Below are 56,225 nucleotides of genomic sequence, written 5' to 3' on the forward strand. Positions count from 1 at the left end.
GAACCGGCGGTAGCTGTCCCACGCGAACCGTTCATCGCCCGATGACGCGGCCAGACCCTGCACGGTTTCGTCGTTGAGGCCGAGGTTGAGGACCGTGTCCATCATCCCCGGCATCGACACCCGCGCGCCGGAGCGGACCGAGACGAGCAGCGGATCGGCGGCATCGCCGAACTTCTTGCCGACGGCGGCTTCGATTTGGGTCAGCGCGGCAGCGACTTCGGCCTGGACGTCAGCGGAAAAGTCCCCGCCCTCGGCCAGATAGCGCACGCATTCTTCGGTGGTGATGGTGAAGCCCGGCGGCACCGGCAGGCCAATCCCGGCCATTTCAGCCAGATTTGCGCCCTTGCCGCCGACAATCGTCTTGTCCTTGGCCCTTGGGTCCTGATGAGTAACGCCGCCACCGAAAGTGAATACGTATGCAGTCATGGAAATCCGCCACTATCAGGAACCGCCGACTCACTGGACGGTGTGGCGCGTGACTAGCCTTCGATCCGCGAAAAGTCAGCCACTTTGTGCACCGCAGCACGGAAACTGGACAACAGCCCCAGTCGCGCCGCGCGCACCGCCGGATCATCGGCGTTGACCGTGACGCTTTCAAAGAACGAGTCGATCGGCGCGCGCAGCGAGGCCAGCGCCGCCATGGCGGCGGTGAAGTCCTCGGCCGCGATCGCCGCATCGGCCAGCGGCGCGGCGGCATCGAGCGCGGCGATCAGCGCGGCTTCGGCGGGTTCTGGGGCGGGATTGACGACCCCGGCGGCGAACTCTTCCTTCTTGAGGATGTTCGCGGCGCGCTTGTACCCGGCCAGCAGGTTGGTGCCGTCTTCCGATCCGACGAACGCTTGCAGCGCGTGGACGCGGGCGAGCAGGCGGACGAGATCGTCTTCGCCGCCGAGTGCGAACACGGCGTCAATCAGGTCGTGGCGGACGCCCGCTTCCTTTTGCTGGACCTTCAGGCGGTCAACAGCAAAAGTGACCAGCGCACGTTCACAGTCAACTTCACCTAGAATTTGCGGAGCAAGTCCCGTCTTTGCGCTACCGGAAGCCAGCATAAGCTCACCGTTAGACTTCACTTTGAAGTTCTTGGAATCTTCAAAGACGATCTCAACACCGGGGTAATGTTTTACAATCTCTAGCCAAAGTTCCATTTTGGTGAAAGACTTGAACAGTGAGTTATCCATGCATTGGATGTATGCCCACCATGCGTGAAATTTTATCGCAGGAAGCAGTAAGCGGGAAAGGCTGACGCTAATCAGATTTGTGATAATCAAAGCTTCAACGCTTAGAATTGCGCGGCGAAGTGCAAATGGATCCTTTGATCCACTCGGACGTTGATCAATAAGGAAGAACCCGGCCAGCGTATCCAGCTTGTCCGCCAGCGCCACCGCCACCGTCACCGGCGCGGTCGGCACATCGTCACCCTGCCCGACCGGCTTGTAATGATCACGGATCGCGTCGGCCACCGCATCGGGCAAGCCTTCGGCGCGGGCGTAGTAGCCGCCCATCAGGCCTTGCAGTTCCGGAAACTCCCCGACCATTTCGGTCACGAGATCGGCCTTGCACAGGCGCGCTGCCTGTTCGGCCATGTCCGCGAGGGCTTCGCGGGTCGGCACCTGCCCCTCCACCAGCTGCGCTGGTCCCCCTCCCCGGTTCGGGGAGGAAGCGGTGACGATGCCTTCCTCAACCAGCCAGCGGGCCAGCTTGGCGACCCGTTCTACCTTGTCGGCCACGGTGCCCAGCTTTTCGTGGAACGTGATCCGCTCCAGCTTCTTGGCCTGATCTTCCAACGAAACCTTGCGGTCCTGCTGCCAGAAGAAGCTGGCGTCGGACAGGCGCGCGGCCAGCACCTTGCGGTTGCCCGCGACGATGGCCGTGCCGCCATCGGCAGCCGCGATGTTGGCGGTGCAGACGAAGGCGTTGGCGAGTTTGCCTTCCGCTTCGCAGACGAAATACTTCTGGTTGGTCCGCGCGGTCAGCTGGATGACTTCGGGCGGGACTTCCAGATAAGCCTCATCAAACCGGCCGAGCAGCGGCACCGGCCATTCGGTCAGCCCTGCGTTCTCGATCACCAGCCCTTCGTCCTCCACCAGCGTCAGCCCTTCGGCGGCAGCGGCGGCCTTGGCGGCGGTTCGGATCAGGTCCTGACGCTCGGCATGATCGACGATCACGTGCGCGGCGCGCAGCTTGGCGGCGTAGTCGTCCACGCCATCAATCGCGATGTCGCCGTCCGAGTGGAAGCGGTGCCCGCGCGTGAGGCGACCGGCGGCGATCCCGCCGACTTCGCAGTCCACCACGGTCCCGTCGAACAGTGCAACGATGGCCGAGAGCGGGCGCACCCAGCGCAGGCTCTCGGTCGAGATCGAGGCAGCGCCCCAGCGCTGCGACTTCGGCCAGGGGAAGGCACGGACCAAGGCGGGAATGGCCTCGGCCAGCACTTCGGCAGTCGCGCGGCCCGGCTTTTCGGACACGGCGAACAGCACGCCGTCGCGTTCCACCAGCTGGTCTTCGGTGAGGCCGGTCTTGCGCAGGAACCCTTCGAGCGCCTGCGGCGGCGCGCCAACGCGCGGCCCCTTCACTTCTTCGCTGACGGCAGCGGTTGCCGACGGAAGATCGCGCGCGATCAGGGCCAGACGGCGCGGGGTGGACCACACGGTCACCGCGCCCAGCGTCACGCCCGCGTCGGCCATGGCCTTGCGGAACAGCTTTTCCAGATCGGCGCGCGCACCGGCCTGCATCCGCGCGGGGATTTCTTCCGAGCGCAGTTCGAGGAGAAAATCAGACATCAGGCAAAATCCCGTTCGGGCTGGGTGCAGCGTGTCTCGACTTCGCTCGACACGAACGGAGAGTGGTTGGCAGCGGAGATGGCTTGCAGCATCATACCGTCCACCCCGGAAACCTGGCTTCCCATTCGGGCGTGTTCTTTTCGATCCACGCCTGACAGCTGCCCTTGGCCAGATCGCGCACGCGGCCGATGTAGCTGGCGCGTTCCTGCACGGAAATCACGCCGCGCGCCTGCAGCAGGTTGAACAAGTGGCTGGCCTCGATCGCCTGGTCATAGGCGGCGAGCGGCACGGCGGCATCGATGCAGCGCATACACTCCGCCTCGGCCTTGGCGAAGCCGTCGAACAGGCTGGCGGTATCGGCCACTTCGAAGTTGTACTTCGAATGCTCCTGCTCGTTCTTCAGGAACACGTCGCCATAGCTGACGCCGTGGTCGTTGAAGCGCAGGTCGTACACCCGGTCCACGCCCTGAATGTACATCGCCAGACGTTCCAGCCCGTAGGTGATTTCGCCCGCGACCGGCTTGCAATCGAACCCGCCGACCTGCTGGAAATAGGTGAACTGGGTGACTTCCATCCCGTCGCACCAGACTTCCCAGCCCAGCCCCCACGCGCCCAGCGTCGGGCTTTCCCAGTCATCCTCGACAAAGCGGATGTCGTGGGCCAGCGGATCGATGCCGATGGCAGCAAGGCTTTGCAGGTAGAGTTCCTGCAGGTTCGCCGGGTTGGGCTTCAGGATCACCTGATACTGATAGTAATGCTGCAACCGGTTGGGGTTTTCGCCGTAGCGCCCGTCGGTCGGGCGGCGGCTGGGCTGGACATAGGCCGCGCTCCACGGTTCAGGCCCCAGCGCGCGCAGCGTGGTGGCCGGGTGGAACGTGCCCGCGCCCATCCGCATGTCATAGGGTTGCAGGATCAGGCAGCCCTGCGCGCTCCAGAAAGCATGGAGACGCAGGATCATGTCCTGAAAGCTGAGCGGTTTTGCCGGGTCTGACATGGCTGCGGCCTTTGGCGCACCGGCCTTGGCCGGTCAATATCCGCTTTGATTCATCGACGGACAGGAAAGCCGCGCTATATGCAGCGCTATGAACAGGATTACCCGGACATTCGCCGCCGCGCTGACGCTGATTGGCGCGCTTTCACTCGGCCCGGTGACGCTTGCGCAGCACGCCGGGCATGGGCTGGAAACGCTCGATCCCGCTGGCGCGATCACCATTCAGGAAGCGCGGCCCGCGCTGTGGAAAGTGGCGGACGCGGACACCACGATCTATCTGTTCGGGACGATCCACCTGCTGCCGCCGGGGGTCGAATGGTATTCCGGCGGGGTAGCGGCGGCGTTTGAAAGCTCTGCCGAACTCGTCACCGAAATCCCCGACCTGACGCTGGCCGAAACCCAGGAAGTGACGGTGCGGCGGGCGTTTCTGCCCAAGGGGAAGTCCCTGCGCCGACAAATGAGCAAGGCGCAGCTGGCAAAGTTCGACACCGCGTTGATGCAACTGAACCTGCCGCTCAACGCGTTCGATCAGTTCAAGCCGTGGTATGCCGCCGTGATGCTGTCGGTCGTGCCGCTGCAACGCGGCGGGTTCGATCTGGCCAACGGGGTGGAAGCACAGCTGGCCGCCCGCAACAAGGCGCGCGGCGCCCCCCGGATCGGGCTGGAAACGCTGGACTATCAGCTTGGCCTGTTCGACGGCCTGTCGCCCAAAGTGCAGAAGGAATACCTGCTGGCGGTGGTCGATGCCCTGCCGACAATCGACACCGAAGTGGGCAAGATCGTCAGCGCGTGGAGCGCGGGCGACGCCGAAGGGCTGGCCGCGCTGATGAACGCGGAACAGGAAGACCCGGCGATGATGCAGGCGCTGCTGACCGACCGGAACAAGGCCTGGGCCGCATGGCTGCGCGCGCGGCTCGATACGCCGGGAACGGTGTTCGTCGCGGTCGGCGCTGGCCATCTCGGCGGCAAGGACAGCGTGCAGGATTATCTGGCGCGCGGCGGGGTTGCGACGCAGCGTGTTCAGTAAGCGGGTTCTGCTGGCCGCAGCGCTGGCGCTCGCGGCTGCGGCCTGCAAGCCCGCGCCAGAGGTTACGCCCGCGATGTGGGAAGTGACCGGCCCGGCCGGGCAGCGCGCATGGCTGTTCGGGACGATCCACGCCCTGCCCGATCCGGTCGACTGGCGCTCCGACAAGGTTGAGGCCGCGCTGGCCGCGTCGGACCGGCTGGTGCTGGAAGTCGCGAAGATCAACGATGGCGCGGCGCTGGCGGGGACGTTCGCGCGGCTGGGCCAGTCCCCCGGCCTGCCGCCGCTGACCGCGCGGGTGCCGCCAGCCAACCGTCCGGCGCTGGAGCGCGTGCTGGCCGATCTGGGATTGACCGGCAAGCTGGACGGGCTGGAAACCTGGGCGGCGGCGCTGACGCTCCAGCAGGGGATTTCCGCGAAATCCGGGCTGGACAGCAGCAACGGCGTCGACCGCGCGCTGGTCCGCCAGTATCGCAAGGCGGTGGGCGAGTTCGAGGGCGCGGAAGCGCAGCTGGGCATCTTCGACCGGCTGGCCGAGGACGATCAGGTCGAACTGCTGCTGGCGGTGCTGCGCGGGGTGAAGGCTCCGCTGGATGATGCGCGGCGGATGGAGCAGGCCTGGGCCACGGGCGACATGGCCGCGATCACGGCCGAGACGAACCGTGATTTCCTGACCGACCCGGAACTCCGGGCCGCGCTGCTGACGGCCCGCAACCGGGCCTGGACCGAACGGCTGCGGCAGTTGATGGCGGCGGGCGAGCAGCCCTTCGTCGCGGTTGGCGCGGCGCATCTGGCCGGGCCGGAAGGCGTGCCCGCCTTGCTCGCCGCGCAGGGCTACACGGTGCGGCGGGTGCAGTAACTCAGCGCGGTGTCATGTTAACTTGACATCAAATCGAATCGCGCTATGTCATGTTTACCTGACATGACGAGTGAGCCAGAATGCACAACCGCGTAAGAGAACTGCGCACCGCGCGCGGCTGGAGCCAGGCTGAACTGGCTGGCCGCATCGACGTATCGCGCCAGGCCGTGAACGCCATCGAAACCGGCAAGCACGACCCATCGCTGACGCTGGCATTCAGGATCGCCCGCCTGTTCGACACTTCGATCGAGGAGATCTTTGATGACCAGGCCTGACCCCAATTCCGCCATTCCCGGCGAACAGCGCGCCCGCCTCCGCCAGCGCCGGGTGTGGCGCGCGATGCTGCTGCCCGGCCTTGCCGCCGTGGCCGTGCTCTATGCGGTGAGACAGGGGCTTGGCGGATCGATCTATACCGCGCCGGGTCAAATCCATCCGACGTTCGCAATCGTGTTCTCCGTGGTGGTGGCCCTGTTCGCGCTGATCGGGGCGTTCTGGCACCACCGCGCCATCGACGAGCAGGAAGAACGCGCGATCCTGTGGGGCAACACGGTCGGCTTCTATACGGCCGTGACGTCCGCCATGATCGTGCAGACACTGACCATGGCCCGCGTGATCGAGCCGGTTTCGCACATGACCATGATGCTGCTCGCGCTCGCGGCGTCGGTGGTCACGTACCTTTGGCACCGTTTCCGCTAGGCGGCGGACGGCGCGACAGCCGCAATTCCCTTGCTTTTCACCGCGCTTGCGGCTAATGGCCCGCGCTTCCCCGGCATGGTCATCCCTGGAGGCGTGGCCGGAGGAAATGGAACAATCTCGTTTTGAAAGGCAAATGCAATGAGCGATACTCTGCACCTGCCGGCTGAGACGCGCGAACGGGCTGGCAAGGGAGCCTCCCGTGCACTGCGTCGTGAAGGCCGCGTCCCCGCTGTTGTCTATGGTGGCAATGAAGAGCCCCTCGCGATCCACGTCGAGGAAAAGCTGCTGAACAAGCTGCTGGGCACCGGCCACTTCCTCAACTCGATCGTCGAGGTCGAAGTTGGCGGCAAGACCGTGAAGACGCTGCCGAAGGACGTCGCTTTCCACCCCGTCAGCTCGCGCCCGCTCCACGCGGATTTCCTGCGGCTGACCGGCAATGCGAAGGTTCACGTTGCCGTTCCGGTGATTTTCGCCAACGAAGAAGCCTCGCCGGGGCTGAAGCGCGGCGGCGTGCTGAACATCGTTCGCCACGAACTGGAACTGATCTGCGACGCGGACAAGATTCCTGACGACATCAGCATCGACGTTGCCGGGTTCGATCTGGGCGATTCGATCCACATCAGCCACGTCAAGCTGCCCGCCGGTTCGGCCAGCGCGATCACCGATCGCGACTTCACCATCGCCACGCTCGTTGCGCCTTCGGGCCTGCGTTCGGCGGAAGGTGACACGAACTAAGACGCGCACACGCATTGCCGCCTCTGCGCAGGCAGGGGGCGTTGTCCGGCATTGACCGGCCAAGGCCCCCGTCCGCGCAGGGGCGCTTTGCTGTTACGGAGGCGGTGTGATGCAACTGTGGGTCGGCCTTGGCAATCCCGGTCCGCAATATGCGCTGCACCGGCACAACATCGGCTTTATCGTGGCCGATACCCTTGCGGATTTTTACAGCTTCGGCCCGGTCCAGAAGAAGTTTCAGGGCTGGTTGCAGGAAGGCCGGATCGGCGGCGAAAAGATCCTGCTGCTCAAACCCGCGACCTACATGAACGAAAGCGGCCGCGCCGTGGGCGAGGCGCTGCGCTTCTACAAGCTTGGCACCGATGCGCTGACGGTGTTTCATGACGAGCTGGATCTCGCTCCGTTCAGGGTCAAGGTGAAGCAGGGCGGCGGCACCGCCGGCCATAACGGCCTGCGCTCGATCGACCAGCACCTAGGCGCGGAGTTCCGGCGGGTACGGCTGGGCATCGGCCACCCCGGCCACAAGGACCGCGTCACCGGTTACGTGCTGGGCAATTTCGCCAAGGCCGAAATGGACCCGCTGACCGACATGCTGGGCGCGATCGCGGGCGAGGCCGAATGGCTGGCCAAGGGCGACAACGCCCGCTTCATGAGCGACGTGGCGCTCCGTCAGCAAGACTGATTGCGTCAGCAAGACTGCCCCCCCCAGCCCTAAAGTTCACTCGACAGCGGCCGTCAGCCAACTATTCTCGCGCGCAAACCATGCCCGGAGAGCGCCATGCCTGAACTGACCCGCCGTTCGCTGCTTGCTGCCACCACCGCCGCCGCTGCGGCGGCCACGCTGCCCGCCAGCGCCGCCGATCCGGCCGCGCCCAGCCTGAAGGGCAAATCCGTGTTCATCACCGGTGCGTCGAGCGGGTTTGGCCGCGTTGGCGCGGAACATTACGCGCGGCTCGGGGCCAAGGTGTTCGCCACGATGCGCAACCTGCCGCGCCCAGAGGCGAATGAGCTGATCGAACTGGCCGCCCGCGAAAGCCTGGACATCACTGTTCTGCCGCTCGATGTGCAGTCCGACGCAGAGATTGCCGAGGCGGTCGGCACCGCCCAGCGGATGGCGGGCGGCGCGCTGGATATCGTCATCAACAACGCCGGAATTGGCGTCACCGGCCCGGTCGAAGTGCAGGACATGGCCGCCACGCAGCTGGCGTTCGATACCAACGTGTTCGGCGTGCAGCGGGTGATCCGCGCGGTCCTGCCCGCGATGCGCGCGCGCAAATCGGGGCTGATCTTCAACATCTCATCCCAGCTGGGCCGGGTCATCGCCCCGGCGGGCGGGCACTATTCCGCCACCAAGTTCGCGCTCGAAGCGCTGAGCGAGCAGCTCGCCTATGAACTGGCTCCGCACGGGGTAGAGGTCTGCATTATCCAGCCCGGCGGCTATCCCACCAAAGTCTGGGTCAACCGCAACCGGTATAACCTGGAACTGAAAGCCCGGATCGATGCCGAACGCGCCGCTGGCTATCCGGAACTGATCGCCCGGATGGGCACCGAAACCGGATCGGGCCGCAGCGCCGATCCCGCCGATGTCCCGCGCGCCATTGCCGAAATCGCCGCATTGCCCGCCGGACGCCGCCCGCTGCGCCGCGCGGTCCATCCCGGCAACAAGCCCCAGGAAGCCATCAACCGCGTCGCCGCCGAAACGCAGGTGGCCTGGCTGGGCAATTCACCGGTCGGGCCATGGGTCAAGGCCGTGCATGATTAACCACGAGGTCTGTCGATGCACTTTACAATCGCACCAGTCGCAGCGACCCGTTAACCAGTGAGGTGCTAGGAAATCCACGATTGGCACGGTGATTGCGTTGGAATCGGCAACGCTTACGTCAACCATTGCATTGGGGATTCAACATGAACATGACCGCAAAGCTGCTGCCCGCCCTAGCCGCCAGCCTGATGTTTACCGCAACGCCGGCCATGGCCGATGCGATCACGCTGGGTTCGGGCGACGTGGGCAAGTCGTTCACGTTCTCGTTCAACGGTTTTGCCGACAGCATGGAAATCGCCGATCTGACGTCTTCGGCGACGTTCACGCTGACCGGCTCGACCAGCACAAGCTATACGTTCAACTACTCGCTGAGCAACACGACGAGCGACCCGTTGACCTCGCGGGTCTCGTCGTTCGCCTTCAACACCGACCCCACCATTTCCAGCGCATCGTCGACCGGGGCGTTCAGCTATACCACGCTGAACTCGACTTATCCCAACGGCATCGGCGCGATCGACGTGTGCTTCAAGGACGCCAAGACCGGCAGCTGCGCTGGCGGCGGAAGCGGTGGCCTGCTGGACGGCGCGACCGGCACCGGCTCGCTCACCCTGAACTTCAGCCAGCCGCTGACATCGCTGACATTGAGCGATTTCTTCGTGCGGTATCAGTCGATCACCGGGGCGGGCAATGTCACTTCGGCCAGCGGATCGGGCACGCTCACCTCGACCTCGTCGGGCGGGACCACGTCCGGCGGCTCAACCTCGACGGGTGGGACTTCAGTTCCCGAACCGGGCATGGTCGGGCTGATGGGCGGCGCGCTGCTGCTGCTGGCGCTGCGCACCCGCCGCCGCCGCCTGACGTTCGCGGCGGCCTGATCTGACTAATCCAGCATTCTGACGGGGCGGCGCAGGGCAAAAATCCTGTTAGCCGCCCCGATTTTCTGCTTCGGCCAGATGGGCGCGGATTGCCGCGTTGCCCGGTGCTTTCTGGGCTGCCTTGCGCAACAGGGCCTTGCCCTGTTCCAGATCCTTGCCGGACCGGATCCGCACCCAGCCCGCCGTATCGAGCACCGAGGCATTGTCCGGGGCCAGCTTCAGCGCCTTGTCAGCCAGTTCGCGGGCGCGATCCAGATTGCCCAGCATCGCCTGGGCATAGGCCATGTTGTTGAGCACCAGCACGTTGCGGCCGTCGGTCACGGCCAGAATTCGATCATAAGCCACCGCCGCGCGCGCCCAGTTACCCGCTTTCATAGCGGCATCGCCTTCGGCCAGGTCCGCGCCCAGCGCCTGCGGGGACGGAGCCTTGGCCCGGTTCGCCAGCGAACCGGCATCGGGTGCGCCAGCCGCCTTGGCCAGGCGGGCGTAAAGCGCCAGTTCCTCGGGCCGCACCGCGTTGCCCTGCACGACCGGAGCAAACGTGCGCATCGCGGCACCCGGATCACCTGACCGGAACTGCGCCTCAGCCAGAATCCGCAAGGCCTCGCGGTTGTCGGGATTGGCGCGGGCGATCGGTGCCGCCTGCGCAATGGCAAGCTCGGCCTGCCCCAGATTGGTCAGGGCTTCGGCATAGATCAGACGCACCGGGTCCTGCTGCCCCAGCCCGGCCTCAACCGGCAGGATCGCCTGACGCACACCGTCCCAGTTCTTGCGCGATGCCGCGAGGCGGGCCTTGAGATAGGCCACGACCGGATCCTTCGGCGCAGCCGCTGCCAGCGGGGCCAGCGCCTGTTCCATCTCGTCAAACCGGCCCAGATCGCCAAGCACGGCGGCTTTTCCGGTCATCGCCGCGGTATTGCCCGGATACGTCTGCGCGGCCTTGGTATAACTGGCCAGCGCACGGGCCAGATCGCCTTGCCGGATCGCCAGCTCAGCACCGGTCAACTGCACTGCAAGCATTCCTGGCGCCATCGCCTGCGCCCTGGCGTGCATCGCCTGTGCACCGGCTACATCGTCGTTCAGCAGCAGCAACCGCGTGTAATCGGCGAATACCGCGCCGCTGCCGCCAGCCGCGACGGCCTGATCGAGATACCGGATCGCACCCGCCGCATCCTGTTTCTGCAGCGCTGCCGCAGCGCGCAGCCGGTTCGCCTCGACTGATCCGTCACCCGTCAGCAGCGTTACCGCAACATCGGGTGCCTTGCGCAGCAAGGCGGCCTCCGCCGCCAACTGGCCCAGCACGCCTTGCGGCGGCTTGTTCCCTGCCAGCCGCTCGACCGCGCTGCGCGCGCCTTCCCCGTCGCCCAGCGCCAGCAGCGTGCGGACTTGCAGTAATTGCAGCTCCCGGTCATCCGGGCGCACGGTCAGCGCGGCAACCAGACTGGTGCGCGCCGCGCCGTAATCGTTCGCGGCAAATTCGGTGCGCGCTTGCTGGGCGAGTTCCTCAGGGCTTTTCGCGCAGGCGGACAGCAGCAGGACGGCAGCGAGGGCGGAGATGGCGGCGTGTGTTTTCATGGCAGCATGATCGCACCCGGCGCTAAAGATTTCGTGAAACTGGCCAAACCGCCCGCCCCCGCTATGGGCCGCCGCATGATGGCAAGTCCAGGACTGAACTATCGCGCCTGCAACTGGCGGCGTACATAAGCGATGGCCGGATCATTCGGGGCCACCCGGATCAAGGCCTCCAGCGCGGCGAGATAGTTCTGCCGCGCGATTTCCTGACGGGCCGTATCGAGCCGCTCGGCGGGACTGGTTCCGCAAGCGGCAAGGATCAGCGCGCTGGTCAGCGGCAGCACAAGGCGGGTCAACCGGTTCATCACCCCTCCGCAATAGCCGCAATCCCTGAAATTTCGGTGAAGCCGCTGCGCTGGCCTTCCGCGAACTGGTCAAACCGCCCCGCCCCCGCTATGGGCCGCCGCAACACTTATACCGGAGAATGAAATGGGTTTCCGCTGCGGGATCGTCGGGCTGCCGAATGTTGGCAAGTCCACCCTGTTCAACGCACTGACCGAAACGCAGGCGGCGCAGGCGGCGAACTATCCGTTCTGCACGATCGAGCCGAACGTCGGCAACGTCGGCGTGCCTGATCCCCGGCTGGACCAGCTGGCCGAAATCGCCGGCAGCCAGAAGATCATCCCGACCCAGCTGGGCTTCGTCGATATCGCCGGCCTCGTGCGCGGCGCGTCGAAGGGCGAAGGGCTGGGCAACCAGTTCCTGGGCAACATCCGCGAAGTGGACGCGATCGTCCACGTGCTGCGCTGCTTTGAGAATGACGACATCCAGCACGTCGACAACAAGATCGACCCGGTGTCCGATGCCGATACGGTCGAGACCGAACTGATGCTGTCCGATCTGGAAAGCCTGGAAAAGCGGGTTCCCGCCGCCCAGAAAAAGGCCGCGCAGGGCGACAAGGACGCCAAGCTGCTCGCCGCCGTGCTGGCACCCGCGCTGGAACTGCTGCGCGCCGGCAAGCCTGCCCGGCTCGCCCGGCCGACCGACGAGGAAGAACGCCGCGTGTTCGACCAGGCCCAGCTGCTGACCGCCAAGCCGGTGCTCTATGTCTGCAACGTTGAGGAAACCAGCGCCGCGAACGGCAACGTCTTTACCGCCAGCGTGTTCGAAAAAGCCAAGGCCGAAGGCGCCGAAGCGGTGATCGTTTCCGCTGCGATCGAAAGCGAACTGGTCGGCATGGACGCCGAGGAACGCATGGTCTTCCTGGAGGAGATGGGCCTCCACGAAACCGGCCTCGCCCGCGTGATCCGCTCGGGCTATGAGCTGTTGCACCTGATCACATTCTTCACCGTCGGGCCGAAGGAAGCCCGCGCTTGGACCGTCCACAAGGGCGCCAAGGCCCCCGAAGCGGCGGGCGAAATCCATTCCGACATGCAGCGCGGTTTCATCCGCGCCGAAACCATCGCGTTTGACGATTACATCGCGCTGGGCGGGGAAACGGGCGCGAAGGAAGCGGGCAAGCTGCGGCAGGAAGGCAAGGAATACGTCATCGCCGATGGCGACGTCCTGCACTTCAAGTTCAACGTCTGATTGGCAACGCGCCGCGGCGGGACTATAGCGACATCATGCTGAGCCGGTTCCTCATGGCTGTCCTGATCGCGTGCCTCGCCCTCCCCGCGGCGGCCATGCCTTTGGCGCACCCTGCGGCACCGGCGGCGGAAGCGGTGATGGATTGCCACGGCAAGTCCGCTCCCGCCCCGGCGCACCACCCGCAGTCACCCGCCCCGATGAAGCATGACTGCATCGGCTGCATTGCCCCGCTGGGGTTCGTTCCGGCGGCGAGCGAACCGCTGGCCCTGCCCGGCCAGCCGCCGGTCCCGGCCCTGACCAGCGCTGCCGCGCTGGCCCGCAGCGGCCCGGATACACCCCCGCCCAAAGCCTGAACCGGTTACCTCTGGCCGCGCCCGACCGGGCCGGTCCCGTATTGCCGAACTTCAGGATATTCCAATGATTTACCGCACTCTGGCGGCGCTTGCCTGCGCCTCCGCCCTGTCGCCTCCCGCCTTCGCGCAGGAGCATGACCATTCGACCATGCACCACCCCGCCCCCGAAGCCGCGCACGCTGGCCATGCCAGCGCGGACCTGCCTTACGCCGAAGGGTCCGGCACCGCCCGCCTGCCCGGCAACGAGGGCGCGATGCAGGGGCTGCACATCAATGCCGGGGACTGGATGGTGATGGTCCACGGCAATGCCTCGCTCCAGTACACCGACCACGGCGGACCGCGCGGGGATGACAAGGCCCATGTCACTTCGATGGCGATGCTCAGCGCCACACGCGATACCGACTGGGGCAAGGTCCAGTTCAAATCGATGCTCAGCCTGGAACCGGCGATGGACCCGGCGGGCTATCCCAACCTGTTCGCAACCGGTGAGACCGCGCTGGGCCTGCCACTGATCGACCGCCAGCATCCGCATGACCTGTTCATGGAACTGGCCGCGCGGGTGGATTTCAACCTGGGGGACGGCTCGCTGTTCCTCTATGGTGGCCCGGTTGGCGAACCGGCGCTGGGGCCAAGCGCGTTCATGCACCGGGCCTCGGCCAAGTATAATCCCGAACCGCCGATCACCCACCACTGGTTCGATTCGACCCACATCACATACGGCGTCATCACCGCCGGGTACGCGGGCAAGGCGTTCCAGCTGGAAGCCAGCGCGTTTCGCGGGGCGGAGCCGGATGAACGGCGCTGGAACATCGAGACGCCCAAACTCGATTCGTGGTCGGTCCGCGCCACGCTGACGCCCAGCCCGCGCTGGGCGGTGCAGGCCAGCTATGGCCAGATCAAGCAGCCCGAAGCGCTCCACCCCGGTGAGGATGAGTACCGCTTCACCGCCTCGGCCCACTACGCCAGCGGCACGGGCGTGTCGGCGATGGCCGCGTTCAGCAACAAGGACCGCGTGCCGGGCCATTCGCTGACCGCATGGCTGGGTGAAGTGAACTGGGACCTTGATGCGCACAACAGTCTGTTCGGGCGGGTCGAGAACGTCGCCAATGACGAGCTGTTTCCCGATCACCACCACCCGCTGCACCACCAGACCTTCCGGGTCACCAAGTTCCAGGCCGGTTATGCCCGGCGCATCCCGCTGGGACCGGTCAGCCTCGCACTGGGGGGCAGCCTGTCCGCCTATGCCAAGCCAGCAGCGCTTGACCCGTATTACGGGAACAGCCCAATAGGCTACACGGTGTTTGCGAAACTGATGCTGGGGAACTGAAGGATGGATGACGGGCTGGTCTGTTTCGAGGATCTCGAAGTGGGGACAAAGGCGGCGTTCGGGCGTTACGAGGTAACGCGCGAGGAAGTGATCGACTTTGCCGGAAAGTATGATCCCCAGCCCTTCCATCTCGACGATGCCGCCGCAGGCGCCACCCACTTTGGCCGACTTTCGGCCAGTGGGTGGCACACCTGCGCCATGGTCATGCGGATGCTGGTGGACAACATTACCGAGCGCAAGCAGGCCGGGCTCGGCTCTCCCGGACTGGACGAACTGCGTTGGCTGCGCCCGGTCTTTCCGGGTGACGTCCTGCGCGTGGAAACCGAACTGACCTCCAAAAAGCAAAGCCAGTCACGCCCGGAAATGGGCAGCTTTCAGTCCACCGTGCGGGTGTTCAACCAGGACGACGTGGCGGTGCTGAGCATGAAATCCATCGGCCTGATCCGCGTGCGCGGGGATTGATCCGGGGGGTGCCCCCCACCTTCTCACCGCCTACCCCCCACCCCGCCCGTCCTGAACTTGTCGAAGGGCCGTCCTTGCCTTGGGTAAGTCACGGCAGAACCCCGGAAAAGCAGCCCTTCGACAAGCTCAGGACGAACGGGGTCTGGGGGAAGCGGAGGGACTTGGCCTGCCTGCGCCCACAAAACATCCCATCACCCTGAACTTGGTTGGCGCTTATGCCGTTTACATACGTTCCCACCACATGCGTCACCCTGAACTTGTTTCAGGGTCCATCTCTCCTCCTGCACGGACAGTGCGGGCCGAGAAATGGATGCTGAAACAAGTTCAGCATGACGGTTTAGACTTTACGGTGGCGAAGGGGATAAACGCCAACTTGGTTCAAGGTCCATCGTGCTGCAAATTCATGGGTGCGACGGCACGCACCCAAGCCGTCGCCATGCTTGCCCCCCGCACCCTCTGGACATGGCGAGACATGGACCCTGAAACGAGTTCAGGGTGACGAAAAGATCAGGGACTTGCCCTGCCTGCGCCCACAAAAATCCCGTCACCCTGAACTTGGTTCAGGGTCCATCGTGCCGCAAATTCGTCGGTGCGACGGCGCGCACCCAAGCCGTCGCCGTGCTTGCCCTCGCACCCTCTGGCCATGCCGAGACCTGGACCCTGAAACGAGTTCAGGGTGACGAGTATGGCTATTTCCGCCCGAACAGCTTCTCGATGTCGCCGTGCGCCAGCTTGACCCAGGTCGGGCGGCCGTGGTTGCACTGGCCGGAGCGCGGGGTAACTTCCATTTCGCGCAGCAGGGCGTTCATTTCCGCGACCGAGAGCGTGCGTCCGGCGCGGACCGAGCCGTGGCAGGCCATCGTTGCCAACACCAGATCGAGCCGTTCGCCCAGCAGCAATGCATCACCGTTCTGGGCCAGATCATCGGCCACGTCGCGGACCAGCGCCTGAACGTCGCTTTTGCCCAGCACGGATGGCACCGCGCGGACCAGCATCGCGGTCGGGCCGAACCGTTCCAGCGCCAGCCCGAATTCAGCCAGCTGGGCGCTGCGTTCCTCCAGCCGGTCGCAGGATGGTTCATCGAGTTCGACCACTTCGGGCAGCAACAGCGCCTGACTGGCGGTGACCGAACCTTGCGCACCCGCCGCTTTCAGCCGCTCCAGCACCAGTCGCTCATGCGCGGCGTGCTGATCGACGATCACCAGTCCGTCTTCAGCCTCAGCCACGATGTATGTGTTCGCGACCTGCCCGCGTGCGACGCCGAGCGGGTGCTGCGCGGACGGGGCGGGCGCGTCCTCGGCCACTTCGGCGCGGGCGGCGGGCGGGGCCATGACCGATTGCTCATAGCCGCGCCACGCCACCCCGGCATCGCGCACCGCCGCACTGGAGGGCGCATACTGGCGCGCGAACAGCGATGCCAGCGCCGGGGCGGGTTCGCTGGTGCGGGTGATCGGTTCGGCCTGCCAGTTGCCCATCGCGGGCGCGGCGGGGCCTTGGGCGCTGCGCTGCCCGGCGCTTTCCAGCGAATGGCGCAGGCCTGAAACAATGAACCCGCGCACGAACGCCGGATCGCGGAACCGCACCTCGGTCTTGGCCGGGTGGACGTTGACGTCGACGTCCTCGGGCGGAATGTCCAGGAACAGCGCCAGCACCGCGTGCCGGTCACGCGCCAGCATATCGGCATAGGCCCCGCGCACCGCGCCCACCAGCAGCCGGTCCTTCACCGGGCGGCCATTGACGAACAGGTATTGATGATCGGCCACGCCGCGATTGAACGTGGGCAGACCCGCCACGCCCGACAGCCTGGCCGATCCGCGCTCCAGCTCGATCACCACGCCATCCTCGGCCAGTTCGCGCGCGACCAGCTGCGCCACCCGGTGCGGCAGGGAATCGCCCGGCTGGACCGCCAGCACGCGGCGGCCATCGTGTTCCAGCACAAACCCCACGGTGGGCCGCGCCATGGCCAGACGACGCACCACATCCAGACACGCGGCATATTCGCTGCGGGCCGAGCGCAGGAACTTGCGCCGCGCGGGGATCTTGCCGAACAGATCCTCAACCCGGATCCGCGTGCCCGGCGGCAGCGCGGCGGGGCCATCGCCGGTGACGGCGCCGTGATCCACCACGCGCCGCCAGCCTTCCGCATTCCCGCGCGGGCGGCTTTCCAGCGTGAGCCGCGAAACGCTGGCGATGGATGGCAGCGCCTCCCCCCGAAAACCCAGCGTGGCGACCAGTTCGATCTGGTCATCCGGCAGCTTGGACGTGGCGTGGCGCTCCAGCGCCAGCGCGATTTCATCGGGCCGCATGCCGCAGCCGTCGTCGGTCACTTCGATCCCGTCCAGCCCTCCGCCGGTCAGCCGCACGGTGACTTGCCGCGCGCCCGCATCGATCGAATTTTCGACCAGTTCCTTCAGCGCCGAAGCCGGACGTTCCACCACTTCGCCCGCCGCAATGCGGTTGACCAGGGTATCGGGCAGGCGGCGAATGTCGGGCATCCCCCGTGCGTAGCGACGAGTTGCCGGAAATTCGAGATCAAGAGTGGGGAAAACCCCCGGTTTCAGCACAAATTTTTGGCCTTTCACCATGCCTTGCGCTAAGGCGGCGCCTCTTACGCTCACCCCTTCCCCGGAAACAATTGCGAATCGCGGGTTGTTCGGGGCAAAAAGTACGGACTTCTCAATGTCTTCGTTCCTGTCGCGCTTCTTTAAATTCGGCTCTCAGAACATGGCGATCGATCTGGGCACCGCCAATACGCTGGTCTACGTTCAGGATCGCGGAATTGTGCTGAATGAACCCTCGGTCGTGGCGATCGAAACGATCAACGGGATCAAGCGGGTCAAGGCCGTGGGCGACGACGCGAAAATGATGATGGGCAAGACCCCGGCCAGCATCGAGGCGATCCGCCCGCTGCGCGACGGCGTGATTGCCGACATCGAAGTCGCCGAAGAGATGATCAAGTATTTTATCCGCAAGGTCCACGGCAAGAAAAGCCTGCTGCGCTATCCGGAAATCGTGATCTGCGTGCCCTCGGGCGCGACCTCGGTTGAAAAGCGCGCAATCCGCGATGCTGCCAGCAACGCCGGGGCCAGCGCGGTCTACCTGATCCTGGAACCGATGGCCGCCGCGATCGGCGCGGACATGCCCGTGACCGAACCGGTCGGCTCGATGGTGGTCGATATCGGCGGCGGGACGACCGAAGTGGCCGTGCTGTCGCTGCGCGGCCTCGCCTATACCACATCGGTGCGCGTCGGCGGGGACAAGATGGATGAAGCGATCGTGTCCTACGTGCGCCGCCATCACAACCTGCTGATCGGGGAATCGACCGCCGAACGGATCAAGAAGGATTACGGCGTCGCCATGGTCCCGGCGGACGGGGTCGGGGAATCGATCCAGATCAAGGGCCGCGATCTGGTCAACGGCGTGCCCAAGGAAATCACCATTACCCAGGCCAACATCGCCGAAGCGCTGTCCGAACCAATCGGCGCGATTGTCGAGGGCGTGCGGATCGCGCTGGAAAACACCGCGCCGGAACTGGCCGCCGATATCGTCGATCAGGGCATTGTGCTGACTGGCGGCGGCGCGCTGATCAAGGGGCTGGACGAATACCTGCGTGAGGAAACCGGCCTGCCCGTCAGTGTCGCGGAAGATCCGCTTTCCTGCGTCGCACTGGGCACCGGGCGCGCCATGGAAGACCCGATCTACCGCGGCGTGCTGATCACGGCCTGAATGCTGGCGCCTGGCTCCAGCAGCGCCGGGCGGAAGGAGTAAGGCTGGATGCTGCCGCCTGCAAACCGGCGCCCCGGCTATTCACGCAGGGCGCAATACGGCAACTTTCTGGGCTATCTGATCGCTTTCACCGGCCTGGCTGTTGGAGCGGGTGTGCTGCTGATTTCGACCGGCAACAGCGGTGCCTTTTCCACCGGCCGGACGCTCGCCAGCGATGTCACCGCCCCGGCCGGAGAGCTGGCCGCCAAAGGGCGGACCGAAACGCGCGGGGTGCTGGCAACGCTGGGCGGGTTCTTCACCTCCGGCAGCCATGTCGCAAAGCTGGAGCGCGAAGTGGCCATCGCCCGCGTCCAGCTGCGCGAGGCCGAAGCGATCAGGCATGAGAACACCCAGCTTAAAGCCTTGCTGAAACTGGCCGAGCAGGACCCGCGCCCGGTTGCCATATCGCGGCTGATCGGATCGACCTCTGCCAGCACGCGGCGGTTCGCCGTGCTGGGCGTGGGCACTGCCCAGGGCGTAAAGGTGGGAATGCCGGTGCGTTCGCCGCTGGGGCTGGTCGGGCGCGTGCTGGAAGTCGGGCGGTCGAGCGCGCGGGTGCTGCTGATCACCGACACCGAAAGCGTCGTGCCGGTGCGCCGCGCCAGCGACGGGATCCCCGCGTTCGCCACCGGGCGCGCGGATGGATCGCTGCAACTGCGGCTCATCAACATCGGGATCAACCCGCTGAAGCCGGGCGATGCGGTGGTCACGTCCGGCTCTGGCGGGCTGTACTGGCCGGGCACAGCGGTTGCGGTGATCACCGAGCTTACCCGTGACGGCGCAATCGCCCGCCCGCTCAGCGATCCGGGCAGCACCGAATTTGTGGAAGTCCAGCCGCTCTGGACCCAACCCGCGCTCAGCGCCGACTTGCCCGCACCGCCCGGGGCTTCCCCGCCGGAGCCGCAGTAATGCCCGGTCCGCTTTCCGGCGATCGTCACGATTACCCGCGCCAGCGGATCAATCGCGCGCCTTCCCCGGTGCTGGCCGTCGCGGCGCCGTGGGTGCTGGTGATGCTGGGCAGTCTCGCCTCGCTGTTGCCGCTGGTCGCCTCGGCCCCGGTGCTGCCGCCGCTGGGTTTCCTGTTCCTGATGGCCTGGCAGCAGCTGCGGCCGGGGTTGTTCCCGGTCTGGGCGGGGTTGCCGCTGGGGCTGTTCGATGACCTGTTCAGCGGCCAGCCGTTCGGATCGGCCATGGCGCTCTGGTCAATTGCCATGATCGGGATGGACTATTTCGAGGCCCGGTTTCCGTGGCGCGGGTTCGCGCTGGACTGGCTGCTGGCCGCCGGCGTGGTCGCGGCCTATCTGCTGCTTGCGCTCACCATTGCCAATCTGGCGGGCGGCGCGACGCCGGTGCAGGTGGTGTTGCCGCAACTGGCCGTGGCGGTGCTGGCCTATCCGCTGGCCGCGCGGATCGTCGGCGCGACCGACCGGTTCCGGCTGATCGCGGTGCGGCAAATCTGATGCTGGGTGCCAGCAATCATGTCAGTTCGGGCACGCTGAAAAACAGCTTTGAACGGCGCAGCGTCGTGATCGGCGGGCTGCAACTGGGCGTCGGCGTGCTGCTGGCGGCGCGGATGGCCTGGATCGGGCTGGTCCAGAACGACAAGTACAGCACGCTGTCGGAAAGCAACCGCGTCAACCTGACCCTGATCCCGCCGCGCCGCGGGGCAATCCTGGATCGTAACAACGCCCCGCTGGCCGCCAATCGCGCCGATTTCCGGGTGGACCTGATTCCGGATCGGCTGATCGATCCCGACCGCACGCTGACGGAACTGGGGCAATTGCTGCAACTCAGCGCGGTCCAGCTGCGCGATCTGCGCGACAAGCTGGAAAAGGCCCACGGCTTTCAGCCGGTCGAAGTCGCCGCCGGGCTGGACTGGGACCGGTTTGCGGCGGTCAGCGTGCGATTGCCGAACCTGCCCGGCGTGCTGGCCCAGCGCAGCTTTTCGCGCTGGTATCCCACCGGGCCGTCAGTCGGCCACCTGATCGGCTATGTCGGCACCGCTTCGGCCGAAGACTATGCCCAGGAACGCAATCCGTTGCTGATCACCCCCGGCTTCAAGGTTGGCAAGGACGGGCTGGAAAAGCGCTTTGAACAGGAACTGCGCGGCGCCCCCGGTGCGCGCCGGGTTGAGGTGACGGCCACGGGCAAAGTCGTCCGCGATCTCGAAATGCGCGAGGATGTGCCCGGCCAGCCGCTGAAGCTGACGATCAGCGCCCCGTTGCAGGATTACGCCGCGCGGCGGATGGGGCCGGAATCGGGCGCGGTGGTGGTGATGGACTGCCTGACCGGCGATCTCCTCTCGATGGTATCGATGCCCAGCTTCGATCCGAACAATTTTTCCGATGGCATCGGCCGGATCGAATGGAAGATGCTGTCGGATGACGATCATGTGCCCTTGCGCAACAAGGTGCTGCGCGGGTTGTTCCCGCCAGGCTCCACGGTCAAGCCGATGGTGGCGCTGGCCTTTCTGGAAGCCGGGCTGGACCCCAAGGCGGCGGTCAATTGCAGCGGCGGGCTGCGGGTCGGGAACCGCGTGTTCCACTGCTGGAACCGCCGGGGACATGGCCATACCGACATGGCCAAGGGCATCTATCAAAGCTGCGATGTCTATTTCTATCACTTTGCCCAGAAAGTCGGGATGCAGCGGATCGCCGACATGGCCCGCCGTCTGGGGCTGGGTGAATCCTATGACCTGCCGGTGCTGGGCCAGTCCTATGGTACCGTGCCCGATCCGGACTGGAAGCAGAAGAAATACAACAGGCCCTGGGCGGTGTTCGATACGGTCAACGCCACGATTGGCCAGGGCTACATGCTGGTCAATCCGCTGCAACAGGCGGTCATGACCGCGCGGATTGCATCGGGGCTTGAACTGCAACCGCGCCTGATCTTCGATCCGAACGCGCCAAAGCCCCGCTCGCTCGGCCTCTCGCAGGAACATCTCGATTTCGTTCATCAGGCGATGAGCGATGTCGTCAATGGTCCCGGCACCGCCGGGCGGGCGCGCCTGCCGATCGACAACGTGCTGATGGCCGGGAAAACCGGGACTGCGCAAGTCGTCAGCCTGAACATCAGCGACGGCAAAAGCGGGGCGTGGAAATACCGCGATCACGGGCACTTCATCTGCTTCGCGCCGTTCGACAAGCCGCGCTATGCCTGCGCCGTGGTGGTTCAGCATGGTGGCGGCTCTGGCGCGGCTTATCCGATCGCGCGCGATGTGATGACGTTCCTGTACGATCCGGCCAAGGCCATGGAAGTGCTACAGGGGATGGAGGCCGGCTGGGGCGGCACCCCGCAGCAGCGTCAGGCCACCAAGTATCGCGAATACACCGCCCGCTACGGCGTCAGCGCGCCGCGCGCTGCCAACGAGGCTGAACTGGCCCGCGCGGGCGCGCGGGCCGACGCCGAGGCCGCCCGCCCGCCCGCCATCAATACCGAGGCCGCGCAGCCCCGGGCAGAACCGGACGCCGGGGCAGCTGCGCCAGCGCCCGCGCAGCCGGCTCAGCCCGGCACGCCTGCCCAGCCAGCGGCCGCACCAACTTCCGCCGCCACTCCGGCCGGATCGCCGCAATGACCCGGCAGATCATCCCCGAGGCCATCGCGCGCGAGCCATGGCACGTGATCCTGCCGCTGCTGCTGCTCAACACCTTTGGCTCGGCGATCCTCTATTCGGCCGCCGGGGGCAACCTGGAGCCGTGGGCGACGCTCCACACCATTCATTTCGCCGTATTCCTGGCCATGGCGCTCGTGATCTCGCATTTTTCGCGCGATTTTCTGAAGCTGGTGGCGTTCCCCGGATACGTGGTGCTGGTGCTGCTGCTGGTGCTGGTGGAGCTGATCGGCGGGATCGGCGGGGGCAGCCAGCGCTGGCTCAACCTCGGTTTCATGACCCTTCAGCCGTCTGAACTGATGAAGCCCGGCATCGTCCTGATGCTGGCCCGGTACTACGATACGCTGCCCCCGGCGATGACCAAAAGCTGGCGATCGCTGCTGCCCGCAGCCGGGTTGCTGGGCGTGCCGACGCTGCTGGTGATGCTGCAGCCCGATCTGGGAACGGCCTTGTCGATCAGCGCCGGGGCCGTGGTGGTCATCTTCCTGGCCGGTTTGCCGCTGCGCTGGTTCATCGGCGCAGGGGCAGCCGCGATCGCCATCATCCCGGTGGCGTTCTACACCCTGCTGCACGACTATCAGCGCAACCGCGTGCTGACCTTCCTCGATCCGGAAAGCGACCCGCTCGGCACCGGCTACCACATCAGCCAGTCCAAGATCGCGATCGGTTCCGGCGGGTTCTTTGGCAAGGGTTTCGGGAATGGCTCGCAAAGCCATCTGGAATACCTGCCCGAAGCGCACACCGACTTTGCGTTTGCCACCATGGCCGAGGAATGGGGCTTTGTGGGCGGTTTGTTCATCCTGGGCGTGTTCATGTGGATCTTGCGCTGGGGCCTGCAAGTGGCCCGGAATGCGCCCGACCGGTTCTCGATGCTGCTGGCCGCCGGGATGACCTTCACGATCTTTTTCTACATGGCGGTCAACGTGATGATGGTGATGGGGCTGGCCCCGGTCGTGGGCATTCCGCTGCCCTGGATCAGCCATGGCGGATCATCGCTGATGACCAATATGATCTGCATCGGCACAATCATGGCGGTGGAGCGCTGGAGCAAACGCAGCAGCGGCCTGAGCGGCTGAAAAAAGTTCACCTCCCCCCTTCCCTCCCCGGAAATTTCCGCTAGAGGAAGCGCTCCCCGACGAATCGGGGCCGCGGAAAAACCGCCGTGTGGACGCATAGCTCAGTTGGTAGAGCAGCTGACTCTTAATCAGCGGGTCCTTGGTTCGAGCCCAAGTGCGTCCACCATTTCTTCCCTGAATCAACAGCCTTACCGGGTCTGGAACGGGTAATCCGTCCGGGTGCAGCGGGCCACGCGTCTGTGACCAGGGTCGTGTTTACCGCGGCCTGGATCGAACCCGGTCGGCCCAGCGCGCTCGCCAGTGCCGACCGGGTTTGTGGTGACCTTTAGCGCGGGGCCATGCGGATTGCGCCGTCGAGGCGGATGTTCTGGCCGTTGAAATAGCTGTTGCGGACGAGTTCCATCGCCAGGCTGCCGAACTCTTCCGGCTTGCCGAGGCGCTTGGGGAACGGCACCGATGCGCTGAGGTTGTCGAACACCTTTTCCGGCAGGCGGCCGAGCAGCGGCGTGCCGAAAATGCCCGGCATGATCGAGTTCACGCGGATGCCCAGGTCCATCAGATCGCGCGCCATCGGCAGCACCAGCCCGTTCACGCCCGCTTTGAGCGAACCATAGGCCACCTGCCCGACCTGCGCATCCTGCGCCGCGACCGACGCGGTCAGCGTGATGCAGCCGCGTTCACCGTCTTCCAGCGGTTCAAGGCTGGCCATGCCCAGCGCCGAGAGCGATGCCACGCGGTAGCTGGAAATCAGGATGCCCTGCGCGGCGAATTCGAAATCCTCGGTCGACAGGCGGATGAACTCGCCCGTTTCCTTGTTGCGGCCCACGGTCTTGCCCTTGCGGTTGGCCATCGCGCAGTGAACCAGCACGCGTTCCTGGCCATGCGCGGCGCGCGCCTTGGCATAGCCGGCGATGACCGATTCCTCGCTCATGATATCGACCTTGCAGAACAGCCCGCCGATGGCCTGCGCCACTTCGCTGCCCAGTTCCTCGTTCAGGTCGAAAATGGCAACCTTGACCCCGGCAGCGGCCAGCGCCTCTGCCGTCGCGCGGCCCAGCCCGGAAGCGCCGCCGGTGACGACGGCAGCGGTGGTGTTGTCGATCTTCATGGTTCTTCGTCCTCTCTTCGCGCTCAGCCGATCATGCCGGCGAGGCGTCCCTTGATGATGGTTTCCGCGTCAGCGACGATTCGGCTGACCAGTTCCTGACAAGTCGGCAGATCGTGGATCAAGCCCTGCACCATACCGGCCCAGAATACGCCCTTGGTCAGATCGCCGGTTTCGAGCAATTCCTTGCCCGCCGTGCCGGCCACCAGCTCGCGCACGTCTTCAAACGTCGCGTCCGGCTGCGCGAGGCGGCGGACGACTTCTTCGGACACGGCGCTCTTGCCGACGCGGGCGGTGTTCTTGAAATTGCGGAAGATCAGGAAGCTGCCGCGTTCGTCATTATCGACATAGGCCTGCTTCACGTTGGCGTGGATCGGCGCCTCCGCCGTGGCGCAGAAGCGGGTGCCCATGTTGATCCCTTCCGCGCCCAGCGCCAGCGCCGCCGCAAGGCCGCGCCCGTCCCCGAACCCGCCGCTGGCGAGCATCGGGATTTTCACCTTGTCAGCCGCAGCCGGGATCAGGATCAGGCCCGGAATATCGTCCTCGCCCGGGTGCCCGGCGCATTCGAACCCGTCGATCGAAATGACGTCCACCCCGGCCTTTTCCGCCGATACCGCGTGGCGCACGGCGGTGCATTTGTGCAGGATCCTGATCCCGTGGGGCTTCAGCTGTTCCCAGATTTCACGCACGGCAGGCGTGCCGGCGGTTTCCACGATCTTCACGCCGCCGTCGATGATCGCCTGGGCATAGGCCTTGTAATCAGGCGAATTGATCGTGGGAAACACGGTCATGTTCACGCCGAACGGCTTGGCCGTCATCGCGCGGGTGCGTTCGATCTCCTCGCGCAGCGCTTCCGGGCTGGGCTGGCTTAGCGCGGTGATGATGCCAAGGCCGCCCGCGTTGGACACGGCGCTGGCCAGTTCGGCAAAGCCGACATTCATCATCCCGCCCTGGACAATCGGATGTTCGATTTCGAGCAGTTCGGTAATACGGGTCTTCAGCGCCATGTCGGTTCGCTCCCAGTGCTATCGGTTCAGAGCCGTTCGATGATGATCGCCGGGGCCATGCCGCCCGCCGCGCACATCGTGATCAGCGCGTAACGCCCGCCCGAGCGTTCCAGTTCGTCCAGCGCGGTGCCGATCAGCATCGACCCGGTCGCGCCGATCGGGTGACCCAGCGCAATCGAGCCGCCGTTGATGTTGACCTTGCTGCGATCAAGCTCGAGGTCGCGCTGAAACTTTTCCGCGACGACCGCGAACGCCTCGTTGATTTCCCAGACGTCGATATCGTCCTTGGTCAGCCCGGCCTTGGCCAGTGCCTTCTTTGCGGCGGGGACCGGCGCGTTGAGCATCAGCGTCGGGCAATCGCCCTGGTTGACGCAGGTCACCACGCGACCGCGCGGCTTCCAGCCATTGCGCGCCACGGCATCCGCCGACGCCAGCAGGATCGCCGCCGCGCCATCGACCACGCCGGATGAATTGCCGGCATGGTGGATCGGATCCCATTCAAGACCCGGATACTTGCGCTGGATCGCCTCGGCAAAGGTTTCACCCCCTTCGACAATCGGGGAATGCATGATCGTCCCGAACGCCGGGCGCAGTGCGGCCAGCCCTTCGGCGGTGGTCTGCGGGCGGGGGTATTCATCGCGGTCGAGCGCCAGCGATCCATCCTCGTGAAAGACCGGCACCAGGCTGCGGGCGAACCGGCCATCGCGGATCGCGGCATCGGCGCGGCGCTGGCTTTCCAGCCCCAGCGCATCGACATCGGCGCGGGTGATGCCCTCGCGCGCGGCAATCGCATCGGCGCAGACGCCCTGATTCGATTGCGGGTGAAGTTCGTGGAGCGCGGGGTTGCCCATGTCACGCCCCATCCGGGGCAGACCGCCAGCGGCTTCCAGTGCGGACAAGTGATCGCGGTAGGACATCATTTCCACCCCGCCCGCGATGATGATGTCTTCAAGACCTGAACCGATCTGCGCGGTCGCCAGCCCGACGGTCGTGATCCCGCCGCCGCAGAACCGGTCGAGCGTCATGCCAGACACCACCGGATCGAACCCGGCCAGCAGCGCCGACATCCGCCCGATATCGCCCGCCTGCTTGCCGCGCTGGGCCGAGGTGGAAAAGATCACGTCGTCGATCGTGGCGGTATCGACCGCATTGCGTTCCACCAGTGCTTTCAGAACCGTCGCGCCAAGGTGCTGCGGGTGCAGCTGGGTCAGCGCGCCCTTTTGCCACTTGCCGCCCCCGCGCGGCGTGCGCACGGCATCGATAATGAAAGCATTCTGCATCTCGTTTACCCCGGAATCTGGTTGAACGGCATTGATTGAACGGCGCACCCTTGTCCGCGCCCGCGCCGCGTCGCAAGCCGAAACTGGCGCGCCCGGCCCTGAAACCTCGACCCATCATTAAGGATTGACAGCACCGCTGGTCCTATCCCACAACGCGCGCTTAGTTATATAACTAGGTAATATAGATCAAGCGCGATATGGTGCCGGATCTCGGGAACGGTGAAAGACCGCCCGATAGAGGAGCGGAGCATTGGCCAACGGCAGCGCAGTTCAGGCGGGCATGGATGCGGTCAGGCCGCGTTCAATCGCTGCCTTGCGCTGTCCCGGCCGCCAGTTCGCGGCGCAACTGCGCCTTCTGCACCTTGCCCGTGGGGGTGCGCGGCAGGGTATCGACGAACACCAGCTGTTCGGGCGTCTTCTGCCGCGCGGCGCCCAGCTGGCGGAAATGATCGCCAATCGATTCGAGTGTCAGACCGGCGTCCGGATCGGCGATCAGCACTGCGCAAACCCGCTCCCCCAATCGCGCATCCGGCCAGCCGATTGCGGCCACATCGCGCACGCCGGGCATTTGCAGCAGCAGTTCCTCCACCTCGCGCGAGGAGATGTTTTCGCCGCCGCGAATGATGATGTCCTTTTTGCGGTCGGTGATCGCCAGAAAGCCGTCCGCGTCGATCCGGCCAATGTCACCGGTCAGGAACCACCCGCCGGGCAGGAAGCTCGACGCATTGAGCGCGGCGTCGGTGTAGCCGGTGAACCGCTCCGCCCCGCGCGCCGCGATTTCGCCTTCGCTGCCGGGGGTTACGTCATGGCCGCTGTCATCGACGATCCGCACTTCGACGCCCGGATTGGGGCGGCCATCGGTGTTCAGCCGCTTGTCCAGCGGATCGCCGGGCTCGCACTGCGAAATGGTCGGCATTTCGGTGGAGCCATAGCAGCGGCAGCAGTGAATGCCCGCCGCCTCACTCGCCGCGACCAGCGCGGGCGGGACGATGGTCGCGCCGATCAGGAACTGACTGAAGCTGGTGATGTTCCGGCCATCGCGCTGCGCGGCCTCCATCAGGCCCGACAGGTGGAACGGCGTCCCCGACATCTGCCGGACCTGAAATCGCTCAACCAGCTGCGCTGCGAGGGCCGCGTCCCAGCTTTCGAGCAGGACCATCGGGCGGCCGAGCAGCGAATGCCCCAGCACGCCCAGCGTTCCGGCGATATGCCCGGACGGCCAGGGCGACAGGCCGAATTCGTCGGCAGAGCTGCCCTTCAGCTGTGCCGCCAGTTCGGCCAGCAGACTGCGCGAGGTGTGCTGCACGCCCTTGGGTGCAGCCGTGGTGCCCGAAGTGTAGAGCAGCAGCGCGCAATCATCGGGATCAACCGATACTTCGGGGCATTCGCCCTGCGGCAGATCGGCCAGCGCAATGGCGCCTGCGGGCACGCTTTCGCCCAGCACGATCCGGTGCGCCAGCGCGGGCAAATCCGGCAGCCGGGCAAGCCGGTCCAGATAATCGATCCCGCGCCACTGGTCCGGGACGATCAGCGCCTTCGCGCCGCTGTCGGCCAGGATTTGTCCCAGTTCATGCGGGCCAAAGATGTGGACGATCGGCAGCAACCGGCAGCCCAGCAACGCGGCGGCCTGATAGAGCGCGGCGTTTTCCAGGCAATTGGGCAGCTGCATCGCGATGGTGTCCCCCGGCCGCAAGCCGAGCGCGTGAAACGATCCGGCCAGCTGCCGCCCTTCGGCATGGACCGCACCCAGCGTGGTGACGCGTTCGCCCTCGCTGCCGAAGAAGTGCAGCGGCACATCGGGCCTCGCCGCAGCCAGTTCGGTCATCGCCTGCCCCAGCGAACGGTCGCCCCACAGGCCCAGTTTGCGCCATTCGTCCTGCAATTGCGGCGGCATCATGCTTGCCGGTTCAGCCATCATCCAATCCTCGTCCCTGCCCGCACCTGCGTGTGTGCATGCGAGGGTGGTCCGCTTCAAACCGTTCCGTCAATCCCGGAGTCCTGATCCCCATGGACATAACATTTTCCCCCGCCGAGCAGCAGTTTCGCGCCGAATGCCGCGACTGGCTGCACGATAATGTGCCAGACCGGCGCCGCCCGATGGACGCCGCCGATGCGCTGGCGTTCGACAAGGCGTGGCAGCGGCGGCTGTTCGATGCCGGGTGGGCCGGGATCAACTGGCCGACCCAATACGGCGGGCGCGGGCTGTCGATCGTCCAGCAGGTAATCTGGCTGGAGGAATACGCCCACGCCAATGCCCCGTGGATCGGGGCGAACTTCGTGGGCGTGAACCACGGCGGCCCAACGCTGATCCTGAACGCCAGCGAAGCGCAAAAGGAATACCACCTGCCCCGTATCCTGAAGGGTGAGGCGATCTGGTGCCAGGGCTTTTCCGAACCCGGCGCCGGGTCAGACCTGGCAGGCATCAGGACTCGCGGCCGGATCGAGGGGAACGAGCTGGTCATCACCGGATCGAAGATCTGGACCAGCTTTGCCCATGTGGCCGACTGGCAGGAACTGGTGCTGCGGACCGAGGATGGATCGCAGCGCCACAGGGGCTTGTCGTGGGTGATCTGCCCGATGCACGCCCCCGGCATCGAAGTGCGCACGATCCGCAAGATGTCGGGCCAGACCGAATTCGCCCAGGTGTTCTATGACGATGTTCGCATTCCGCTGGACAACGTCGTCGGCGGGCTGGGCAACGGCTGGAAAGTCGCCATGTCGACGCTCAGTTTCGAACGCGGGACCGGGTTCATTGCCGATCAGGTCAAGCAGTCCGAAGAAATCGAGGAACTGCTGGAACGCGCCCGCCAGACCGGCGCGATCAGGGACGACGGAATTGCCGCGCAACTGGCGCAGCTGCGCGCCGAAGTCGCCGCGCTGCGGGCGATGACCTACCGCAACATCAGCCAGGTGGTACGCACCGGGCAACCGGGGGCCGAAGCATCGGTGATCCGGCTGTTCACCGCCGAACTGGGGCAGCGGCTGGAGCGCATGGGGTTGCTGCTGGCCGGGGATGACATCCTCGATTTCCGATACGGCAACGACAATCTGGTCGCCGACTACTTGCGCGGGTTCGCCGCGACCATCGCGGGCGGCACCGCCCAGATCCAGCGCGACATCATCGCCGAGCGGCTGCTCGGCCTGCCCAAATCGAGGTAACCCCATGGACCTGACCCCCAACGACGAGCAGGAAAGCTTCCTCACCGCCACCGCCGAATGGTGCGCCGACAATCTGCCGCTGGATGCCGCCCGCAACCGCCCGGCGGCGCTGTGGCAACAACTCGAAGCGATGGGCTGGACCGGCATGACTGCCCCCGGCATGGACCTGGACCACGCGACCGAGGCGCTGGTCTTTGCAGAACTGGGCCGCCACCTTGCCCCCATCGCGCTGCTGTCCACGGCCGTAGCCGCGCGCTGGGCCGGGCAACCGGGCAAGACGGCGCTGGCGCTGCTCGACAAGGATCTGACGCTTGGGATGGTGCGGGTGTTCGACGCGCCCGGCGCGGCCCATGCGCTGGGGCTGGTCGGCGGTCTGGCCGCGATCACGCCGCTGCCGTCCGATCTGGGCGGGGAACCGGGGCTGGACCTGACCGCGCCGCTCGCGCACCTCGATCCCGCGCCGCCATTCACCGCCGTGGGCGGGCCGGACGCGGCGCTGCACCTGCAACTGCTGGCCGCCGCGTTTGCCGTGGGCTGCGCCGATGCGGCGCGCGATATGGCCGCCGATTATGCCAAGCTGCGCGAACAGTTCGAACGGCCGATTGGCTGGTTTCAGGCGCTGAAGCACATCTGTTCGGACACGGCGGTGCGCTGCGCCGTCGCCCGATCGCAGCTCTGTTACGCCGCCGGGGCGCTGGATGCAGGCGACCCAAGGGCCGCGTTCCATATCGCTGCCGCCAAGCAGCTGGCGGATCAGGCCGCACTCGAAAACGCGCGGGCAAACGTGCAGGTCCACGGCGGCATCGGGATGACCGACGAAGCCGCCCCGCACCTGTGCCTCAAACGCGCACACTTGTTGTCCTTCATCGCGCCCGCCCGGCGCGACATCCTGCTGGGAGAAGCTGCATGACCGACAAGGTCCTTTACGAACTGATCGACGGGGTCGGCGTGATCACGCTCAACCGTCCTGAAGTGCATAACGCGATGGATGACGAGGCGGCCGATCAGTATCGCATCGTGCTGGATGCGGCGCTGGCTGACGATGCTGTTCGGGTGATCCTGCTGCAGGGTGCGGGCAAGTCGTTCTGTTCGGGCCGCGACATCACGATGCTCGGTCACCGCGCACGCGATGAAAGCGATTACCACTTCGTCCGGCGCCACCAGCAGGGCCGCCTGAAAGTGCTCGACAGTCCCAAGCCGTTCATCGCCGCCGTCAAGGGCGCGGTGATCGGCGGCGGGTGCGAACTGGCGCTGTGCTGCGATATTCGCGTGTCGTCCTCGGACCTCAAGCTGGGGCTGCCGGAAATCAACTATGGCATCCTGCCCGACACCGGCGGCACGCAATACCTGACCAATCTGATCGGCCCGTCGCGCACCAAGTACATGGTGATGACGGGTGAGCGGATCGGCGCGCAGACCGCGCTGGAATGGGGCGCGGTCGATTTCGTCGTCGCGCCGGAAGAGCTCGACGCGAAGGCGCTGGAGATCGCGAAAACGATCGCCGCCAAGCCGCCAATCGCGCTCGCCATGGCCAAGACCATGATCGATCAGGGCACCGCCGGGGCGGTCCGCAGCGGGATCGCGCAGGAACTGCTGGCCCAGACCGCGCTGTTCAAGACCGAAGACTACACCGAAGCCCGCGCCGCGCTCCGCGAAAAACGCACACCGGTCTACAAAGGGAAATGACATGACCGACCAGTACAAGGGCCTGCGCCCTGCCCCGCCGCGCGGCACGCGGATGCTGCCCGAAGGCACGTTCGCCAACGACGTCGCGGTCATCACGGGCGGCGGATCGGGCCTTGGCAAATCGATTGCCGCCGAATTCGGGCGGCTGGGCGGCGCGGTCGCCATCGCCAGCCGCGATCCGGACAAGCGGGCGCGCGGGGTCGCGGCGGTCGAGGCTGCCGGCGGACGCGCCATCGGCGTGCAGCTGGACGTGCGCGATCCGGCGGCCGTGAAAGCCTGCTTTGACGAGGTTGAGGATGCGTTCGGTCCGATCACCCAGCTGGTCAACAACGCCGCCGGAAACCTGGCCGGGGCGTCCGAAGATTTCAGCCTGAACGCCTGGCGCGCGGTGACGGGAATCGTGCTCGACGGCACCTGGATCTGCTCGACCGAGTTCGCCCGGCGGCGGATTGCTGACGGGATCGGCGGCGCGATCCTGAACATCGGCGCGACCTATTCGTGGACCGGCGGCCCCGGCACCAGCCCGTCCGCCGCCGCCAAGGCCGCCGTCACCAACCTGACGCAGAGCCACGCGGTCGAATGGGCGCCTTATGACATCCGCGTCAATTGCCTCGTCCCCGGCCTGTTCCCGCACGAGGACCGCGCGGCCCATCTCAGCTTTGCCGATGCCCACAACCTCGACATCCGCCAGCCCGCGCTGCGAGTGGGCCAGACGCACGAGTTGGGCTGGGCTGCGGCCTATCTATGCTCGGATTACGCCGCGTTCTGTTCGGGCCACGCCTTCGTGCTGGACGGCGCGAACTGGCTACGCCGCAGCTTGCGCATGCCCGTGTTCGAGCCAGTGCGGGAATGGCTGCCCAAGCGCGAGGAGTAACTCACCCCCTCGCGCATTGCGCGGAGGGACTGATCCTGCCGAAGGCTCACCCTCCCGCTCATGGTGAGGAGAGACTGAGCTTGTCGAAGGATCGTTTCGAACCACCAGCGCAGCGTGCGGTCCTTCGAGACGCCATTTCGACAAGCTCAACGGCTCCTCAGGATGAGCGATGTTGGGATGTATCAGGTGATGGCCTTATCCGCATGCTGGCCATTGGCAGCGCGGATTTAGTGTAAAGTGCACCTGACCTGCCAGCCCCCGCTCATGGTGAGGAGAGACTGAGCTTGTCGAAGGCTCGTCTCGAACCACCAGCGCAGCGTGCGGTCCTTCGAGACGCCATTTCGACAAGCTCAACGGCTCCTCAGGATGAGCGATGTTGGGCTATATCAGGCGATGATCTTCTGTTCGCGGAACGCCGCGATCTCCGCGTCCGAAAAGCCCAGCTCCCGCATGATCTCGTCGGTATGCTGGCCGATCACGGGAGCGGCGCGGCGGAATATCAACGGGATTTCGCCAAAGTTCCAGAACGCGCCCGGCTGCTCGACCGTGCCGTACAGCGGCTGTTCCAGCACCGAAATCAGGTTCAGTTCGCGATTGAGCGGATTGTCGAAGAACCGGTTCTGCGCGTCCTCGAACGTCACGTGATCGCACGGCACCCCGGCGGCTTCCAGCGCCGCCACCAGATCAGCGGCGTCCCGTGCGGCGGCGGCGGCCACGAACCCGGCTTCGGCATCGCCCAGCACGCTGCGCACGCCCGCCCGGCGCGCAGCGGTGTGCGCCGCCAGTGCGATCCAGTTGCCATCGGCGCACTGGAAAATGCGGTGATAGGGGCCAAAGCCAGTCTGGTCATGATCGAGATGATACGTCTCGGCCAATGAACCATCGGGCAGGATCAGCGTCTCGCCCTGCGTGAACGCCGAAGTGCCCAAGAGCGAGGTTTGCGTGGTATAGCCGCGCTGCCCTGCCCGCTTGGCATAGAGCGCCGCCATCATCTCGACCAGACAGTTCTGTGCCGATGACACGTCCATCGTGCCGGGGCGGTTGAACATCGGCTTGTTGCCTTCGCCAGCGTTCTCGAACTCCCACCCGGCGAAGGCGTTGAAGATCGAATCGTAACCCGGCCAGTTGCCGCGCGTGCCGCGCTGGCCGTAAGCGCTGACATAGTTGAACGCGATGTCGGGGTTATGCTGGCGGATGCCTTCTTCCGACAGGCCCAGCTTGACCGCCCCCTTGAAGCGCATGTTGTGGTGGACCGCTTCGGCCCATTGCAGCAGCCGGGCCAGGATTGGCTGGGCCTCGGGCTTCGTCAGGTCGAGCGCGATGGACCGTTTCGAGCGCGCCGCAGCCTGATAATAGCGATGCATGAAGCGGATGCGGTCGCCCGTCAGCGCCTCGACCTTGATCACATCGGCGCCCATGTCGCCCATCATCGAAGGGGCCATCGGGCCGGCCAGGAACATCCCGAAATCGACCACGCGCACGCCGGTGAGCACTTCGGCGGGCTGACCATTGCTGCCTACCTTGGCGGGCGGCGGCGTCCAGTCGGCATCCCCGCCCTCACCCAGCAGCGGCGCGGCGCGCGGTGCGGGCAGGTCGGCATCGGTGTGGAACGGCACACCCGGCTGGACGGTCCTGCCCAGCAGCGGATCGTCGATTTCGACGACATACCCGTTGGCGACGACTTCCGGATGGCTGAGCATTCCGCCCAGCGGACAAGCCGGTTCGGCGGCGATATCGGCTGCGCGCAGATCGGCCAGCCAGGCTTCGAGCGGGCGGCGCTTGAACGCGTCGATCTTGCCGTCTTCGGTGTCGATCTCGGCGCCTTCGGCCAGCACTTCCCACATCGTCGGCATGTTGGCGTAATCAAACTGGCGCGGCGGGTCCATGATCTGGAGCCAGTCGCCGCCCTGACATTCATAAAGCTGCTGGCCGATCGGACGCGGTCCCAGCGGGTACGGCGGATTGTTGGGCATCGGCCCGGCGGAATTGCGCGCCCAGATCAGCGACAGCATGACCATGTGGCCCTGGAACAGCGACGTATGCGCCGCCCCGCCCCGGCCCGACTGCAACCGCGCGGTCAGCCGTGCCAGAATTGCCGCCGCCGCCAGATGCGCCGCCGACCAGCTGCCAGCATTAAAACGCCAGACAATCGGTCCGGCCCGGTAGCCATCGTTTTCGTAGAGCGCCCCGAACCGCGCGGCAACAAGCAGTTCGTCGTCCGAACGTTCGACGTCCGGGTGATTATACGGGCTGCCGGTGATCCCGCTGATGACGAGGCGCGGATACTTCGCGGCCAGCGCCGGATCGTCCAGTCCCAGCGCTTTGGCCCGCGCGGGCGTGAACTGGTGCAGCAGCACATCCGCCCCGGCCAGCCGCTGGTGCAGCGCGGCCAGACCGGCGGGCGTATCCAGATCAAGCGCAACGCTGCGTTTGCCACGGTTCCAGTTGGCAAACCGCGCCTGCCCGCGCGCCGGATCGCCGCCGATCCGCTCAACCTTGAGGACATCGGCCCCCAGCGCCGCCAGCATCAGTCCGGCCACTTGCACGGCCTGACCTTCGCCAATCTCGACGATCCGCAGCGCGTTCAGCATGGCACCCGCCTCCTTCAGACCGCCCGGAAGTTGGGCAGCACCCAGCCGCCCTGAATCTCGGTCCATTCGACCGTGACTTTCATCCCGATCCGCACGTCCTCGGCATTCACGCCGGTCACGTTGGCATTCAGCCGCGCGCCGGGCGCGCCATCGAGATCGACCACGACGGGGACATAGATGTAGTCCTCAGCGTTGGCCGGGTTCTTGTTGCAGACGACATAGCTGAACACCGTGGCGGTGCCCGGCAGGGTCGGCCAGGACTTTTCATTGCTGGAACATTCCGGGCAATAGGCGGTCGGCGGCATCCGGAAATGGCCGCATTTGGCGCACTGGCACGCGGTCAGCCGGTGTTCCTTCGCCGCTTCCCAGAAGGGTTCGGTATCGGGATTGGTGGTGATGCGGATCTGTTCACCCGGCAGCAGCAGCGCCGGACCGTATTGGATGGGCTGGCTCATCTTACGCGCTCCTCAGGATCAGGCTGGACACGGGCAATGACGCGGGACCGCCCGAAACGAGCGCGAATTCTGCATCCTTGACCTGGTTGATCGCGGTGCCGCGCACCTGTTCAACCCCTTCGACAATGTGCGTCATGCCGATGATGTAGGCTTCGTTGAGGTTGCCGCCGTGGGTGTTGACCGGCACGCCGCCGTTCACGCCCTTGCCGGTGGCCGCGTCATACCGGATCTTGCCGGACAGGACGTAGTCATTGCCTTCACCCTTTTCGCAGAAGCCGTAATCTTCCAGCTGCATCAGCACCATCGGGCTGAAGTGGTCATAGATCAGCGCCACGTCCATATCTTTGGCCGACAGGCCCGACTGCGCCCAGACGCGGTCGGCCGTGAATTTGTGACCGCTGCTGGCGAAGTGCGGATCAGGCATCCCCATCCACGCAAACGCGCGGCCCCATTCGCGCTGGCCGCCGTGCGCGCAGGCGTGGACCACTGCGGGCTTGTGCTGGCAGTCCTTCGCGCGGTCCATCGTGGTGGTGATCACCGCCACCGCGCCGTCCGTTTCAAGGCAGAAGTCCAGCCGCCGCAGCGGATCGGCCAGCATCACCGAAGCGTCGTATTCTTCCTTGGTCAACGGCGCTTTGCGCACGGCCTTGGGGCGGTTGTGGGTGTTGGCGCGGGTGGCCATCACGATTTCGCCAAAGGCATCCTGCGTCGTGCCGTAAAGGTGCATGTGACGGCGCGCGAGCACGCTCATCAGATGCCCCGGCCCGACCAGACCCGACGGCTGGAGAAAGCTGTTTTCCGGGCTGGGCGCGGCCGAACCGAACACCACGCCCAGGCGGTGCTGCGGCAGCTGCTGGAGCGCCATCACCGTGACGGCATACTTGCAGTCTTCGTTGACCAGACCGGCAGTCGCCAGCCCGATTGCGCCGGGGCAGCCGCCCCCGCCCGAAGTCAGCGTGGCCGAGAACGAGACGTTGGGCATGCCCAGCGTTTCCATCAGGCTGGCGGTGTCGAACTTGTCGAGATAGCCCGCACCAGCGGTGGAATAATACGAAAAGCCGTCGATATCCTTCACGGAAATCCCGGCATCGGCGCAGGCTTTCAAGATCGCCTCGCCCGCCATGTCGTTGATTGTGCGCGGCCAGCTTTTACCGCGGACGTAATAGTCCGTAGCGCCGATGCCGACGATCGCCGTCTTGTCCTGATTTGCCCAGGCCATTGTTGATCCTCTCCTGCGAATCCTGCTCAAAACCTATATAACTAGGTTTGATATGATTGCATCAACCGGCTGTCTAGTGCCTAGCGCTTCAACCCGCCTCCGCCTGTGCTTCCGAAATCCAGTCGAGCATGGTGGCAGAGCGGCGGCGCATCATTACTCTGGCGATTTCCGCGTCGCGCTCCAGAATGGCCTGACACAGCTGGCGTTGCAGGCCGCGCGCAATGCTGCGGTGGTCCTCGTTGCGGTAAAGCGCGATGCGCTGTTCCTCCATCCCGAACGAAAAGCCGATCGCCATCACCAGCTGGATCGCCGGATTGCCGCTCATTTCCGAAATCAGGCTGACCAGTTCGCTTTCGGATTTGATCAGCGCGGCCGGGGTATCGCTGGCGTCGATCCGGCTGACAAAGTCTTCCAGCTGCGCCCACAACGCCGCGTCCGCGCAGGCGCAGGCCCGCGCGCCAGCCTCTTCCGAGACCAGCCGGCTGACCACCATGATGTCGCTGAGAGTTGTGCCGTTCAGCCGCAGATAGCGGGCCAGTGTGCGGATCGCATCCTGCGCATCGGGGCGGCTGGCATAGAACCCGCCCTTGATCCCGCGCCGGACACTGATCAGGCAGTCGTTCTCCGCAATCTTGGCCGCCTGACGAAAGGTCGGGCGGCTGACACCCAGCCGGACCAGAAGTTCATCCTCCGCTCCGATGAACGCCCCTGCTTCGGCATCCATGCTCAACTGCGCAAGCTCACGCGCGGTGCGCGCCACCAGTGTTTCGGCGTGTATGACCTGATTCATCCCGGCCCCCATAACAGATACCTCTTTAAGACTGTATTAGCGTTTTGTCCAGCGCCGCGCTTGCGCTTACTTGTATAACTAGGTATTCTTTTCCCATAAATAGTGACGAATCGGGAGATAGTCGATGAAGCCGTTCGTGTTCAGCGCCGACAGCCATATCATGGAACCGCCATCGATTTTCCTCGATGGCCTGCCCGCCAGCCTCAAGCAACACGCCATCCACAGCCGCAAGGACGGTGACTTCCTGATTACCGGCACACAGGAAAAGGTGATCTATCGCCTGCGCGTCGGCCAGCACCGCGAAAAGGCGCTGGGCGACAACGAACGGCGCGGCATCCGCGAGATCGCGGGCCGGCTGGAAGACATGGAACTGGAAGGCGTCGACGCCGAAATCTGCTTCCCCAGCCTTGGCCTGTGGCTCTACGCGCTCGACAGCGCCGAAGCCGAAGCCGCCTCCGCGCGGCTCTACAATGACTGGAATCACGAATTCCTGGGCAGCCACCCCAGCCGCTTCGTGCGCTGCGGGATGCTGCCGGTGCTCGATTTCTCGAACACCGTGGCGGAACTGGAATACCTGGCGTCCAAGGGCTTCACCGCCGCGATGCTGCCCGCCGTCAGCCCGCCCAACCTGCCGAAGTACAACGACCCCAGCTGGGACGTGGTCTTCGCCAAAGGCGCGGCGCTGGGCATCGTGTTCGTGATGCACACCGGCACCGGGCTTGAAACCGTGGTGATCGAACGCGGCCCCGGCGCCGGTATCATCAACTACACCAACCAGATGACCGACGCGCAGCAAAGCGTGATGTATCTGGTCGCGGGCGGCGTGCTGGATCGCAATCCGGGCGCGAAAGTGGCCTTCATCGAAAGCGGCGCCAGCTGGCTGGTCGCTCTGGCCGAACGCATGGACGAAGTGGCCGAGGCGCATTCCAACTTCGTGTTCCCCAAGCTGTCGCGCCTGTGCAGCCAGATCATCGACGATCAGGTCTGGGCCAGCTTCCAGCATGACCGTTCGTGCATCGCGGCGGCCGGAGCCGGTCTGCCCGGCGCGAAGAATGTGATGTGGGGGTCCGACTATCCGCATGCCGAAGGCACCTTCCCGATCAGCCGCCGCGTGGTGGATGATCTGTTCGAAGGGCTGAACGTCAGCGACGCAGTGCGCCGCGACGTGCTGGGCCTCAACGCCGCGCGGTTGTTCCGGATCGATCCGGTGGTGCAGACCTCGCCGGTATCCCGGGCCGCGTGACAGGCGCAAAAACCCTCGTCCTGGGCGGCGGTGGAATCGCCGGGCTGGGCTGGTTCGCCGGGCTGCTGCGCGGGCTATACGACAACGGAGTTGACCTGCGCGATGCCGACCGGATGATCGGAACTTCGGCCGGCTCGGCGACGGCTGCCCAGTTGCGCAGTTCACAATCGATCGAGACCCTGTTCGCCCGCCAGACCGACCCAACACTGATTGCCGACGAACCGCCGCCCTCCATGGAAGCGCTGACGGAGCTGCTGGCCAGCTACCCCGCCACGATGGCGATTGCCGATCAGGCTGAGCGGATCGCGGCCATGGGCGAACTGGCATCGCGCGAGAAGTCGGTCACGAGCGGGGTCCGCCGGGCGATGATCGAGCGCCGATTGTCCGAGCATGAGTGGCCCGAGAGTCCGCTCACGATTACTGCGGTCGACATTGAGAGCGGTGCCCTGATCTGTTTCGATCGCTCGGCAGGCGTCAGCCTGATCGATGCTGTCTCGGCCAGCTGCTCCGTTCCGGGCGTCTGGCCGGTCGTCGCGATCGGGGGACGCAACCACATGGACGGGGGCGTTTACTCTTCGGACAATGCCCATCTTGCGCAGGGTTCGCAGCGCGTGCTGATCGCCTCGCCGCTGGGCGGGGTCATGCCGTTTCCGGCAGGGTTTCAGCTGACGGATGAGGTTGCGATGCTGGAAGCCAGCGGCAGCCGGGTATTGGCCATTTGCCCAGACAGTGCGGCGCGCGCGGCAATGGGCCGCAACCCGCTCGACCCCGCAGTCCGCGCACCGTCCGCACTGGCCGGCCGCGAGCAAGGGCGCAGCCTGGCGTCCGAGGTCGCGAATTTCTGGAAGTAGATTTCCGGCGGCAGTTCATCTCCCGATGTGACGGCGCGCTTGGTGGCCCAAGCGGTCCGCGCGCGTCAGGTCGGCCACATAACCTTTAGAAATATCTTATTATGGCACAAATTCGCGAACTTTGCGCCGAATTTGACATCCATCAAATATAAGAGATACCTCTTTAGGCATTCTTATCGAGCAGGGGCGGCAAGATTCGCCCGCTGGTTTCAGGAGGATTGCCATGACCGACGCCATTCGCCCCTTCGTGTTCAGCTGTGACGCCCACGTGGCCGAACCGGCGGACCTGTTCACCAAAAACATGCCCGATCACCTCAAACAGTTCGTGATCCACAGCGAAGCGGACGGCAACATCCGCATCACCCGCATCGGCGAGCAGGTCATCCTGAAGATCTGGACCAACTTTCACGCCCACAAGACCGGCACCAACGACGCGGCGTTCAACGCCCAGTCGGGCAATGACGGTGCAGCGGCTGACCGGTCCTGCACCGATGCCAAGGACAACTTCGTGTCCGACTGCGCGGTCGATACCCAGCGCCGGGGTGCGCGCGACCTGCAACTGCGGCTGGCCGATATGGAGCGTGACGGGGTGGACGCCGAACTGGTGTTCCCCTCGCTCGGCCTGATGCTGCCGCGCATTGCCGACCGCGAGGGCCAGCGCACCGCCTGCCAGATCTGGAACGACTGGGCGTGGGACTATACCGCCCCGGTCCGCGACAAGCTGATCCCCGCCGCGATGATCCCGTGCATCGATTTTGACGATGCCCTGGCCGAATGCCAGCGCGCCGCCGACAAGGGCTTTGCCGCGTTCTGCCTGTGGGAAGGCCTGAACAACTATAACGACGCCCGCTGGGACCCGATCTTTGCGCTCGCCGCTGAAAAGGGCATCCCGCTGGTGTTCCACACCGGCGTGGGCGATATCAACATCCGCGCGCTCAAGGGGCCGGGCGGCGCGCTGTATAACTACACCCGCCAGATGAACGACGCGGTCGACGTGATCACCCAGCTGGTCGCGGGCGGCGTGCTGGATCGCAATCCCGGCGCGCACATCCTGTTTGCCGAGCACAGCGCCGGCTGGCTGTGGGGCCTGGCCGAGCGGATGGACGAGGTTTACCACGGCCACGCCCCGTCGATCGAACCCAAGCTCTCGCGCCTGCCCAGCCAGATCGTGCGCGATCAGGTCCACTGTGCGCTGCAGAACGATGGCAATTCATCGATGGCAATCCGCAAGGGCGTGGGCATCGAAGCGCTGCTGTTCGCGACCGATTATCCCCATGCCGAAGGGACGTTCCCGTTCTCGAAGCAGGTCGTCGACAGCATGATCGCGGCCAACCCGGATGTGACCACCGATGAACTGGTGGCAGTGCTGGGCGGCAATGCGGCCAAACTGTTCAGCCGCGCCAACCTGAAGCCCCAGGTCGAGGCCCGCCGCGCGGAACTGTCCGCCGCCTGACCTGACAAACCACTCTCCCACCCTGGCCCCGCCGGTTCACTCCCCGGCGGGGCTTCTTTTTTGGGTTCAGGCATCCTCGGCCAGCGGCCTGGCGGTGCGTCCGGCCATGATCGCGGCAAACCCGCCAACCAGCAGGCAGCACGAGATCAGTGCCAGCGCAGGTTGCAGCGATTTATCGCCATAATCGGCCGCGAAGGCCTGACTGACATAGCCCGCCGCCGTGCCGCCAATCCCCATCCCCGCAAGCCCGATCACCATACCGATCGTGGCCGACATCATCGCCCGCATTGCGACCGGCACTTGCGCGTAACACAGGCTGATGATCGGCCCCAGGTGCAGCGTCATCATGAACTTGACCACCACGAAACAGGCCAGCGCGACATAGGGATCGGCCGTCAGCGCAAAGCCGACCCCGAACGGGAACGCCGCGATCAGCCCAAGCCCCGCAAACCAGCCGTTGAAGCGCGGATTGGCCTTGCCATAGCGGTCGCTGACCCAGCCTGCGAGCAAGTTGCCGATCACCAGCCCCGCCGCCATTGCTCCGCCCAGCCAGAAGCCGGTTTCGGCCTTGCCCATGCCGTGGACCCGCTGAAAGAACGATGCGCCCCACAGAATGAACGCAAACCCCGTCAGCGGCACCATCGTCAACAGCAGGCCGACCCAGCGCAGCGAGGTATTGCCCGCCATCGTCCGCAAGACCTCACGCATTGGAATCTGCTGCGGCGGGATGGTGACGGCGCCCACGCCGCGCCGCGGCTCGGCGCTCAGCGCCCACACGGCCAGCCCGATCAGGATGCCCGGCAACCCCAGGATCAGGAACACTTCGCGCCAGCCAAAATACTGTGACAGCCAGCCGCCCAGCGCCAGCCCGCCCGAAATGCCAACCGCATTTGCCGCCAGCATGATCGAAATCACCGTGGTGCGCCGCTCCAGCGGGAAAATCTCGGTCAGCAGCGATGTGCCGGCCGGGCCAGCCCCAGCCTCGCCCGCCGCCAGCCCGATCCGGGCCAGCACCATCTGCCAGAAGTTCTGCGCCACGCCGCACGCCGCCGTGGCCGCGCTCCACACGATCACGCAGACCGCAATCGTCATGCGCCGGTCGCCGCGATCGGCATAACGCGCGATCGGGAAGGCCGCGATGGTATAGAACAGCGCGAACGACATGCCCGTCAACAAGCCAAGCTGCCCGTCGCTCAGCCCCAGTTCCGCCTTGATGTCATCCTGGAACAGCGTGAACACCTGCCGGTCGACATAACTGAGGATCGCGACCACGATCAGAATGCCAAGCGTCAGGTTGCGCCGCGCGGGCGAGACGATGCCGGTCAAATCAATTCTCCCAAACAAACAAGGGGAAGGACGGCAAACCGTCCCTCCCCCAAGTCCGGCAGCCCTGTTGGGCTTGCCCGTATGCTTAGAACTTGACCGTCGCGGTCACGCCATAGGTCGCCGGATCGTTCCACGACGCGCCGACATAGTTCAGCCCGCCGAGATAGAGGACATAGCCAGTGCGCCGCGTGTTGAACACGTTGCGGCCCCACAGTGCGATTTCGTAGTTTTCATCCGGACCGAACGCCACGGCAGCGCGGGCATTCATGATCCCGTGCGCGCGGGTGGTGGTCACTTCCAGCAACTGCGCAGCCTGCGCAGCAGAGAAGCCCTGACCGCCCGGCGTCGAAGCCGGAGCCGTGTAACGGGCCAGGGTATTGCCATCCTGGCTCATGTCACCCTGCCAGGCGTACGTGGCGTTCAGCTTCAGGCGGCCGAACCCGACATCGCCGTCGTAGTTCATCCCCAGCAGGAACTGTTCCTTCACGACGTTGGTGATGCGGGTGTCGATCTTGTTGTTCGGCGTCAGCACGCCGCCAACCACCACGAAACCGTTGTACTTGGTGTACTTCGGATCGGTCAGCGAACCGTTGGCGAACAGGTCCAGTCCCGGCGCGACACGGATGGTCAGGTCAGCCTCGACCCCCCAGGTTTCCATGTCGGCGTTTTCCAGAATGGTCTGGCTGACGCCGCCCACCGCCAGGATGACCGAACGCTGCGCGTCGTTCACCTTGTTATGGTAACCCGCGATGTTGAAGCGGACCTTCTTGTCCATGAACTCGGTCTTGATGCCCAGTTCCTGCTCGTTCACGAGTTCCGGCTGGGCCGGGATCGTGTCGGCCAGGGTGAGCGAGCGCAGTTGCTGCGCGCCCGCACGATAACCGCGGCTCTGCTTGGCATAGATCATGACATCGTCGTTGACCTTGTAGTCCAGCCCGATCGTGTAAGACAGGTTGCGCCAGCTATCCTCGCGGCCGCGTTCGCAGTTGGTCGTCACCGAAACGCTGGCGGGCGAACAGGACAGCAGCGTGCCGATGCGGTCCTGGACGTTGCCCGAATAGGTCTTGATGCCCTTCTTGTCATAGGACCAGCGCAAGCCGCCCGTCAGGTTGAGCGCGTCGGTCACGGCATAGCTGGCCTGCGCGTAGATCCCGAACGACTGGTTGTCGATCTTGCCCAGGAACCGCGACCAGACCGGGTTGCCCAGCACCGACGAATTCGACTGATCGGTGCCGGATTCGGTGAAATAGGTCATGCCGGTGGCAAACTTCATCCGGTCATCAAAGATCGAACCGGTCAGCTGCAGTTCGCTGGAATACTGCTTCAGATCCTGCACGCCTGCGGTGAAGTGGATTGGCAGCGCAAAGCCATCGAGATCGAGCAGGTTGTCGCTCTTCACCCGGCGATAGCCGTTGATCCACTTCAGCTCGCCAAAGCCGGTTTCGATTGCGACCTTGCCCATATAAGTCTGGGTATTCACGTCCAGATAGACGCCCTGCGCCGGGGCACCGGGCGTGCTGGTGGGCGGGGTTACCGAGACGAGATCGGGGTTGCCCTTGAAGGTGGCCAGCTGCGCATCAGCCATGCCTTGCAGCGCGGCGACTTGTGCCTGCGATCCGGCCAGGCCGAGCTGGGCGGCAAACAGGAACGGGTTGAGGCCCAGGAACAGGCCCTGACGGCCTTCACCGTCCAGCGAACCGTCATACCAGTCGCCCGACAGGCTGACCGTGATGGTTTCGCTCGGCTTCATCGCCACTTTCAGGCGGCCAAGCAGCGTCTTCTTGCCGTTCCACTTCTTGCCAGTGGCCAGATCGCGTTTGAACCCGTCCCGTTCGCCATAGCTGATGGCGCCGCGAACCGCGAAATTCTCGCCCATTCCCATGTTGATCACGCCGGTGGCGTTGAATTCGTTGAAGCGGCCGTAAGTCGCCTTCACCAGCCCGCTGGTTTCACCGAACTTCGCGTCGTTGGTGGTGATCAGCATCGCCCCAGCCGAGGTATTGCGGCCAAACAGCGTGCCTTGCGGGCCTTTGAGCACCTGCACGTTGCCGACATCGAGCATTTCGACGTTCAGGCCATAGGCACGGGCAATGTACATTTCGTCGATGTAAACGCCGACCGACGGTTCGAGCGAGGCGATCACGTCATTCTGCACCTGGCCGCGCATCGCCAGCGCGAACGTGCTGGCGTTATTGCTGCCTGCACGGATGTTGAAGCCGGGCGTGAACTTGGCGATTTCGCCAACTTCGCGGACACCCTGCGCTTCCAGCTTTGCGCCCGAAAACGCGGTGATCGCGATCGGGGTATCCTGGATATTGGCGTCCTGCTTGGTCACGCCGATCACGGTGATGATGTCATCATCTGTCGTTTCATCAGCAGACTGGGCAAACGCTCCGCTGCTGGAAATGGCAATTGCCGTAGCGGCAACGCCGCCAAGCATACGCGCGATGGGGCGCTTCGAGGCAGTTTTCATCTTCAGGCTCTCCTCCCATGGAGCGGTTCGTGCCACTCAGGTGCCAGTTGTATAACTAGGTCCACTAGGACACACAAGAGGGAACGCACATAAGCCGTGCGTTATGGCATTATGGCAACAGTCGGATCAAAGCCGGAACATCAGCCAGCGCACGCAGCGCATCGTTCAGGTGCGTGCAGCCCAGTGTGCCGGGCAGGGTTTCAAGCACGGCATCGCGGAACTCCGCGACATTGCGGCCAATCATCCGCGTCGCCTTGACCGATGCGCCGGGACATTCGCGGTATGGCAGGATCAATGGCAGCGCCTGAAGCGCCAGCAGCTGGCCCGTTCCGCAATCGATTTCAGCGAAGACCCGGTATTCATGCACGGCGGTGCGCCCGCCCTGCGGATTGCTGCCGCTGTCCTGAAAACCGGCGTCAACCTTGATCAGGCCATCCTCGCGCCAGACATCGATTCGCCGGGCGCGGCGCTTTTGCGGGCCTTCCTGAAACGGCATCGAATGCCAGCCCAGCGGATCGTCAGAGTTTTCCAGTGGGCCTACGGCCGTGAACGACTGGTTGACGTTGTCCGGCGTGCCATCGGGCTTGAACCCGCTGCCGCCGACCGTGAAGCCGGTGCAGATATCGTCCATCCGCCCCTTGCGTCCGGCGGTCGATTGCTGCGCGCTGCGCTGCGGGGCGCTGGCCCAGTCGCCGCGCCACTGCGACCAGATCCAGCCCGCCACCAGACTGGCCCCGGCATAATCATCCAGCAGCTGGAACAGCGGCGTTCCGCGCAGCTCACCCAGCGTGCCGGCCAGCACTTGCCGGCTGGCCCCGCCTGCCCGCACGCCGACCAGTTCGGGCACGCGCGGATGGGCCGGGGTCGTTTCAATCGCCAGAATTTCACGGATCGGGGACGCGGTGATGCGAAACTCGGCGCTGTCCAGCACGCGCGGTTCGCCGCCGTCGGCGGGCGTCAGCAGATCGCGCGCGCGGCCGACCATGTCCCACGGCTGGCCGAACCCGTCAGGCCAGTCCGAATCGATCGAAGTGGTGCGGCGGATCGAACCCGGCCGCCGCAGCGGGGCATGGCCCGCTGACTGGCGGGCAAAGGCAAACTGCTGCGGCCGGTCCATCGCTATGCGCTCCTTACTTCGGCGGCATGCGGATCGCGCCGTCGAGGCGGATGCACTGGCCGTTGAAATACGTATTGCGCGCCAGTTCGCAGACCAGCGAGCCAAACTCAGGCGGTTTGCCGAGGCGCTTGGGGAACGGCACCGATGCTTCCAGCCCGGCGAAAATCGCCGGGGCCTTGTCCTGCACCGCCAGCATCGGCGGGGTTGCAAAAATGCCCGGCAGGATCGCGTTGACGCGAATGCCCACGTCCATCAGATCACGTGCCATCGGCAGGACCATCGCATTGACCGCGCCCTTGCCGCCGCCATAGGCGACCTGGCCGATCTGGCCATCCTGCGATGCCGCAGACGAGGTCATGATGATGCAGCCGCGTTCCCCGTCCTCGTTCAGCGGATCGGAATTGGCCATGCCCAGCGCCGCGTGGCTGGCAATGCGGTAGCTGGCGGTGAAGATGCCTTCCGCCGAACGGGCGATCATTTCGGTCGGGTTGCGCTTGTAGCCGCCGGTGGTCTTGTCGAACGAGATGGTCTTGCCGCCGCCGGTGACGACGGCGCAGTGGACCACGATCCGTTCCTGACCATGCGCCGCGCGGGCCTTTTCATACCCGGCAACGACGCTTTCTTCAGACGTGATATCGACCTTGCAGAACACGCCGCCAATGGCCTTGGCAACTTCCTCGCCGCCTTCCTCGTTGACGTCGAAAATGGCGACTTTCACGCCATGCGCCGCCAGCGCCTCGGCGCTCGCGCGGCCAAGGCCGGATGCCCCGCCGGTCACGACGGCGGCGATGGTGTTGTCAATCTTCATGGGATGCTCCTGTGCAGGTTCATTGCAGTGATTCGATATTGCCGCCGTCCACCACCAGCACTTGCCCGGTGATGTAACCGGCACGGGCGGAACACAGGAACGCAGCCGCATCGGCCATGTCCTCTGGCGTGCCCATCCGCCGCACGGGCCATTCAGCCACGCGCTCGGCGATATGCTGGTCGTAAGTCTGGCCTTTGTCAGCCGCGATTTTGGTGAACACCTGCCGGAACTGCGGCGTGGCGATGGCCCCGGTGCCCAGCGTGTTGACCGTGATTCCGAACGGCCCCAGCTCCGCCGACAGCGTCTTGGACAGCGCCAGCGCACCGACCCGGTAGGTATTCTGCGCGGCGCGCGGCAGCTTGCGGTGGGGCTGCTTCACCGAATTGGTCCCAATGGTCAGGATCCGCCCCCACCCCTGCGCGCGCATATGTGGAAACACCGCCTGGACCAGCCAGCGAAACGCCATGACGTTGTTGGTGTTGGCCGCCGCGAACGTGTCATCATCAACGTCGAGGAACGCGCCCTTGGGGCCGGAATCGATATTGAAGATCGCAATGTCTGGCGCCGCGCCGAACGCATCGACACAGGCCTGCACCGCCCGGGCGATCCCGTCCTGCGTGGTGCAATCCGCCGAAACCCCTGCGCAGCCATGGCCGATTTCCGCCACCGCCAGATCGATGTTCGCTTGCGTTCGCGCGGCGATCACCACCTTGCAGCCCTCGGCGGCAAACCGCTGCGCGCAGCCGAGGCCGATGCCCTGCGACCCGCCGGTTACCAGCGCCACTTTGCCCGCGAGCCCCAGGTCCATCGCCTATTGCTCCTGCTGCGCCTTGAGCCGCTGCTGGAGCAGTTCATTGCGGCCGCTGGCGGGCGCGATGGTCGATCCGCCGTCCAGCTTGATCGTGGTGCCAGTGATGTAATCCGCCGCTGGTGCGGCCAGGAACAGGCAGGCCCGCGCAATGTCCGCAGGCGTGCCCGCGCGGCCAACCGGCACGGTCGCGCCGTATGCCTCAAGGCCCTCATCGCCCAGCACGGCCCGCGCCCGCGCGCTGGCGACCAGCCCCGGATTGACCGCGTTGACCGTGATCCCCTCACCCACCACATCGCCCGCCGCGCCGCGCACGAACGCATCGAGCGCGGCCTTGGCCATGCCGTAAGCGGTCATGTTGGGGACGACCGAGAACGTCCCGTTGACCGATCCGATCGCTATGAACCGCCCGCCGCCCGGCGCTGCCGCCAGATGCGGACGCCCCGCTTGCAGCAGCCACCAGGCCGCCTTGGCGATGCTGGCGAACCCGGCTTCCATCGCCTCATCGCTGACATGGCCCAGCCCGCCATGCGGAATATCCGCCGCGCAGTGGACGATTACGTCCACGCCGCCGAACTCCGCCACGGTTGCCGCGACCAGCGCATCGCACTGCGCATGGTCCTTGACGTCCAGCTGGAACACTTCGGCGATGCCGCCCGCATCGAGGATCGCCGCCAGCGCTTCTTCGGCATAGGACATGGTCCGCGCGCCGATCATCACTTTCGCGCCCGCTGCGGCAAAGGCCTCGGCAATGCCGCGCCCCAGCCCGCGTCCGGCGCCGGTCACGATCACGCGCCTCCCTGCAAATTCGCTCACGCCGCTTGCTCCTCGAACAAGGCCTTCAGGCCGGGGGCCGATGGTTTCATCGACGGGGTGCGCGGAAAATCCGCGACGAAGCGGAAATGCACCGGCACCTGATAGGCGATCAGCCGTTCCTTCAGGAACGCTTTGAGCGCATCCGGATCGGGCGCTTCGGCCCCTTCGCGCAAGATGATCGCAGCCGCCGGAACCGCGCCCAGCCGGTCATCCGCCACGCCGACCACGGCGGCCTCGCGGATTGCGGGATGTTCATGCAGTGCCTTCACGACGTCGTCGGGATGCACCTTGAACCCGCCGCGAATGATCGCGTTGTCGGCGCGGCCCCGGATGAACAGGAAATTGTCGGCATCCAGCACGGCCCGGTCGGTCGTGCGCAGCCATTCACCGCCGTCGATGCGGTGGACCGGGCCAAGCTGATCGCCCTTCAGTTCCAGCAAGCCTTCAGCGCCCGGCGGCAGCGGCGCACCGGTTTCGGCATCGACGATCCGCGCGGCCACATTCGCGTGGACCCGGCCTGCCGCGCCGCGTTTGGCCTGCCAGTGCGCGCGAAAATCAATCAGCGTCCAGCCAGCCACCGCGCCCGCAAACTCGGTCGCGCCATAGTTGGCCAGCACCGGGATGTCATACTTGTCCAGCACCGCATCGACCAGTTCCGGCGACACCGGCGCGGTGCCGCTGATCAGGGCGGACAGGCTGGACAGCGCTTCGCGATCGACGTCCGCTTCCAGCAACATCCGCAGCGCCGATGGCACCGCGCCCGCCACTTTGGGCCGGTTGCGGCGGATCGCATCGACCCAGCCTGCGACCGTGAACCGCTCCAGCAGGCCAATCTTGCGGCCCGCCATCAGCGCGCCGATGCAGCCATAGATCCCGCCGATATGAGTCAGCGGATTGTTGACCATTACCACCCCGGATCGCAGCTGCGGCCGATCGGCAAGCTCGCGGCCCCGTTCGTATTTGGTGAACCCGGCAAAGCTCGCCTCGAACGAGGCGCGGGTCAGCGGCACGCGCTTGGGCGCGCCGGTGGTGCCGCTGGTCAGCATTTCAATCGCCACGCCGGGGGAAGCCCGCGCCGCATCGCGCGGACGCTCGCAGCCGGGCAGCAACCGCACCCCTTCCAGCCGCGCATCGATTGCAATCACGGCGGTGCCTGCACGGGCAAAGCTGGCGGCAATGCCGGGACGCGCCGCATCGCCCTCATCCGCCACGATCACCGGCAGGCCAAGGGTTTCAATATCGGCAAACAGCCTGTCATCGGGGAGCGCGGGGTTGAGCGAGACGAGGCAGCGGTCCGTCGCCAGCACCGCCAGAATTGCCGCAATGTGGCCGGGCCGGTTGCGCAGCATCACGCCGACGCGCGCCTCGGGCGGCAGGTCCATGCCCGCCAGCGCAGCCTCGATCCCCTGCACCGTGCGGGCCAGATCGCCCCACGAATAATCGCGGCCTTCAAAGTCAATCTCGGCCCGGGCCGGGTCCAGCGCCATGATCGCGCGCAGCTGGTCAGTCATCGCGGACATCAGATCGCCAGCCCCCCGGCCGCTTCGATCACGTTGCCGGTCACCCAGCGCGCTTCTTCGCGGCACAACATCAACACCGCTCCGGCAATGTCGTCCGGCTGGCCCATCCGGCCCATCGGCGTCGCTTTGGCATTGCCTTCATCGAACCCCGGCCGCTCGCGCAGCCTGGCAATGAAATCGGTCGCCACGGCGCCCGGTGCGATCAGGTTGCAAGTGATCCCCTGCCGGGCAACTTGCGCCGCCGTGGAAAAGGTCAGACTTTGCAGCGCCCGCTTGGTCATCGCGTAACCAGCGGCAAACGGCTGGGCCACCTTGCCCGAAATGGACCCGATGTTCACGATCCGGCCATGATCGCGCAGCCGCGGCAATGCCGCCTGCGTTACCAGATACGGCCCCTTGGCATTCACCGTCATCATATGGTCGAACAGTTCCGCCGACCCGGTTTTCAGGCTGGCGTCCTGCCCGTCGCTGCCGACCCCGGCATTGTTGATCAGAATGTCCAGATTGGGCGCCGGACCGAATGCGGCATCGCTGGCCGCGAACATCGCTGCGATCTGGACGGCGTCCGCAACGTCAGCCTGAATCGCAAAAGCCGTGCCGCCAGCGGCCACCACTTCAGCGACCAGTGCGTCGGCGGCGTCTTTAGCGCCTTTGTAGACGAACGCGACCGCAGCCCCTTCGGCAGCGAGTCGCCTGACGATTGCCGCACCGATTCCACGAGCTCCGCCCGTGACCAGCGCCGTTTTTGCATCCAGTTGTCCCATGCGGTGATAGTGCAGAGATATCTTACCTAGTGCAATAACTCTTTACTCAATCGATCAGGGACTGGAACGCCCCCGCCAGCCAGCCTCGCGTTTCGTCTGACAGCCCGCCCTCCAGCGCGGCCAGCGGATAGATCTGACGGTAGAGGGTCAGGCCGGATGCCAAGAGCGAGAAACAGGCCGCCTTCTCTGCCCCGCGCTCTGGCCCGTACCACCGCGCCATCGGTTCGAGGAACAACTCGGTCAGCAGCCGCTCGGTGATGGCGCGCGCGGTGGGATCGGCGCTGGCCAGCAGCATCATCGGCAGCGGATTGCGCTGCTGCGGCGCGGGCGCCAGCAACATCCGCACAACCGCTTCGCCAAACCGGGCACGCGGAAAACCAAGCACCAGTTCGGCATTGAGCAGCTGAGACAGCGCGGCTTCGTAAAGCTTTTCCTTCGATCCGAAGTACCGGCTGACCAGTGCCGGATTGACCCCGGCAGCGGCGGTAATGTCGCGCACGCCGGTGTCGGTATAGCCCTTGGCCGAGAACGCTTGCTGCGCAGCATGCAAAATTGCTGCGCGCGTGCGCGTTGCGTCGCGCTGGGGGCGTGGGTCTGGTTCGGCCATTGACATGATATGTATACCGCTGTTTACTTAAGGGCAAGTCAGGAGAACGAATCGATGGGAGAAGCTGTGAGCGGACCGGTACGCGAACCGGTCTTCGATTTCGACTATGTGCGCGATCCGGCGATCCTCGCGGACGTGCACGCCGGATACTGGCGCCTGAAGGAAACCGCGCCGCCAGTGTTCTGGACCCCGCATAACGGCGGGCACTGGGTAGTGAACAACGCGGAAACCGCGATCGAGGTGCTGCGGCATCCGGACCGGTTTTCCAGCAAGTTCCTGTCCATCCCCCCCAACCCCAATCAGCCGCGCATGATCCCGGAATCGCTCGATCCGCCGGAACACCGCCCCTATCGCCAGCTGCTGCGCCCCTATTTCGAAAGCAAGGCGATCGAACCGCTGGAACCGCGCATCACCGAATGGGCGCAGCAGCTGATCGGCGATGTTGCGGCCACAGGTTCGTGCGAATTTGTCGATGCACTCGGTTCGCGCTTTCCCGTGTCGGTGTTCATGGAAATGTTCGGCTTCCCGCTCGACCAGTTCGATTTCTTCCGCGCCACCGTGGTCGAATATTTTGGCGCGCAAGTCGATGAACAGCGCCGTCTGGAACTGACGATGCAGATCCTGGGCACCCTGACCCAGCTGATCGAGGCGCGGCGCGCCGAACCGCAGGACGATCTGGTCTCGACCCTGATCAACGTCGATTTCGAAGGCCGCAAGCTGGCGCAGGATGAGCTGATCTCGATCGGGTTCCTGATGTTCCTGGCGGGCCTCGACACGGTGGTCAACGCCCTCACCTTTGGCATGCGCCACCTGGCGAACGACGATGCGCTGCGCACCCGGATGATCGAGGATCATGATGCGATCCCGGCCATCGTCGAGGAACTGATGCGCCGTTATACGTTCGTGTCCACCCCGCGATACATCACGCAGGATACCGTGGTTGGCGGGGCGCAGTTCCTCGCCGGGGATTCGGTGCTGGTCCCGCTGCACATGGTCGGCTGGGACGAAAAGCTGACCAGCTGTCCCGCCGAAGTGCGGCTGGACCGTCCGCATTGCCGCCATGCCGGGTTTGGCTCCGGCATTCACACCTGCCTTGGCATCCACCTCGCGCGGCTGGAAATGATCACGTTCTACCGCACCTGGGCCGAGCAGATCGGCCACTTCCGCATCGCCGAACAAGGCCCGCTGCGTTTCCGCGGCGGATCAGTTCAGGCGCTTGAAGCCCTGCACCTTGAATGGGAGCCGAAATGATGACTACCGCCATTCCCGCCGTCCACCTCCACCTTGGTCATGAAACGCGCACCAGCGGTTCGGGCGGCAGTCGCACGCATATCCACCCGGTCAGCGGCGAGGCGCTGTGCGAAGTGCCGTTGGCTGGCCCAGCCGAAGTCGAAGCCGCCGTCGCCAAGGCCGAAGCCGCGCGCGAAGGTTGGCGCCGGACCTCGCCCGAAGCGCGCGGGGCGATGCTGTACAAGCTGGCTGACCTGATGATGGAAAAGCAGCAGCAGTTCGCCGAAATGGCCGCGCTCGATGGCGGCACCCCGCTGATGCAGGGCGCGCGCGGGGTGGAAACGGCAGTCAGCTGGATGCGCTATTACGCCGGCTGGTGCGACAAGCTGACCGGCGACCTGATGAGCACGTTCGATACGCGCGGCGAGTTTTCCTACTCCGTGCCCGAACCCATCGGGATCGTCGGGATCATCAACACCTGGAACGGCCCGCTGATCGGCATGGGGATGAAAGTTTCCCCCGCCCTCGCCGCTGGCAACTGCGTGATCCTGAAACCCGCCGAAATCACCCCCTTCGCGCCCGAACTGTTCGCACAGTGCTGCAAGGAGGCTGGCATTCCCGACGGCGTGATCTCGGTCCTGCCGGGCACGGGCGAAGCGGGGGACGCCATCGTGCGCCACCCGCGCGTGCGTAAGATCAGCTTCACTGGCGGGCCGATCACCGCGCGCAAGATCCTGACTGCCGCAGCCGAGCAGATCAAGCCCAGCGTGATGGAACTGGGCGGCAAGTCGGCCAGCCTGGTCTTCCCGGACTGCGACCTGCAGGCCGCCGCCGAACGCGCGGTGTTCTGGACCATCGGCTGTCTGGCGGGGCAAGGCTGTGCCCTCCCCACCCGCCAGCTGGTCCACGCCGACATCTATGACGAATTCGTCGCAAAAATGGTCGCCATCGCCCAGCAGTTCAAGGTTGGCGACCCGATGGAGCCGGGCGTGATGGTCGGCCCGGTGATCAGCGCCGCCGCCGTCGAACGCATTACCGGGATGTTTGACCGCGCGACGGCAGACAACGCCTGCACGTTCCTGATGGGCGGCAAGCGCGCCGGGGGCGATCTGGCCAAGGGCAACTTCATCGAACCGACGATCATGGTCGATGTCGATCCCGACCACGAAATCGCCCAGGTCGAAATCTTCGGGCCTGCGGTGGCGATCCTCAAGTTCCACACCGAGGAAGAGGCCATCGCGATTGCCAACAACAGCGAATACGGCCTGTCCGCCTATATCCAGTCGAACGACATCCAGCGCGTTCACCGGATCGCCGAACGGCTTCATGCGGGCGGCGTCTATGTTAACGGCGGCTTCCAGATCAATTCGCACACGCCGTTTGGCGGGGTCGGGATTTCCGGCTTCGGCAAGGAAGGCGGCAAGGCCGGGATCGACGAATTCCTGCACTACAAGACCGTCACCATCGGGGTCGGCGCCCCGATCTTCCCCAAGTAAGGCCCTCCCCAAACAAGGACAGCGGATCATGGCTGATTTCACCAACGAAAACTTCCGCGTCGATGGCAAGGTGGCCATCGTCACCGGTGCGGGCGGACGCGGCAATTCGATCGGGCGGGCCTATGCGGTCGCGCTGGCCGGCGCAGGCGCCACCGTGGTCGTGGCCGACCTCAACGGCGAAGGCGCGCAAAAGGTCGCGGACGAGATCACCGCGGCGGGCGGCAAGGCGATCGCCGTGCAGGTCGACATTACCGACACCGCCTCGGTCGAGGCGATGGCGGCAGCGGCCAACGCGGCGTTTGGCGGGATCGACATCCTGGTCAACAACGCCGCGCTGATGGTCGAGATCGTCGACAAGCCGCTGATGCAGACCGACCGCGCCCGGTTCGACAAGGGCATGGCCGTGAACGTCTGGGGCGCGATCAACTGTTCGCAGGTCGTCGCCCCGTTCATGGCGGCGCGCGGCGGCGGGGCGATCGTCAATCAGGTCTCGGCCGGGGCCTATCCCGCGCAGTCCTATTACGGCGTCACCAAGATCGCGCTGCACGGGGCGACCACCACGCTGGCGACTGAACTTGGCCGCCAGAACATCCGCGTCAACGCGATTGGTCCCGGCATGACCAAGACCGATGCCGGTCTGGCCCTGACGCCGGATGACAGCCCGCTGGTCCAGGCCATCGCCTCACGCGCGCCGATCCAGCTGCGCGACACGCCCGATGCGCTGTGCGGCGCGCTGCTGCTGCTGGTGTCCGAAGCCGGGCGCTGGATGACCGGACAAGTCATCAACGTTGATGGCGGCTGGGTGATGCGCGGCTGATCCTTGCGCGCCTTTGAATACCCGAACGGGGCGGCCCTGCCATGCGCAGGACCGCCCCGTTTCGTTGGCTGATGGCGCTGACCCATTCCGCCCCGCCTCGAAGCACACCTGCCCCCGGTCCTTCGAGACGCCACTTCGACAAGCTCAGCGGCTCCTCAGGATGAGCGGACGGGCAGGGCCTTAATCCTCATCCAGGATGAAGTCCGCCTTGGACGCGGCGCATTCCGGGCAGAGCCAGTCTTCCGGCACATCCTCCCACAGCGTGCCCGGCGCGATTCCGTCGTCTGGCCAGCCGAGTACTTCGTCATAAACCGTGCCGCAATAAAAGCACAGGTAGCGGCGCGTGCCGGGGGTGCTCATCGGACTGGCCAGGTCAGGTGCAGGCTGGTGATCGTGGCGACAGAGCGCGCGCTGACTTTGGGATCGGTTCCCGGCTTGATCGAAAAATCGGGTATCCGCTTCAGCCATTCCTCCAGGAAGATCCGCAGTTCCGTGCGCGCCAGCATCGATCCGACGCAGCGGTGCACCCCGCCGCCAAAGGTGGAGTTGGCCCCCGGCTTTTCGCGGTTGAAATCGACCGTCAGCGGATCGGCAAACTTGCGCTCGTCCAGCCCGTCCATCGGGGTCGGCACCATGATCAGGTCGCCCGCGTGCAGCGTGACCCCGCCCAGTTCGACAGCGGCTTTCACTTCGCGCGCCAGGATCGCAATCGGGAAGCGGCGCAGCAGTTCTTCGTTGGCGTTGGGGATCAGCCCCGGCTGCTCCACCAGCGCGCGGCGGTGTTCGGGGTTGCGGGCCAGAAACTGGGCATAGAACCCCAGCGTCGATGCCACGGTGTCCAGCCCGCCCAGCAGCAGCAGCAGAACCATTCCGGCCAGCGTGAAATCGTCAATCGACTTGCCGTCCACTTGCGCGGCGGCAATCGTGCTGATCAGGTCAGCTCCGGGACTGGCCTTGCGTTCGGCCACTTTTTGCATCCCGTAGGCCAGCAACTGGCCCGATGCCTGTCCTCGCTCAGCCTCCGTTTCGCCGCGCATCGCGGTTTCTGCAATGCTGGTCAGGTAGGGCCGGTCGGACGCGGGCAGGCCGACGATCTCCATGAAGATCGCAATCGGCAAATGCTGCGCGAACTGGCCGATGAATTCGCACTCGCCATCGGTCACGAACCCTTCGATCAGTTCGATCGACAACTCACGCGCGCGTTCGCCCAGCTGGCCGACGGCCTTGGGCGACAGCGCCTGTTGCAGCAGCGCGCGATAGGGCGCGTGGTGCGGCGGATCGAGCTGCAAGGGCACCAGCGGCGGGCGCGTGTCATC

General features: G+C 65.4%; 52 protein-coding genes and 1 tRNA gene (1 of these 53 running past the window's edge). 28 read left to right on the forward strand and 25 right to left on the reverse strand.

Going from position 1 to position 56,225, the window contains the following annotated elements:
- From Q8Q53_RS01840 to Q8Q53_RS01850, 3 genes are all read right to left on the reverse strand, one after another.
- Nucleotides 1–426, reverse strand: a 426-nt coding sequence (locus Q8Q53_RS01840) for a PEP/pyruvate-binding domain-containing protein (RefSeq protein WP_305700042.1), incomplete at its 3' end; no start/stop codon positions are given.
- A gap of 53 nt (nt 427–479) precedes the next feature.
- Complete coding sequence (glyS, locus tag Q8Q53_RS01845; protein WP_305700043.1) at nt 480–2,780, reverse strand: glycine--tRNA ligase subunit beta; 2,301 nt, start codon at nt 2,778–2,780, stop codon at nt 480–482.
- A 91-nt stretch (nt 2,781–2,871) separates the two neighbouring features.
- Nucleotides 2,872–3,774 (reverse strand): glycine--tRNA ligase subunit alpha, encoded by a 903-nt coding sequence (locus Q8Q53_RS01850; RefSeq protein WP_305700044.1) that lies wholly within the window; start codon nt 3,772–3,774, stop codon nt 2,872–2,874.
- An 88-nt stretch (nt 3,775–3,862) separates the two neighbouring features.
- On the opposite strand from Q8Q53_RS01850, the gene Q8Q53_RS01855 reads away from it, so the two are divergent.
- The 8 genes from Q8Q53_RS01855 (at nt 3,863) to Q8Q53_RS01890 (ending at nt 9,719) form a co-directional block, all read left to right on the forward strand.
- Nucleotides 3,863–4,798 (forward strand): TraB/GumN family protein, encoded by a 936-nt coding sequence (locus Q8Q53_RS01855; protein WP_305700045.1) that lies wholly within the window; start codon nt 3,863–3,865, stop codon nt 4,796–4,798.
- Nucleotides 4,788–5,654, forward strand: coding sequence for a TraB/GumN family protein (locus tag Q8Q53_RS01860; protein WP_305700046.1), 867 nt, complete (start codon nt 4,788–4,790; stop codon nt 5,652–5,654). Before Q8Q53_RS01855 ends, Q8Q53_RS01860 begins: the two co-directional genes overlap by 11 nt.
- A gap of 80 nt (nt 5,655–5,734) precedes the next feature.
- Nucleotides 5,735–5,929, forward strand: coding sequence for a helix-turn-helix transcriptional regulator (locus Q8Q53_RS01865; RefSeq protein WP_305700047.1), 195 nt, complete (start codon nt 5,735–5,737; stop codon nt 5,927–5,929).
- Complete coding sequence (locus tag Q8Q53_RS01870; RefSeq protein WP_305700048.1) at nt 5,916–6,350, forward strand: hypothetical protein; 435 nt, start codon at nt 5,916–5,918, stop codon at nt 6,348–6,350. The genes Q8Q53_RS01865 and Q8Q53_RS01870 overlap by 14 nt, the downstream gene beginning before the upstream one ends.
- Before the next feature lie 138 nt (nt 6,351–6,488).
- The gene (locus Q8Q53_RS01875; protein ID WP_305700049.1) at nt 6,489–7,085 is read left to right on the forward strand and encodes a 50S ribosomal protein L25/general stress protein Ctc; all 597 of its coding nucleotides are present in this window, start codon (nt 6,489–6,491) and stop codon (nt 7,083–7,085) included.
- Between the two features lie 109 nt (nt 7,086–7,194).
- The gene (gene pth / locus Q8Q53_RS01880; protein ID WP_305700050.1) at nt 7,195–7,764 is read left to right on the forward strand and encodes an aminoacyl-tRNA hydrolase; all 570 of its coding nucleotides are present in this window, start codon (nt 7,195–7,197) and stop codon (nt 7,762–7,764) included.
- A 96-nt stretch (nt 7,765–7,860) separates the two neighbouring features.
- On the forward strand, nt 7,861–8,844 hold the full coding sequence (locus Q8Q53_RS01885) for an SDR family oxidoreductase (RefSeq protein ID WP_305700051.1): 984 nt from the start codon (nt 7,861–7,863) through the stop codon (nt 8,842–8,844).
- Between the two features lie 143 nt (nt 8,845–8,987).
- Nucleotides 8,988–9,719 carry a cistern family PEP-CTERM protein gene (locus Q8Q53_RS01890; RefSeq protein WP_305700052.1) on the forward strand — a complete coding sequence of 244 codons (732 nt, stop codon included), beginning with the start codon at nt 8,988–8,990 and terminating at the stop codon, nt 9,717–9,719.
- Nucleotides 9,720–9,767: 48 nt separating this feature from the next.
- On the opposite strand, the gene Q8Q53_RS01895 is transcribed toward Q8Q53_RS01890, so the two are convergent.
- Nucleotides 9,768–11,294, reverse strand: a complete 1,527-nt coding sequence (locus Q8Q53_RS01895) for a tetratricopeptide repeat protein (RefSeq protein WP_305700053.1) — start codon at nt 11,292–11,294, stop codon at nt 9,768–9,770.
- 98 nt (nt 11,295–11,392) lie between these two features.
- Nucleotides 11,393–11,596, reverse strand: coding sequence for a hypothetical protein (locus tag Q8Q53_RS01900; protein ID WP_305700054.1), 204 nt, complete (start codon nt 11,594–11,596; stop codon nt 11,393–11,395).
- Between the two features lie 124 nt (nt 11,597–11,720).
- Between Q8Q53_RS01900 and ychF the strand changes: the two genes are divergently transcribed.
- From ychF to Q8Q53_RS01920, 4 genes are all read left to right on the forward strand, one after another.
- The gene (ychF, locus tag Q8Q53_RS01905; protein WP_305700055.1) at nt 11,721–12,821 is read left to right on the forward strand and encodes a redox-regulated ATPase YchF; all 1,101 of its coding nucleotides are present in this window, start codon (nt 11,721–11,723) and stop codon (nt 12,819–12,821) included.
- 35 nt (nt 12,822–12,856) lie between these two features.
- Nucleotides 12,857–13,174 (forward strand): hypothetical protein, encoded by a 318-nt coding sequence (locus Q8Q53_RS01910; protein WP_305700056.1) that lies wholly within the window; start codon nt 12,857–12,859, stop codon nt 13,172–13,174.
- Nucleotides 13,175–13,238: 64 nt separating this feature from the next.
- On the forward strand, nt 13,239–14,501 hold the full coding sequence (locus Q8Q53_RS01915; RefSeq protein ID WP_305700057.1) for a hypothetical protein: 1,263 nt from the start codon (nt 13,239–13,241) through the stop codon (nt 14,499–14,501).
- A 3-nt stretch (nt 14,502–14,504) separates the two neighbouring features.
- Complete coding sequence (locus tag Q8Q53_RS01920; protein WP_371136485.1) at nt 14,505–14,963, forward strand: MaoC family dehydratase; 459 nt, start codon at nt 14,505–14,507, stop codon at nt 14,961–14,963.
- Nucleotides 14,964–15,652: 689 nt separating this feature from the next.
- Here the strand turns inward: Q8Q53_RS01920 and mutL are convergent.
- Nucleotides 15,653–17,458, reverse strand: a complete 1,806-nt coding sequence (gene mutL, locus Q8Q53_RS01925) for a DNA mismatch repair endonuclease MutL (RefSeq protein WP_305700058.1) — start codon at nt 17,456–17,458, stop codon at nt 15,653–15,655.
- 184 nt (nt 17,459–17,642) lie between these two features.
- Here mutL and Q8Q53_RS01930 point away from each other — a divergent pair, with 184 nt between their 5' ends.
- The 6 genes from Q8Q53_RS01930 to Q8Q53_RS01955 all read left to right on the forward strand — a co-directional run bounded on the left by Q8Q53_RS01930 (nt 17,643) and on the right by Q8Q53_RS01955 (nt 23,580).
- On the forward strand, nt 17,643–18,689 hold the full coding sequence (locus Q8Q53_RS01930; RefSeq protein ID WP_305700059.1) for a rod shape-determining protein: 1,047 nt from the start codon (nt 17,643–17,645) through the stop codon (nt 18,687–18,689).
- A gap of 48 nt (nt 18,690–18,737) precedes the next feature.
- Complete coding sequence (mreC, locus tag Q8Q53_RS01935; RefSeq protein ID WP_305700060.1) at nt 18,738–19,637, forward strand: rod shape-determining protein MreC; 900 nt, start codon at nt 18,738–18,740, stop codon at nt 19,635–19,637.
- The gene (locus tag Q8Q53_RS01940) at nt 19,637–20,188 is read left to right on the forward strand and encodes a rod shape-determining protein MreD (protein ID WP_305700061.1); all 552 of its coding nucleotides are present in this window, start codon (nt 19,637–19,639) and stop codon (nt 20,186–20,188) included. Before mreC ends, Q8Q53_RS01940 begins: the two co-directional genes overlap by 1 nt.
- Entirely contained in the window at nt 20,188–22,302 is a 2,115-nt protein-coding gene (mrdA, locus tag Q8Q53_RS01945) for a penicillin-binding protein 2 (protein ID WP_305700062.1), read from the forward strand. Before Q8Q53_RS01940 ends, mrdA begins: the two co-directional genes overlap by 1 nt.
- Nucleotides 22,299–23,414: a rod shape-determining protein RodA gene (rodA, locus tag Q8Q53_RS01950; RefSeq protein WP_305700063.1), complete on the forward strand. Its 1,116-nt coding sequence runs from the start codon at nt 22,299–22,301 to the stop codon at nt 23,412–23,414. Before mrdA ends, rodA begins: the two co-directional genes overlap by 4 nt.
- 90 nt (nt 23,415–23,504) lie before the next feature.
- Nucleotides 23,505–23,580 (forward strand) — tRNA-Lys (locus Q8Q53_RS01955).
- A 159-nt stretch (nt 23,581–23,739) separates the two neighbouring features.
- On the opposite strand, the gene Q8Q53_RS01960 is transcribed toward Q8Q53_RS01955, so the two are convergent.
- The 4 genes from Q8Q53_RS01960 to Q8Q53_RS01975 all read right to left on the reverse strand — a co-directional run bounded on the left by Q8Q53_RS01960 (nt 23,740) and on the right by Q8Q53_RS01975 (nt 28,721).
- Nucleotides 23,740–24,522 carry an SDR family oxidoreductase gene (locus Q8Q53_RS01960; RefSeq protein WP_305700064.1) on the reverse strand — a complete coding sequence of 261 codons (783 nt, stop codon included), beginning with the start codon at nt 24,520–24,522 and terminating at the stop codon, nt 23,740–23,742.
- Nucleotides 24,523–24,545: 23 nt separating this feature from the next.
- Nucleotides 24,546–25,526: a nitronate monooxygenase family protein gene (locus Q8Q53_RS01965; RefSeq protein WP_305700065.1), complete on the reverse strand. Its 981-nt coding sequence runs from the start codon at nt 25,524–25,526 to the stop codon at nt 24,546–24,548.
- A gap of 26 nt (nt 25,527–25,552) precedes the next feature.
- A complete protein-coding gene (locus Q8Q53_RS01970) occupies nt 25,553–26,806 on the reverse strand; it encodes an acetyl-CoA C-acetyltransferase (RefSeq protein WP_305700066.1) in 1,254 nt (417 codons plus the stop codon).
- Between the two features lie 301 nt (nt 26,807–27,107).
- Complete coding sequence (locus Q8Q53_RS01975) at nt 27,108–28,721, reverse strand: AMP-binding protein (RefSeq protein ID WP_305700067.1); 1,614 nt, start codon at nt 28,719–28,721, stop codon at nt 27,108–27,110.
- A 92-nt stretch (nt 28,722–28,813) separates the two neighbouring features.
- Between Q8Q53_RS01975 and Q8Q53_RS01980 the strand changes: the two genes are divergently transcribed.
- Genes Q8Q53_RS01980 through Q8Q53_RS01995 form a run of 4 tightly spaced genes read left to right on the forward strand, consistent with a single transcriptional unit; the run spans nt 28,814 to nt 32,525 of the window.
- The gene (locus Q8Q53_RS01980) at nt 28,814–29,965 is read left to right on the forward strand and encodes an acyl-CoA dehydrogenase family protein (RefSeq protein WP_305700068.1); all 1,152 of its coding nucleotides are present in this window, start codon (nt 28,814–28,816) and stop codon (nt 29,963–29,965) included.
- Nucleotides 29,966–29,969: 4 nt separating this feature from the next.
- On the forward strand, nt 29,970–30,875 hold the full coding sequence (locus tag Q8Q53_RS01985; protein WP_305700069.1) for an acyl-CoA dehydrogenase family protein: 906 nt from the start codon (nt 29,970–29,972) through the stop codon (nt 30,873–30,875).
- Nucleotides 30,872–31,651 (forward strand): enoyl-CoA hydratase/isomerase family protein, encoded by a 780-nt coding sequence (locus Q8Q53_RS01990; RefSeq protein WP_305700070.1) that lies wholly within the window; start codon nt 30,872–30,874, stop codon nt 31,649–31,651. The genes Q8Q53_RS01985 and Q8Q53_RS01990 overlap by 4 nt, the downstream gene beginning before the upstream one ends.
- A 1-nt stretch (nt 31,652) precedes the next feature.
- Nucleotides 31,653–32,525 (forward strand): SDR family oxidoreductase, encoded by an 873-nt coding sequence (locus Q8Q53_RS01995; protein WP_305700071.1) that lies wholly within the window; start codon nt 31,653–31,655, stop codon nt 32,523–32,525.
- Nucleotides 32,526–32,911: 386 nt separating this feature from the next.
- Here the strand turns inward: Q8Q53_RS01995 and Q8Q53_RS02000 are convergent, their stop codons facing one another.
- The 4 genes from Q8Q53_RS02000 to Q8Q53_RS02015 all read right to left on the reverse strand — a co-directional run bounded on the left by Q8Q53_RS02000 (nt 32,912) and on the right by Q8Q53_RS02015 (nt 37,580).
- Nucleotides 32,912–35,116, reverse strand: coding sequence for a CoA transferase (locus Q8Q53_RS02000; RefSeq protein WP_305700072.1), 2,205 nt, complete (start codon nt 35,114–35,116; stop codon nt 32,912–32,914).
- Between the two features lie 14 nt (nt 35,117–35,130).
- Nucleotides 35,131–35,571, reverse strand: a complete 441-nt coding sequence (locus Q8Q53_RS02005; protein WP_305700073.1) for a Zn-ribbon domain-containing OB-fold protein — start codon at nt 35,569–35,571, stop codon at nt 35,131–35,133.
- Nucleotide 35,572: 1 nt separating this feature from the next.
- Nucleotides 35,573–36,790, reverse strand: a complete 1,218-nt coding sequence (locus Q8Q53_RS02010; RefSeq protein WP_305700074.1) for a thiolase — start codon at nt 36,788–36,790, stop codon at nt 35,573–35,575.
- An 88-nt stretch (nt 36,791–36,878) separates the two neighbouring features.
- Nucleotides 36,879–37,580: a FadR/GntR family transcriptional regulator gene (locus Q8Q53_RS02015; protein WP_305700075.1), complete on the reverse strand. Its 702-nt coding sequence runs from the start codon at nt 37,578–37,580 to the stop codon at nt 36,879–36,881.
- A 124-nt stretch (nt 37,581–37,704) separates the two neighbouring features.
- Between Q8Q53_RS02015 and Q8Q53_RS02020 the strand changes: the two genes are divergently transcribed.
- The 3 genes from Q8Q53_RS02020 (at nt 37,705) to Q8Q53_RS02030 (ending at nt 41,127) form a co-directional block, all read left to right on the forward strand.
- A complete protein-coding gene (locus tag Q8Q53_RS02020; protein WP_305700076.1) occupies nt 37,705–38,823 on the forward strand; it encodes an amidohydrolase family protein in 1,119 nt (372 codons plus the stop codon).
- Nucleotides 38,820–39,674: a patatin-like phospholipase family protein gene (locus Q8Q53_RS02025; RefSeq protein WP_305700077.1), complete on the forward strand. Its 855-nt coding sequence runs from the start codon at nt 38,820–38,822 to the stop codon at nt 39,672–39,674. The genes Q8Q53_RS02020 and Q8Q53_RS02025 overlap by 4 nt, the downstream gene beginning before the upstream one ends.
- Nucleotides 39,675–39,897: 223 nt before the next feature.
- On the forward strand, nt 39,898–41,127 hold the full coding sequence (locus Q8Q53_RS02030; RefSeq protein WP_305700078.1) for an amidohydrolase family protein: 1,230 nt from the start codon (nt 39,898–39,900) through the stop codon (nt 41,125–41,127).
- A gap of 66 nt (nt 41,128–41,193) precedes the next feature.
- Here the strand turns inward: Q8Q53_RS02030 and Q8Q53_RS02035 are convergent, their stop codons facing one another.
- The 9 genes from Q8Q53_RS02035 to Q8Q53_RS02075 form a co-directional block, all read right to left on the reverse strand.
- Entirely contained in the window at nt 41,194–42,453 is a 1,260-nt protein-coding gene (locus tag Q8Q53_RS02035) for an MFS transporter (RefSeq protein WP_305700079.1), read from the reverse strand.
- Between the two features lie 85 nt (nt 42,454–42,538).
- Nucleotides 42,539–44,926, reverse strand: coding sequence for a TonB-dependent receptor (locus Q8Q53_RS02040; RefSeq protein ID WP_305700080.1), 2,388 nt, complete (start codon nt 44,924–44,926; stop codon nt 42,539–42,541).
- Between the two features lie 109 nt (nt 44,927–45,035).
- Complete coding sequence (locus tag Q8Q53_RS02045; protein WP_305700081.1) at nt 45,036–46,043, reverse strand: DUF2889 domain-containing protein; 1,008 nt, start codon at nt 46,041–46,043, stop codon at nt 45,036–45,038.
- Nucleotides 46,044–46,056: 13 nt separating this feature from the next.
- Nucleotides 46,057–46,851, reverse strand: coding sequence for an SDR family oxidoreductase (locus Q8Q53_RS02050; protein ID WP_305700082.1), 795 nt, complete (start codon nt 46,849–46,851; stop codon nt 46,057–46,059).
- A gap of 19 nt (nt 46,852–46,870) precedes the next feature.
- On the reverse strand, nt 46,871–47,659 hold the full coding sequence (locus Q8Q53_RS02055) for an SDR family oxidoreductase (protein WP_305700083.1): 789 nt from the start codon (nt 47,657–47,659) through the stop codon (nt 46,871–46,873).
- Between the two features lie 3 nt (nt 47,660–47,662).
- Entirely contained in the window at nt 47,663–48,475 is an 813-nt protein-coding gene (locus Q8Q53_RS02060; protein ID WP_305700084.1) for an SDR family NAD(P)-dependent oxidoreductase, read from the reverse strand.
- Complete coding sequence (locus Q8Q53_RS02065) at nt 48,472–49,995, reverse strand: class I adenylate-forming enzyme family protein (RefSeq protein ID WP_305700085.1); 1,524 nt, start codon at nt 49,993–49,995, stop codon at nt 48,472–48,474. The genes Q8Q53_RS02060 and Q8Q53_RS02065 overlap by 4 nt, the downstream gene beginning before the upstream one ends.
- Nucleotides 49,995–50,759, reverse strand: coding sequence for an SDR family NAD(P)-dependent oxidoreductase (locus tag Q8Q53_RS02070; RefSeq protein WP_305700086.1), 765 nt, complete (start codon nt 50,757–50,759; stop codon nt 49,995–49,997). The genes Q8Q53_RS02065 and Q8Q53_RS02070 overlap by 1 nt, the downstream gene beginning before the upstream one ends.
- Nucleotides 50,760–50,805: 46 nt before the next feature.
- Nucleotides 50,806–51,366: a TetR/AcrR family transcriptional regulator gene (locus tag Q8Q53_RS02075; RefSeq protein ID WP_305700087.1), complete on the reverse strand. Its 561-nt coding sequence runs from the start codon at nt 51,364–51,366 to the stop codon at nt 50,806–50,808.
- Nucleotides 51,367–51,432: 66 nt separating this feature from the next.
- Here Q8Q53_RS02075 and Q8Q53_RS02080 point away from each other — a divergent pair, with 66 nt between their 5' ends.
- The 3 genes from Q8Q53_RS02080 to Q8Q53_RS02090 are packed head-to-tail and all read left to right on the forward strand — an operon-like array spanning nt 51,433 to nt 54,909.
- A complete protein-coding gene (locus Q8Q53_RS02080) occupies nt 51,433–52,617 on the forward strand; it encodes a cytochrome P450 (protein ID WP_305700088.1) in 1,185 nt (394 codons plus the stop codon).
- Nucleotides 52,614–54,092: an aldehyde dehydrogenase gene (locus tag Q8Q53_RS02085; RefSeq protein ID WP_305700089.1), complete on the forward strand. Its 1,479-nt coding sequence runs from the start codon at nt 52,614–52,616 to the stop codon at nt 54,090–54,092. The genes Q8Q53_RS02080 and Q8Q53_RS02085 overlap by 4 nt, the downstream gene beginning before the upstream one ends.
- 28 nt (nt 54,093–54,120) lie before the next feature.
- Nucleotides 54,121–54,909 (forward strand): SDR family oxidoreductase, encoded by a 789-nt coding sequence (locus tag Q8Q53_RS02090; RefSeq protein WP_305700090.1) that lies wholly within the window; start codon nt 54,121–54,123, stop codon nt 54,907–54,909.
- A gap of 180 nt (nt 54,910–55,089) precedes the next feature.
- On the opposite strand, the gene Q8Q53_RS02095 is transcribed toward Q8Q53_RS02090, so the two are convergent.
- Both Q8Q53_RS02095 and Q8Q53_RS02100 read right to left on the reverse strand, forming a co-directional pair.
- Complete coding sequence (locus Q8Q53_RS02095; RefSeq protein WP_305700091.1) at nt 55,090–55,269, reverse strand: rubredoxin; 180 nt, start codon at nt 55,267–55,269, stop codon at nt 55,090–55,092.
- Nucleotides 55,266–56,225 carry the 3' portion of a cytochrome P450 gene (locus Q8Q53_RS02100; protein WP_305700092.1) on the reverse strand. 255 nt of this gene lie beyond the right edge of the window, so 960 of the gene's 1,215 nt are visible here — the last part of the coding sequence; the start codon falls outside the window, past its right edge; it ends in the stop codon at nt 55,266–55,268. The genes Q8Q53_RS02095 and Q8Q53_RS02100 overlap by 4 nt, the downstream gene beginning before the upstream one ends.

This window comes from Novosphingobium sp. (assembly GCF_030699305.1).
Taxonomy (GTDB): domain Bacteria; phylum Pseudomonadota; class Alphaproteobacteria; order Sphingomonadales; family Sphingomonadaceae; genus Novosphingobium.

Excerpts from the sequence above, each read along its gene's own strand:
- glyS (WP_305700043.1), bottom strand. The coding sequence starts at position 2,780 with ATGTCTGATTTTCTCCTCGAACTGCGCTCGGAAGAAATCCCCGCGCGG.
- Q8Q53_RS01870 (WP_305700048.1), top strand. The coding sequence starts at position 5,916 with ATGACCAGGCCTGACCCCAATTCCGCCATTCCCGGCGAACAGCGCGCC.
- Q8Q53_RS02020 (WP_305700076.1), top strand. The coding sequence starts at position 37,705 with ATGAAGCCGTTCGTGTTCAGCGCCGACAGCCATATCATGGAACCGCCA.
- mreC (WP_305700060.1), top strand. The coding sequence starts at position 18,738 with ATGCTGCCGCCTGCAAACCGGCGCCCCGGCTATTCACGCAGGGCGCAA.
- Q8Q53_RS01940 (WP_305700061.1), top strand. The coding sequence starts at position 19,637 with ATGCCCGGTCCGCTTTCCGGCGATCGTCACGATTACCCGCGCCAGCGG.
- Q8Q53_RS01855 (WP_305700045.1), top strand. The coding sequence starts at position 3,863 with ATGAACAGGATTACCCGGACATTCGCCGCCGCGCTGACGCTGATTGGC.
- Q8Q53_RS02095 (WP_305700091.1), bottom strand. The coding sequence starts at position 55,269 with ATGAGCACCCCCGGCACGCGCCGCTACCTGTGCTTTTATTGCGGCACG.
- Q8Q53_RS01995 (WP_305700071.1), top strand. The coding sequence starts at position 31,653 with ATGACCGACCAGTACAAGGGCCTGCGCCCTGCCCCGCCGCGCGGCACG.
- Q8Q53_RS02005 (WP_305700073.1), bottom strand. The coding sequence starts at position 35,571 with ATGAGCCAGCCCATCCAATACGGTCCGGCGCTGCTGCTGCCGGGTGAA.
- Q8Q53_RS01900 (WP_305700054.1), bottom strand. The coding sequence starts at position 11,596 with ATGAACCGGTTGACCCGCCTTGTGCTGCCGCTGACCAGCGCGCTGATC.
- ychF (WP_305700055.1), top strand. The coding sequence starts at position 11,721 with ATGGGTTTCCGCTGCGGGATCGTCGGGCTGCCGAATGTTGGCAAGTCC.
- Q8Q53_RS01930 (WP_305700059.1), top strand. The coding sequence starts at position 17,643 with ATGTCTTCGTTCCTGTCGCGCTTCTTTAAATTCGGCTCTCAGAACATG.
- Q8Q53_RS01865 (WP_305700047.1), top strand. The coding sequence starts at position 5,735 with ATGCACAACCGCGTAAGAGAACTGCGCACCGCGCGCGGCTGGAGCCAG.
- Q8Q53_RS01890 (WP_305700052.1), top strand. The coding sequence starts at position 8,988 with ATGAACATGACCGCAAAGCTGCTGCCCGCCCTAGCCGCCAGCCTGATG.
- Q8Q53_RS02085 (WP_305700089.1), top strand. The coding sequence starts at position 52,614 with ATGATGACTACCGCCATTCCCGCCGTCCACCTCCACCTTGGTCATGAA.
- Q8Q53_RS02090 (WP_305700090.1), top strand. The coding sequence starts at position 54,121 with ATGGCTGATTTCACCAACGAAAACTTCCGCGTCGATGGCAAGGTGGCC.
- Q8Q53_RS02050 (WP_305700082.1), bottom strand. The coding sequence starts at position 46,851 with ATGAAGATTGACAACACCATCGCCGCCGTCGTGACCGGCGGGGCATCC.
- rodA (WP_305700063.1), top strand. The coding sequence starts at position 22,299 with ATGACCCGGCAGATCATCCCCGAGGCCATCGCGCGCGAGCCATGGCAC.
- Q8Q53_RS01910 (WP_305700056.1), top strand. The coding sequence starts at position 12,857 with ATGCTGAGCCGGTTCCTCATGGCTGTCCTGATCGCGTGCCTCGCCCTC.
- Q8Q53_RS01895 (WP_305700053.1), bottom strand. The coding sequence starts at position 11,294 with ATGAAAACACACGCCGCCATCTCCGCCCTCGCTGCCGTCCTGCTGCTG.
- Q8Q53_RS01985 (WP_305700069.1), top strand. The coding sequence starts at position 29,970 with ATGGACCTGACCCCCAACGACGAGCAGGAAAGCTTCCTCACCGCCACC.
- mutL (WP_305700058.1), bottom strand. The coding sequence starts at position 17,458 with ATGCCCGACATTCGCCGCCTGCCCGATACCCTGGTCAACCGCATTGCG.
- mrdA (WP_305700062.1), top strand. The coding sequence starts at position 20,188 with ATGCTGGGTGCCAGCAATCATGTCAGTTCGGGCACGCTGAAAAACAGC.
- Q8Q53_RS02040 (WP_305700080.1), bottom strand. The coding sequence starts at position 44,926 with ATGAAAACTGCCTCGAAGCGCCCCATCGCGCGTATGCTTGGCGGCGTT.
- Q8Q53_RS01915 (WP_305700057.1), top strand. The coding sequence starts at position 13,239 with ATGATTTACCGCACTCTGGCGGCGCTTGCCTGCGCCTCCGCCCTGTCG.
- Q8Q53_RS01875 (WP_305700049.1), top strand. The coding sequence starts at position 6,489 with ATGAGCGATACTCTGCACCTGCCGGCTGAGACGCGCGAACGGGCTGGC.
- Q8Q53_RS01975 (WP_305700067.1), bottom strand. The coding sequence starts at position 28,721 with ATGGCTGAACCGGCAAGCATGATGCCGCCGCAATTGCAGGACGAATGG.
- pth (WP_305700050.1), top strand. The coding sequence starts at position 7,195 with ATGCAACTGTGGGTCGGCCTTGGCAATCCCGGTCCGCAATATGCGCTG.
- Q8Q53_RS02045 (WP_305700081.1), bottom strand. The coding sequence starts at position 46,043 with ATGGACCGGCCGCAGCAGTTTGCCTTTGCCCGCCAGTCAGCGGGCCAT.
- Q8Q53_RS01960 (WP_305700064.1), bottom strand. The coding sequence starts at position 24,522 with ATGAAGATCGACAACACCACCGCTGCCGTCGTCACCGGCGGCGCTTCC.
- Q8Q53_RS02000 (WP_305700072.1), bottom strand. The coding sequence starts at position 35,116 with ATGCTGAACGCGCTGCGGATCGTCGAGATTGGCGAAGGTCAGGCCGTG.
- Q8Q53_RS01850 (WP_305700044.1), bottom strand. The coding sequence starts at position 3,774 with ATGTCAGACCCGGCAAAACCGCTCAGCTTTCAGGACATGATCCTGCGT.
- Q8Q53_RS02055 (WP_305700083.1), bottom strand. The coding sequence starts at position 47,659 with ATGGACCTGGGGCTCGCGGGCAAAGTGGCGCTGGTAACCGGCGGGTCG.
- Q8Q53_RS01885 (WP_305700051.1), top strand. The coding sequence starts at position 7,861 with ATGCCTGAACTGACCCGCCGTTCGCTGCTTGCTGCCACCACCGCCGCC.
- Q8Q53_RS01970 (WP_305700066.1), bottom strand. The coding sequence starts at position 26,806 with ATGCAGAATGCTTTCATTATCGATGCCGTGCGCACGCCGCGCGGGGGC.
- Q8Q53_RS01920 (WP_371136485.1), top strand. The coding sequence starts at position 14,505 with ATGGATGACGGGCTGGTCTGTTTCGAGGATCTCGAAGTGGGGACAAAG.
- Q8Q53_RS01990 (WP_305700070.1), top strand. The coding sequence starts at position 30,872 with ATGACCGACAAGGTCCTTTACGAACTGATCGACGGGGTCGGCGTGATC.
- Q8Q53_RS02010 (WP_305700074.1), bottom strand. The coding sequence starts at position 36,790 with ATGGCCTGGGCAAATCAGGACAAGACGGCGATCGTCGGCATCGGCGCT.
- Q8Q53_RS02015 (WP_305700075.1), bottom strand. The coding sequence starts at position 37,580 with ATGAATCAGGTCATACACGCCGAAACACTGGTGGCGCGCACCGCGCGT.
- Q8Q53_RS02030 (WP_305700078.1), top strand. The coding sequence starts at position 39,898 with ATGACCGACGCCATTCGCCCCTTCGTGTTCAGCTGTGACGCCCACGTG.
- Q8Q53_RS01980 (WP_305700068.1), top strand. The coding sequence starts at position 28,814 with ATGGACATAACATTTTCCCCCGCCGAGCAGCAGTTTCGCGCCGAATGC.
- Q8Q53_RS02065 (WP_305700085.1), bottom strand. The coding sequence starts at position 49,995 with ATGTCCGCGATGACTGACCAGCTGCGCGCGATCATGGCGCTGGACCCG.
- Q8Q53_RS02075 (WP_305700087.1), bottom strand. The coding sequence starts at position 51,366 with ATGGCCGAACCAGACCCACGCCCCCAGCGCGACGCAACGCGCACGCGC.
- Q8Q53_RS01965 (WP_305700065.1), bottom strand. The coding sequence starts at position 25,526 with ATGGCGCTGAAGACCCGTATTACCGAACTGCTCGAAATCGAACATCCG.
- Q8Q53_RS02070 (WP_305700086.1), bottom strand. The coding sequence starts at position 50,759 with ATGGGACAACTGGATGCAAAAACGGCGCTGGTCACGGGCGGAGCTCGT.